Here is a 57,053-nt window from a genome sequence, read left to right as displayed (position 1 = left end):
CCGTCCTGCTCCCTGTCACGGCCTGCTCGTCGGGAGGGGCCCCGACCGCCCCGCCCCCGCAGGCCAGCGAGGAGGCCGTGCCCACAGAGGAGCCGACGCCGGAGAACCTCCACCCCTTCACCGGCAAGCCCGCCAACCGCCTCCGGCCGGTGCTCGCCGTGAAGATCGAGAACACCGCCGCGGGCAAGCCGCAGATGGGTCTCAAGAGCGCCGACATCGTCTACGTCACCCAGGTCGAGGCCGGCCTGACCCGCCTGATCGCGGTCTTCTCCTCGAAGATCCCGCCCAAGATCGGCCCGATCCGCAGCGCCCGCATCACCGACCTGCACGTGGCGCCCATGTTCGGCAAGCCCGCGTTCGCCTACTCCGGCGCGCAGACCAAGATGCTGCCGTTCATCGCCGAGGCCTCGCTGCACGACGTCTCCGACAGCCGGGTGCCGGGCGCCTACTTCCGCGAGCCCGGCCGCTACGCCCCCTACAACCTGTTCGCCACGCCCAAGAAGCTGCTGGCCGCCGCGCCCAAGGCGAGCAAGGCCAAGGACATCGGCTTCACCTTCGGCGACCCGCCGGCCGAGGGCGGGGTCGAGCGTAAGTCGTACACCGTCAAATGGCCCGCCGCCCGCTTCACCTTCCGCTGGTCGGAGGACAAGCAGCGGTGGCTGATCTGGCAGGACGGCAAGAAGGACATCGCCGCGGAGGGCGGCCAGCTCAGCGCCTCCACGGTCGTGATCCAGTACACCAAGACCGAGCGCTCGCAGTTCCACGACTCCAACCAGAGCTACACGCCGCTGGTGAAGACCGTCGGCAAGGGCTCGGCCATCGTGCTGCGCGACGGCATGGCGTACAAGGCCAGGTGGGAGCGGGAATCGGAAGAGGGCGGCACGACGTTCACCACACAGAGCGGTGAGCCGATGAACTTCGCGCCCGGACAGGTGTGGGTGGCGCTCGCCAGCCGCAAGCCCGTGACGCCGTGACGTACAAAACTTCGCGCCATTACTGACATGGTGGCATGCGGGGCGGAGTGCCTCACCACCTACGATGGGCTTGATAACTTACCGTTCCCCCCTAGCTCGTGAGGAAGACCGTTGTCCACCAGCACGCCCGAGAACCCGTCGACCACCGGCACCGGCACCGCCCGCGTCAAGCGCGGCATGGCTGAGATGCTCAAGGGTGGCGTCATCATGGACGTCGTCACCCCCGAGCAGGCGAAGATCGCCGAGGACGCCGGCGCCGTCGCCGTCATGGCCCTGGAGCGCGTGCCCGCCGACATCCGCGCGCAGGGCGGCGTCTCCAGGATGAGCGACCCCGACATGATCGACGGCATCGTCAACGCCGTGTCGATCCCGGTCATGGCCAAGGTCCGCATCGGCCACTTCGTCGAGGCGCGGGTGCTGCAGTCGCTCGGCGTCGACTACATCGACGAGTCCGAGGTGCTCACCCCGGCCGACTACGCCAACCACATCGACAAGTGGCAGTTCACGGTGCCGTTCGTGTGCGGCGCCACCAACCTGGGCGAGGCCCTGCGCCGCATCACCGAGGGCGCGGCCATGATCCGCTCCAAGGGCGAGGCCGGCACCGGCGACGTCTCCAACGCCGTCACCCACATGCGCACCATCCGCGCCGAGATCAAGCGCCTCGCGTCGCTGCCCGAGGACGAGCTGTACGTGGCCGCCAAGGAGCTGCAGGCCCCCTACGAGCTGGTCGCCGAGGTGGCCCGCACCGGCAAGCTGCCGGTCGTGCTGTTCACCGCGGGCGGCATCGCCACCCCGGCCGACGCCGCGATGATGATGCAGCTCGGCGCCGAGGGCGTCTTCGTCGGCTCCGGCATCTTCAAGTCGGGCGACCCGGCCAAGCGCGCCGCCGCCATCGTCAAGGCCACCACCTTCCACGACGACCCGGACGTCATCGCCAAGGTCTCGCGCGGCCTGGGCGAGGCCATGGTGGGCATCAACGTCGACGAGATCCCGCAGCCGCACCGCCTGGCCGAGCGCGGCTGGTAACCAGCGGGCGTCGCCGTACGCCTACGGCGACGCTCATTGTCGAAATGGCGACATCCGCGAAGGATGTCGCCATTTTCGTGTTGACCGGCGTTCACTCCGGAGTCATGGCCGCGAGTCAGGATACGGTGGTCCCCCGCCAAGATCGCCTGAGGAGCGTCCATGCCCGAGCTCGACCGCCGGCACTTCCTCGTCACCGGCCTGGCCGCCGGCGCCGCCCTGACGATCCCCGCCCCCGCCCTCGCCTCACGCGAACTGCGCACCGACCCCTTCACCCTCGGCGTCGCCTCCGGCGACCCCGGCAGCGACGGCTTCGTGCTCTGGACCAGGCTCGCCCAGGAGCCGCTCGCCGAGGACGGCCTCGGCGGCATGCCGCCACGCCCGTTCACCGTGCGCTGGCAGGTGTACGCCGACGAGCGCTGCCGCCGCCTGGTCCGCGCCGGCGCCGCCGTCGCCGCCCCCGAATGGGGCCACAGCGTCCACGTCGAACTGGACGGCCTCAGCGCCGACCGCGACTACTGGTACCGCTTCCGCGTCGGACCGTACGTCTCCCCGGTCGGCCGCACCCGCACCGCGCCGCACCCGCTCTCCTACGGCGGCCCGCTGGCGATGGCCTTCGTCTCCTGCAGCCAGTACGAGCACGGCTACTTCACCGCCTACCGCAGGCTCGCCGAGGAGCACCCCGACCTCATCCTGCACCTGGGCGACTACCAGTACGAGTACACCAAGAACAGTTACGTCGCCCCCGGCGGCAACGTCCGCGACCACGAGGGCCCCGAGACCGAGACCCTGGCCGGCTACCGCCAGCGGCACGCCCAGTACAAGACCGACCCCGACCTGCGGGCCGCGCACGCCGCGGCGCCGTGGCTGGTCGTCTGGGACGACCACGAGCTGGACAACAACTGGGCCGGGGACATCCCCGAGCGCCCCGACCGCCCCCAGCCGGACTTCCCGGTCAGGCGCGAGGCCGCCTTCCGCGCGTACTACGAGAACATGCCGCTGCGCCGCACCTCCGTCCCGCATGGCGTCGACATGCAGCTCTTCCGGCGGATCCGGTGGGGCCGGATGGCCTCCTTCCACATGCTCGACACCCGCCAGTACCGCGACGACCAGGGCTGCGGCGACGGCTACCGCGACTGCCCCGACGCCGCCGACCCCGCCCGGTCGATCACCGGGGCGCGGCAGGAGGCGTGGCTGCTCGACGGCTTCCGCCGCTCCCGCGCCCGCTGGGACATCCTCGGCCAGCAGGTGTTCTTCGCCCAGCGCGACAACGACGCCGGGCCCGCCAAGGTCACCAGCCAGGACGCCTGGGACGGCTACGTCGCCTCCCGGCGGCGCATCACCCAGGGCTGGATCGACGCCGGGGTGCGCAACCCCGTCGTGCTCACCGGCGACGTGCACGCCCACTGGGCCGCCGACCTCAAGCTCGACTACGACGACCCCACCGGGCCCACCGTCGGCTCCGAACTGGTCGCCACCTCCATCACCAGCGGTGGCGACGGCGCCGACTCCGACCCCGCCGCCCACCCCTTCCTGGCCATCAACCCGCACCTGCGCTTCTACAACAACCAGCGCGGCTACGTGATCACCCGCGTCGAGCGCGACAAGCTCACCGCCGACTTCAAGGTGGTGCCGACCGTACGCGAGCCCGGCGCCGAGGCGTACACCAAGGCCACCTTCGTCATCGAGGACCGGGTGCCCGGCGTGCGCCAGACCTACCTGCGCCCGCTCGACCAGGCGGCCCGCCTCCGCAGCCGGATGTCCGTCGAGGACACCGTCCGCTGGGAGACCGAACGCCCGTGACCGAGGCGCCCGGCTCCGCCGTGTAGGAAGATGTCAGGCACGCGTGACGTTGATACACATCGACACCCGTGGACCTGACGGAAGGACGACCGTGCCCGAGATCGGAGTTCTCGCTCTGCAGGGCGACGTGCGCGAGCACCTGCGCATGCTCCGGGAGGCCGGCGCCGGGGCCCGCCCCGTGCGCCGGCCCGCCGAGCTCGACGCCGTCCAGGCTTTGATCGTCCCCGGCGGCGAGTCGACCGCCATGTGGAAGCTCGCCGACGCCTTCGACCTGCTCGAACCGCTGCGGATGCGGATCAAGGAAGGCATGCCCGCCTACGGCTCGTGCGCCGGCATGATCATGCTGGCCGACCGCATCGTCGACGGCGCGGCGGGCCAGCAGACGATCGGCGGCATCGACATGGTGGTCAGGCGCAACGCCTTCGGCCGCCAGGTCGACTCCTTCGAGACGAACCTCGACTTCGCCGGGGCCCCCGTGCACGCCGTCTTCATCCGCGCCCCCTGGGTCGAATCCGTGGGGCCGGGAGTAGACGTGCTGGGGCGGGCCGAGCCTGGGGATAGGATCGTCGCGGTCCGACAGGGGCCGTTGCTCGCGACGTCCTTCCATCCGGAGCTGACGGGAGACACACGCGTGCACCGATACTTCGTAGACATGGTGAGGGAGCTATAGGGGATGGCCGGCCACTCCAAATGGGCGACGACGAAGCACAAGAAGGCCGCGCTCGACGCCAAGCGCGGGAAGCTGTTCGCGAAGCTCATCAAGAACGTCGAGGTGGCGGCAAGAACGGGCGGGCCTGACCCGGAGGCCAACCCCACGCTGTTCGACGCGATCTTCAAGGCGAAGAAGAACTCGGTCCCGAACGACAACATCGAGCGGGCCCGCAAGCGCGGCGGCGGCCTGGAGGCCGGCGGCGCCGACTACCAGGTGATCATGTACGAGGGTTACGCGCCGGGCGGTGTGGCGCTGCTCATCGAGTGCCTCACCGACAACCGCAACCGCGCCGCCTCCGAGGTCCGGGTCGCGCTCACGCGCAACGGCGGCTCGCTGGCCGACCCCGGCTCGGTGTCCTACATGTTCAACCGCAAGGGCGTCGTGATCGTGCCCAAGGACGGGCTCGACGAGGACACCGTGCTCATGGCCGTCCTCGACGCGGGCGCCGAGGAGGTCAACGACCTGGGCGAGGCGTTCGAGGTGGTGTGCGAGGCGGGCGACCTGGTGCCGGTCCGCAAGGCCCTCCAGGACGCCGGGATCGACTACGACTCGGCCGAGTCCAGCTTCCTGCCGACGATGAGCGTCCCCCTCGACGAGGACACCGCCAGGAAGGTGTTCCGGCTCATCGAAGCGCTCGAAGACAGCGACGACGTGCAGAACGTCTACTCCAACTTCGACGTCTCCGACGAGATCATGGAGAAGATCGACGCCTGACGGAGCGCCCCCGCTCCCCGGCGGCCCGCCGGATCCTCCCGACCCGCGACGACCGGCCGCACGAGGCCGGCTCGTGGGTGCCGCTGCCGCCAGGCGGGCCTTCCGCCTGCCCGGGAGCCGCGCCGGCGGTGCCCGGGGGCCGTTCTCCGCCACGTGGCAAGGCGGCCGGAACTCGGCGTAGGGTCTGGCGTCGTGACCTCCCGCACCCAAGAGTCCCCGGCGGTGGGCTGGCTGCTCCTCATGCCGGCCGCGCTGGGCATGCTGATCACCCTGCTCCTGCCCACGGTCCTGACGGCCGCCTTCAGCCTGCGCGCGGGCGAGCTCGTCGGGCCGAGCGAGTTCGTCGGCCTGGACAACTACGGCCGGCTGCTCACCGACGCCACGTTCTGGCCGGCGCTCGGCTTCACCCTGTCGGCGACGATCCTGCCGCTGCTCGTCGCCCTGGTGGTCGCGCCGCTGCTGGCGTTCGCGCTCGACCGGGGCGGCACCGTGGTCAGACGGGCGGGGCGGGTCCTGCTGTCGCTGTCCCTGGTGGCCTTCTCACCGGCCGCCGTGGCCGTCTCGTGGCTGCGCGGCCTGCAGCCGGACGCCGGCGGGCTCGCGGCCCTGGCACGCCAGCTCGGCGAGGCGCAGAGCGCGCCGGGAGCGTTCCGGCTCATCGCCGCCGCCGCCACGTTCGGCGTGGTGTGCGCGCTGGCCGTCATGGCGTTCCTGCCCGCGCTGCGCGGCGGCACCGTCACCCCGGCCATGCTCACGGTGGGCGTCATCGTCGCGCTCGCCACCGTGGCGGCCGGGTTACAGCTCTTCACGCTCGGCCTGGTGCTGACCGGGGGAGGGCCGATGGACTCCACCCAGACGCTCGCGCTGCTGCAGTACACGTACACCTTCCGGGCGGCCCGGCTGGGCATGGGGGCCTCGATCGCCACCGTGACGGGCGTGGTCCTCGGCGTGCTCGGCGTCGCCGCCACCGTCGTGGCGATCGTCTCCCGCATGCGCCTCACGTACGACGCCGGGACCGTTCCCCGCAGGGCCTCGGGAGCGGGTGTGGCCGTCGGGGTGGTCGCGCTGGCCGTCGCCGCCGCCGCCATCCTGGTGACCACCTGGCCCTGGCTGTCGGCCCTGCTGACTCCGGGACGGACCGCCGCGGGCCCGTCCGTGCACCTGAACACCTGGCTGCCCGCCCTCGCCGGCGCCCTCGTCTCCGTCGGCGTCGCCTACCTCGCCGCGCTGGGCATCGGCGCCCTGCGCCCGCTGGGGCGGCGGAGCGAATGGCTGCTGCTGCCGTTCGCCCCCTGGCTGTTCGCCGGCACCGGCCCGCTCAGCATCGCCAACTGGAACACCATGCGCGGCCTCGGTCTCGTCGACACCTTCGCCGCCCTCGTACCGCCGCTGCTCGTCAGCGTGCCCGCGCTGGTCGTCCTCACCCTGCTCTGCAAGGGCCTGGCCGAGCGGAACACCGGCGACCTGCTCACCGGCGTCGTGCGGCCCTCTCTCCCGATGGCCGGCATCCTGGTCGTCGCCGTCACCCTGGTGAACGCCCAGGACCTGCTCTGGCCCCTCCTGGTCGCCCAGCGGACCGACCTGGCCACCGCGCCGGTCGCGCAGATGACGGCCGCCGGCCAGTTCGACGGGGCCGCCGTCGACGCCGCTCTCGCCACGCCGCTGGTCGCGATCGTGCTCGCGCTGGCCGCCGCCGTAGCCGCGCAGCTGCTGTACCTGGACCGGCTCGCCCTCACCGTCGGGCGCGGCACCGGTGCGCGGCGGCGCAGGCGCGATGCGTAGGTTGGACGGCTGTGGACATCCGTGACCTGACGGCCGACGACCTCGACGCCGTGATCGACCTACGCAAGCGCGCCTTCGGCCCCGCCCGCACCGCCGACGTGGAGACCTTCCGCAAGATGGTGCGGCCGACGCTCGCCGCCGGCCGCTACCTGGGCGCCTTCGACGGCGGCCGGATGGCGGCCGCCGCCCGGCTGCGGCCCTTCACCCAGTGGTGGCACGGCAGGCCGCAGCCCATGTCCGGCGTCGCCGGGGTGACCGTCAGCCCGGAGGACCGCGGGCGCGGCGTCGGCACCCTCCTCATGCGGGCGCTGATCGAGCGGGCCGCCGCGCTCGGCGACGCCGTCTCCACGCTCTTCCCCGCCACCACCCCCATCTACCGCTCGCTCGGCTACGAGCACGCGGGCGCCCAGCACCGGGTCACCCTGCCCGCCGACGCGCTGATGACCATCCGGCCCGCCAAGGACGTCAAGCTCCGCCGGATGGGGCCGGGCGACGCCGCCGAGGTGATCGCCCTGCTGCACCGGGTGCACGCCGCCGCCCGCGCCAGCGGCCCGATCTCCTACGACGAGGACGTCTGGCGGCTCCGGCTCGCCGCGGAGGACGACTTCCTCTACCTCGCCGACGACGGGCTGGCCGTCTACCGGTGGGACGGCCTGGACATCGAGGTCGACACCCTGGTCGCCGGCTCCGCCGAGACCGCCCGGACGCTGTGGAGCCTGGTCGGCACGTCCTCGTCGATCGCCGAGCGGGTCACGGCCGCGGTCGCGCCCGACGACCCGGTGCTGTGGCTGCTGCGCGAGCGGTCCAAGGACACGGCCGAGCAGGTGCGCTGGATGTTCCGGGTGATCGACCTGGCCGAGGCGGTGGCGCGCAGGGGCTACCCCGCCGTCGTCGGCGCCTCCGCCGTGGTCCGCGTGGACGACCCGCTGCGTACGGGGAACACGGGGACGTGGCGCCTGGAGTTCTCCGGTGGCTCCGGGGCCGCCACCCGCCAGGATGCGTCGTCCGAGGCGCCGGAGCTCAGCGTGAACGGGTTCTCGGCGCTCTACGCCGGCGTCCCCACCGCCACCCTGCGGCGCAGCGGGCTCATGACCGGCTCCGGACGGCATGACGAGACGCTCGACGCCGCATTCGCCGCCCGCCCGTACACGCTCGACTACTTCTGATCGGGCGTTTCCCGGTGCGAGGGCGGGGCCGGGCGGGGTAGAGTCTCGTGCCGAACAGGTGTTCGGCGAGTGGGAGGCAGACCGGTGCGGGTGATGGGCGTCGATCCGGGGCTGACCCGGTGCGGCCTGGGAGCCGTCGAAGGGCGGCCCGGCGCGCCGCTCGGGCTGATCGCCGCCGGGGTGGTGCGCACCGCCGCAGGCGACGAGCTGGGCGCCCGGCTCGTCGGCATCGAGGCCGGCATCGAGCAGTGGCTCGACGACGTGCGGCCCGACGCCGTCGCCGTCGAACGGGTCTTCAGCCAGCACAACGTCCGCACCGTCATGGGCACCGCCCAGGCCGCCGGCATCGCCGTGCTCTGCGCCGCCCGCCGCGGCCTGCCCGTCGCCCTCCACACCCCGTCGGAGGTCAAGGCCGCCATCACCGGCAGCGGCACCGCCGACAAGAAGCAGATCGGCGCCATGGTCACCCGGCTGCTGCGGCTGAGCGAGATGCCCAAACCCGCCGACGCCGCCGACGCGCTGGCCCTGGCCATCTGCCACGTCTGGCGGGGCGGCGCCCAGCACCGGCTCGCCGAAGCCGTCGCCCGCGCGCGGAAGGGAGCACGGCCGTGATCGCCTCCCTGACCGGCCGGGTGACCGCGATCACCCCCGACGCGGCCGTCGTCGAGGTCGGCGGCGTCGGCGTCCTCGTCCACTGCACCCCCGGCACCCTCGCCACCCTCAAGACGGGGCAGGAGACGCGCCTGGCCACCTCGCTCGTGGTGCGCGAGGAGTCGCTCACGCTGTACGGGTTCGCCACCGACGACGAGCGGACCGTCTTCGAACTGCTCCAGACCGCCAGCGGCGTCGGGCCCAAGCTCGCCCTCGCCATGCTCGCCGTCCACACCCCGCAGGCCCTGCGCGTCGCCGTCGCCGGAGCCGACCTCAAGGCCCTCACCCAGGTCCCCGGCATCGGCCAGAAGGGCGCCCAGCGCATCGTCCTGGAGCTGAAGGACCGCCTCGGCGCCTCTCCCGAAGCCGTCGACGCCGCGCTCAACGGCCCCCGCCAGGACCACATCTGGCGGGAACAGGTCCACTCGGGGCTGGTCGGGCTCGGATACTCCGGCAAGGACGCCGACGAGGCCGTCGCCGCCGTCGAACCCCAGGCCGAAGCCGACCTGGCCGCCGGCCGCACCCCGCAGGTCGCCGCCCTCCTCAAGGCCGCCCTCCGAGCGCTGAGCGTCCGATGACCCGCCCCCACCGTCCCCCTCTCCCCACCGCCTCGCGGCGCCCGTCAACCATCGGCGAGGGTCTTCGCGGGAGCTGCGCGGTCGTAGGAGGGTCCTGCGACGGCGGGCACCGTCGGGAGCACCCTGCGTTCGTACGAGCATCTTGCGATCACGGACATCGTCGGAAGTGCTACGAGCTCGTACGGGGATCTCGCGACGGCGGGCATCATCCGGAGTGCTGTGCGCTCGCAGGGAGGCCTCACGAAGGCGCGGACCGCTTGTCCGGCTGGTCGGTGGTCCGCGCCCGCACGAGCCGGTGCCCGGCAGTCCGCGAGTCTCTGGTTGCGCCTGTAGCGGTGCGTGTGCCTGAGATCCTCCGTAGGGCGGCCTTCGAGTGTCAGGTCGTGCGGGAGCGTAGGGACACGTCCTGGATGGTCCGCGGACTCGGGAGTTGGTGCGTGGCGGTTCGTGAGGGTGCCGTTCCCTCTGAGGTGGTCTCTACGTCCGCGAACTGCCGCGGGGCGGAGGTGGGAGCGTGAGTTTCGAACGGGAGCTCGTCTCGCCGGACGCCGACGGCGAGGAACGGCAGATCGAGGCGGCGCTGCGGCCCAAACGGCTGGCCGAGTTCATCGGTCAGGCCCGGGTGCGGGAGCAGCTGTCGCTGGTGCTGGAGAGCGCGCTGAGACGGCAGAGCCCGCCCGACCACGTGCTGATGAGCGGATCGCCCGGCCTGGGCAAGACGACGCTGGCCATGATCATCGCGGCGGAGCTGGGCGCGCCGCTGCGCATCACGTCGGGCCCGGCGCTGGAGCGGGCGGGCGACCTGGCGGCCATCCTGTCGACGCTGGCCGAGGGCGAGGTGCTGTTCATCGACGAGATCCACCGGATGGCCCGCCCCGCCGAGGAGATGCTCTACATGGCGATGGAGGACTACCGGGTCGACATCGTGGTCGGCAAGGGCCCCGGCGCCACCGCCATCCCGCTCGACATCGCCCCGTTCACCCTCGTCGGCGCCACCACCCGGGCGGGCCTGCTGCCGGCGCCGCTGCGTGACCGGTTCGGGTTCACCGCCCACATGGACTTCTACGAGACCGCCGAGCTGGAGCAGGTGCTGAGCCGCTCGGCCGCGCTGCTCGCCGTCGAGTTGCCCGGCGACGCCGCCAACGAGATCGCCCGGCGGTCCCGCGGCACCCCGCGCATCGCCAACCGGCTGCTGCGCCGCGTGCGCGACTACGCCGACGTGCGGGCCGGCGGCGTCATCGACCGCGAGGTCGCGGCCAGGGCTCTGGAGCTGTACGAGGTCGACGGCGAGGGGCTGGACCGGCTCGACCGGGCGGTGCTCGGCGCGCTGCTGCGCAAGTTCGGCGGCGGCCCCGTCGGGCTGTCCACCCTGGCGGTGGCTGTGGGGGAGGAGCCTGAGACAGTGGAAGTGGTGGCCGAACCGTTCCTGGTGCGGCAGGGCCTGATCGCGCGCACGCCGCGCGGCCGGGTCGCCACCGCCGCCGCGTGGACGCACCTCGGCATGACGCCGCCGCCGGACGCCTTCGGCGCCGCGGACTGATCACAGATCGATTGCAACTATTGCGAATCGGGAACTTCCCCGCGCGCCGGAGCGCTGCCTCGTTGCCGCGTTTCGCAACATGCGCCTACACTCCGGGGCTTGGCTTGCTGTGTAGGCTGATGCGCTGAGCGGCGCCGCCCGCATACCGCGGATTTCCGGCGGGAAGCCGGTGTCAACTCTCTGTACGACGAAAGGTCGCCCCTGATGGACCAGATCATGAGCATCGCGCCGCTGATTCTTCTGGTGGTGGTGTTCTACTTCCTGTTGATCCGCCCGCAGCGCAAGCGGCAGCAGGAGGCGATCCAGATGCAGAACTCGTTGACGCCGGGCACCCGGGTCATGACGACCACCGGGCTTTTCGGCACCGTCACCGCCATCGACAACGAGGACGTGATCCTGGAGATCGCGCCCAACATCGAGACGCGCTGGGTGAAGGCCGCCATCGGCCGTGTGGTGACCCCGGGTGAGCCCGTCGCCGACGAGAAGGCCGACGAGGCGGACACCGCGGACCACGACGGCGGCCAGGGCAACAAGTCCTGACCACCTGAACTCTGGCCCGAGGCACCGGCAGCCGCGTCTCTTCACCGCGCCGGCGGCGGGACGCCTCGCCCTGACGCCTCCCGCCGGCGCCGACGGCAGCCCCGTCGGCGCCGGTCTCACTGACGCAGCCGGGTCGGCCCCGGCCTGCCACCTCCCTGCGCCGCGGAGTCGCGCTGTGGGTGGCGCCGCAAGCCCATCGGTGAGGCGCTGAGCGACCCGGCGCCGTCCTCCCTCCGGAGGTTCCTGAGGCCCGGCATGGACGGCAAGCAGCGAGATCCCTCACCGCCGGCGCCGTCGTATGCTCCGAATCGCGATGCCCGAAGAGCGGCGGGGGCGGGAGCGTGGCTGCCGGGCGGGTGCGCCATCATGAAGCCCGGCAGACGCGGACCACTCCCCGCCGACCTTCCCCGCCGACCCCGAGGAGCACGGCATGACCGACCTCAGCACCTTGATCCTGGAGCGCATCCGGGACGTGCCCGACTATCCCAAGCCCGGCGTGACGTTCAAGGACATCACCCCGCTGCTGGCCGACCACGCCGCGTTCAACGCCGTGGTGGACTCGCTCGCCACCGGGTTCCAGGTCGACAAGATCGTGGGCATCGAGGCGCGCGGCTTCATCTTCGCCGCTCCGGTGGCCTATCACCGGGGTGCGGGTTTCGTACCGGTACGCAAGAAGGGCAAACTGCCTGCCGCCGTGCTCGAAGAGTCCTACGATCTGGAGTACGGGTCGGCGACCATCGAGGTGCACGACGACGCGTTCTCGCCCGGCGACCGGGTGCTCATCGTCGACGACGTGCTGGCCACGGGCGGCACGGCGGCGGCGGCCGTGGATCTGGTGCGCAGGGCGGGCGGCGAGGTGGCCGGCGTCTCCGTGCTCATGGAGCTGGCCTTCCTGAAGGGACGTGAGCGCCTGAAGGGCGTGGACGTCCGCTCCCTGGTGATCGTCTGAGGAGAGGACCCGGGGCGGTCCGGGTGCGTCGCCTGGATACACTGGGGACCTGGACTCGAACGTAAGGAGTCTGAGTGCCCCGTGAGGTGGTCGTGCCCGACGTAACGGACGCGAGTGGCGCCGCCGCGCATGCCGAGGCCGCGCCCGCCGCGCCCGCAGCGCGGCGGCGGCGGTTTGGGGGTGGAGCCATGAATCCGGTGCTGGAGCCGCTGTTCCGCACCGTCCGCGCCACCCACCCCAAGGCCGACCTGCGCCTGATCGAGCGCGCGTACGACATGGCCGCTCACCACCACCGCGATCAGAAGCGCAAGAGCGGCGACCCGTACATCACCCACCCGCTGGCCGTGGCGACGATCCTGGCCGAGCTCGGCACCGACGACGAGACGCTCTGCGCGGCCCTGCTGCACGACACGGTCGAGGACACCGCCTACGGCCTCGACGAGCTGCGCGCCGACTTCGGCGACACGATCGCATCGCTGGTCGACGGCGTCACCAAGCTCGACAAGGTCAAGTTCGGCGACGCGGCGCAGGCCGAGACCGTGCGCAAGATGGTCGTGGCGATGTCCCGCGACATCCGCGTGCTGATCATCAAGCTGGCCGACCGGCTCCACAACATGCGCACGATGCGCTACCTGCCGGAGCACAAACGCCACCAGAAGTCGCGCGAGACGCTGGAGATCTTCGCCCCGCTCGCCCACCGCCTGGGCATGAACACGATCAAGTGGGAGCTGGAAGACCTGGCCTTCGCGATGCTCTACCCCAAGCGCTACGACGAGATCGCGCGCATGGTGTCGGAGCGGGCGCCCCGGCGCGACCTGTTCCTCCAGGAGGTCATCGAGAAGGTCTCCGGCGACCTGCGCGAAGCCAAGATCAGGGCGGTGGTCAAGGGCAGGCCGAAGCACTACTACTCGGTCTACCAGAAGATGATCGCCCGCGATGTGGCCTTCGACGACATCTACGACCTGGTGGGCATCCGGGTCCTGGTCGACACCGTGCGCGACTGTTATGCGGCGCTCGGAACGATCCACGCGCGATGGAACCCGGTCCCCGGCCGGTTCAAGGACTACATCGCGATGCCCAAGTTCAACATGTACCAGTCGCTGCACACCACGGTGATCGGTCCCGAGGGCAAGCCCGTGGAGCTGCAGATCCGCACCCACGCCATGCACCACCGGGCCGAGTACGGCGTGGCCGCGCACTGGAAGTACAAGGAGGAGGTCGGCGGCCCCGGCCCCGTCGGCAAGGTCAAACCCGGCAGCGACATGGCCTGGCTGCGCCAGCTCCTCGACTGGCAGAAGGAGACGTCCGACCCGGGCGAGTTCCTGGAGTCGCTCAGGTTCGACCTGTCGGTGTCGGAGGTCTACGTCTTCACCCCGAAGGGCCAGGTCATCGCCCTGCCCGAGGGCGCGACCCCGGTCGACTTCGCCTACGCGGTCCACACCGAGGTGGGCCACCGATGTATCGGCGCGCGAGTCAACGGCCGGCTGGTCCCGCTGGAGTCGCGGCTGAGCAACGGTGACACGGTCGAGATCTTCACCTCCAAGTCGCCCGACGCCGGGCCGTCCCGCGACTGGCTGAAGTTCGTCAAGTCCGGCCGCGCCCGCAACAAGATCCGGCAGTGGTTCTCCAAGGAGCGCCGCGAGACCGCGATCGAGGCGGGCAAGGAGGCCATCGGGCGGGCCATGCGCAAGCAGGGCCTGCCGCTGCAGCGGCTGATGTCCGGCGAGGCGCTGCTGGCGCTCGCCCGCGACCTGCGCTACGCCGACGTGTCGGCGCTGTACGCGGCGGTCGGCGAGGGCCATGTGGCCGCGCAGACGGTCGTGCAGAAGCTGGTGGCCTCCATCGGCGGCGTGGAGAGCGCCGAGGAGGACATCGCCGAGACCTCGGTGCCGACCCGGCTGCACGGCCGCCCCCGGGGCGGTGGCGGCGCCGGCGTGGTGGTGGCGGGCGACGCCGACGTGTGGGTGCGGCTCTCCAAGTGCTGCACCCCCGTGCCCGGCGACGAGATCGTCGGGTTCGTCACGCGCGGCCACGGCGTCTCGGTCCACCGCTCCGACTGCACCAACATCCAGCAGCTCAGGGCGCAGCCCGACCGGCTGGTGGAGGTCAGCTGGTCGCCGAGCGACGACAGCGTGTTCCTGGTGGCCATCCAGGTGGAGGCGCTCGACCGGCCCCGGCTGCTGTCGGACGTCACCCGTACGCTCTCCGACCAGCACGTCAACATCCTCAGCGCGTCCGTGACGACCTCCAGGGACCGGGTGGCCGTCAGCAAGTTCACGTTCGAGATGGGCGACCCCAAGCACCTGGGTCACGTCCTGAAGGCCGTGCGCGGCATCCAGGGCGTCTACGACGTCTACCGCGTCAGCGGCGCGGGCGGCTGAGCCGTCACCGCATCCGCAGGTCCGGCAGGTTGACCACGATGGCCTCCTGCGTGCTGCGGGCGATGACCACGACCGCCTCCCGCTCCGGGTCCGGGTTCTCCTCGCGGTGGGGGACGAACGGCGGCACGAACACGTAGTCGCCGGGCCCGGTCTCGATCCGCCGCTCCTCGCCGCCCTCCAGGAACACGAAGACGGGGTTGCCGCTCACCACGTGGATGGCCGTCTCCGACTCGCCGTGGTGGTGGTCGGCCGAGCGGGTCGCGGGCGGCACGTGCGTCTGTCCCATCCACAGCCGGGAGGAGCCGGTGGTGGCCTCGCTGACCGCCGCCAGCCGGCGCATCCCGGAGCTCTGCGCGGTCGCCCCGGACAGGTCCGCTGGCGTGATGTGCCGCAGCGGGCGGTGGAAGACGTCACCGGCCACGCGGTAGCCCTCCCACAGGCGGCCGCCGGCCCGCTCCAGCACGCCGCCGGCCACCGCGGCCAGCTCGCCGGGCGTCTCCCGCGCCGCCAGCAGCGCCTCGGCCAGCTCGGGGTCGTGCGCGCGCAGCTCGCGCAGCAGCCACTTCCCGCCGCCCTCCCAGCGCCCGCCCAGCGACAGCGCCAGCCGCGCGGTCTCCTGGACGACGTTCCACCCGATGAACGCCCGCTCGCCCGGGTCGGCCGCGCCGGACAGGTCGTCCAGCAGGTCGGAGAGCACGTAGCGGGCCCGGTCGAGCGCGGCGCCGCCCAGAGCCCCCGGGCCGCGCTCCAGCCGTGCCGTCAGCTCCTCGCGGAGCCGTTCCAGCTCTCCTCCGCTGCGGTCGGCGAGCACGACCCCCTCGGCGACGAGCCGGGCCAGCACGGGCCGCCGCCGCGCGAAGTCGCGCTCCAGCCAGGCGCCGAGGCTGGTGCGGCTGTGCGCGAGCAGGTCGACCGGCCATCCGTGCCGGCGCAGGCACGCGCGGTACGGCTCGGCGAGCCCGTCGGCGACGACCACGACGTCGAGGTCGGAGGCGGGCGTCCGGCTCCCGGTCACCACGCCGCCGCCGAGCAGGGCGTACGAAGCGTCCGGGAACATTTCGTCGGCCAGGGCGCGGGCGGCGCTCACGGGGTCCATGGCCGCCACGATAACGAACCGCGCCCGTCATGATCGAGAGGCGGATGCGGGGAACCCGAGGTAAAGGGGCGGGCGCGGGATTCCGGCACGCCGCCCGTCATGATCGCGCAGCAGGCGAGGGGATCCGGCGTGCCCGCGCCGAATCCCCTCTCGCGAACTGCGGGGGCGGGGTGCGCCCCTGCCGTCAGCTGAACTCGGCGAGCGTGCGCTCGGCCTCCACCAGCCAGGAACGGCGCGCCGTGAGAGCCTCCTCGGCCTCCTTGACGTCCTTGGCCCGGCCGGCCGCCTGCGCCTTCGCCAGCCGCTTCTCCAGCTGCTCGATGGAGGTGCGCAGCTGGTCGACGGTGCTCTGGGCGCGGGCCCTGGCCTCGGGGTTGGAGCGCTTCCACTCGGCGTCCTCGGCCTTGCGGATGGCCTCGTCGACCTTGCGCAGCCCGCCCTCCAGCCGGTCCCGGTGCTCACGGGGCACCGGGCCGGCCGCCTCCCAGCGTTCCAGGATCTGGCGGAGCTGGCCCCGGGCGGCCCGCGCGTCGGTGACCGGGAGCAGCTTCTCGGCCTCGATCAGCAGCTCCTCCTTCACCTGCGCGTTGGCGGCCAGCGAGGCGTCGCGCTCGGCGAACACCGCCGAACGGGCCTGGAAGAACTGGTCCTGCGCGGCCTTGAAGCGGCCCCACAGCTCGTCCTCGACCTCCCGGGAGGCCCGGCCGGCGTTCTTCCAGCGCTGCATCAGCTCGCGGTAGACGGCGGCGGTCGGCCCCCAGTCGGTGGAGCCGGCGATCGCCTCCGCCTCGGCCACGATGGCCTCCTTGGCGGCGCGCACCTCCTCGCGCTGCAGATCGAGGTTGGCGAAGTAGGCCTTGCGCCGCTTGGCGAAGGCCGTGCGGGCGGCCGACAGCCGCTTCCACAGCTGCGCCTCCGTCGCCCGGTCGATCCGGTCGGCGGCCTTCCACTCCTCGACGAGCTGGCGCAGCCGCTCACCCCCGGACTTCCAATGGGTGGTCTCCTCGGCGATCCGCTCGGCCTCGGCGACGATCCGCTCCTTGACGGCCCTGGCTTCCGCGCGGGCGGCCTCGCGGGCCGCCTTGAGCTCCTCGCGGCGCTGCGCGACGAGCTCGGTCAGCGTGTCGAGCCGGGCCGCGAGCGCGCCGAGGTCGCCGACGGCGTGGGCGTTGGCCACGGCGTCGCGCAGCTTGACGATGCTCGCCTCCGCCTGCGCGGGGGCCAGGTCGGTGCCGCGCACCCGCTGCTCCAGCAACTGGACCTGGCCCGCCAGCTCGTCGTACTTGCGATGGAAGTAGGCCAGGGCCTCTTCGGGCTCACCGGCCTGCCAGGACCCGACGGCCCGCTCTCCCTCAGCCGTACGCACGTAGACGGTGCCGTCGTCGTCTACCCGGCCCCACGGGTCGGTGCTCACCGTGTCCTCCCGCACTTTCCATCAGACCCTTCGGGACAGTTTGTCCCTAGTTTGTATTACGTCAGCTCTTGCCATCGATAGTCACGTCTTTGATTTCGACGGTTTCCTTCGGCGCTCCGGTCCCGTCACCCGAATCGGCAATGACACCCGCCTTGTTCACCTTGTCCAGGATGTCGAGCCCCTTCGTGATCGTACCCACCGGTGTGTAGTCGGGCGTAAGCCCGATGTCGCCGTAGACGAGGAAGAACTGGCTGCCCGTGCTGCCCGGCGCCATCGTCTTGGCCATCGCCATCACGCCCCGCTTGTACGTGGCGCCCTCGAGGTTCTCCTCGGCCATCACGTAGCCGGGGCCGCCCGACCCGTCCATCTGGCTCTCGCCGTCGGCCTTGGCGGTCGGGTCGCCGCACTGCAGCATCGGGAACTGGTCGGTGCCCAGCCGGTGGCACTTGCTGCCGTCGTAGTAGTCCTTCTCGGCCAGGAACTCCAGCGAGTTGACCGTGCAGGGCGCCTTGGCGTTGTCGAGCTCGACCACGATGTCGCCCAGGTTGGTCTTCATCGTCATCGTCTTCTTGGCCGGCTTGGTCTTCACCTCCGCCGGCGGCATGCCGACGTCCTTGACCTGGCCGCCGGAGGTGTCGGCGACGTAGTCGCACCTGCCGGTCTCCTTGTCGTACGGCTTCGGCTGCGCGACCGTCTCCGTGGAGGCGCTGGGCGCGGGCGAGGCCGCCGCCTCCGTGGCCGCGTCCTCGCCGCCGAGCAGCGCGACCGCCGCCACGATGCCGCCGACCACGGCGACGACGCCCACGGTGGATCCGATGATCGCCATGCGCTTGTTGCGCTGCTCGCGCTCGAGCCGGCGCTGCTGTTGGCGCTCGTAATGCTCGCGTGCCAGCTGCTTCTGCCGGTCCTTGCCCGTGGCCACCGCTTTGCCTCCCGTAGTCAATCAACTGAGGTGGGCGAATCGTATCGGCCCGGGCCCGATGATTCGCAGCCCGGCGACCCGCACCGGTACCCTTCGGTTACATTCCCATTGGCTTTTTTGACGAGATCAGCTGAGGCAGATGCTCATCGCCGGCTTCCCCGCAGGGGCCTTCCAGACCAATTGTTACGTCATCGCGCCCGCGGAGGGCGAGGAGTGCGTGATCATAGACCCTGGTCAGGACGCTGTCGAGGGGGTCGACGAGCTGCTCCGCGAGCATCGGCTCAAGCCGGTCGCGGTGCTGCTCACCCACGGCCACCTCGACCACGTCTGGTCGGTCGCCCCGGTGTGCGGCGCGCGCGACGTGCCGGCCTGGATCCACCCCGAGGATCGCCACCTGCTGAGCGACCCGGCGGCGGGCCTCTCCGCCACCAGCGCCAACCTCTTCGGCGGCCTCACTCTCAGCGAGCCCGACGACGTGCGCGAGCTGACCGACGGCGCCACGCTGGAGCTGGCGGGCCTGGAGCTGGTCGTGGACCACACGCCCGGCCATACCCGGGGGTCGGTGAGTTTCCGGGCGCCCGCCGAGGAGATCATGTTCTCGGGCGACCTGCTGTTCGCCGGCTCCATCGGCCGCACCGACCTTCCCGGCGGTGACTACCCGACGATCCTGCGCAGCCTTGCCACCAAGTGCCTGCCGCTGCCTGACGATACGGTCGTCCTGCCGGGCCACGGACCACAGACCACGATCGGCCGCGAACGCGCCACCAATCCGTATCTCAAGGAGGCCGCGCCGCACGCCGGTCCCACACGAGGAATCTGATGACCTTCCAAGCACCCAAAGGCACCTTCGACTGGCTGCCGCCCCGCTCCGAGCAGGTGCTCGCCGTCCGCGAGGCGCTCGTCGCCCCGGTGCGCCGCGCGGGCTACGGCTACATCGAGACGCCGGTCTTCGAAGACACTCAGCTGTTCGCCAGGGGAGTGGGCGAGTCCACGGACATCGTCACCAAAGAGATGTACACCTTCCCCGACAAAGCGGGCCGCTCGCTGACGCTGCGCCCCGAGGGCACCGCCTCGGTGGTGCGCGCCGTGCTCCAGCACGGGCTGCACAACGGCCAGCTGCCGGTGAAGCTGTGGTACTCGGGCAGCCAGTTCCGCTACGAACGCGCCCAGAAGGGCCGCTACCGCCACTTCTGGCAGGTGGGCGCCGAGGCGCTGGGCGGGGAGGACCCGGCGCTCGACGCCGAGCTGATCGTGCTCGCCTCCCGCGGCTTCGCCTCGATCGGCCTGCGCGACGTCACGCTGCTGCTCAACTCGCTCGGCGACCGCAACTGCCGGCCCGCCTACCGCGCGGCGCTGCAGGAGTTCCTGCGCGGGCTCGACCTCGACGAGGAGACGCGGGCGCGCATCGAGATCAACCCGTTGCGGGTGCTCGACGACAAGCGCCCCGAGGTGCAGGCCCAGCTCGGCGGCGCGCCGCTGGTCGTCGACCACCTCTGCGCCTCCTGCAAGGCCTACCACGAGGAGGTCCGGGCCCTGCTCACGTCCGCGGGCGTCTCGTACGAGGACGACCCGAGGCTGGTGCGCGGGCTTGATTACTACACCCGCACCACGTTCGAGTTCACCCACGGCGGGCTCGGCTCACAGTCGGCCATCGGCGGCGGCGGCCGCTACGACGGGCTCAGCGAGATGCTCGGCGGCCCGCCGCTGCCCAGCGTCGGCTGGGCGATCGGCGTCGACCGCACCTTCCTGGCGATGGAGTCCGAGGGGCTGCTCGGCGATGCCGCGCCCGGGCGTGTCCAGGTGTACGGTGTCGCGCTGGGTGACGACGCCCGCCGCCGGATGTTCCTGCTCGTGTCCGAGCTGCGCGACGCCGGCGTCAGCGCCGACATGGCCTTCGGCGGCAAGGGGCTCAAGGGCGCGATGAAGGGCGCCGGCCGCTCCGGGGCCCGTTACGCGCTGATCCTGGGCGAGCGTGACCTGGCGGCGGGAGCCGCCCAAGTGAAGGACCTGACCACCGCTGAGCAGACCGAGGTGCCGCTGGCCCGGGTCGTGGAAGTCTTGAAGGGGAAAGTGCAGTGATCCGCACGCATACGGCCGGGTCGCTCCGCAAGGAGCACGCCGGGCAGCAGGTGACGCTCGCAGGCTGGGTGGCCCGCCGCCGTGACCACGGCGGGGTGGTCTTCATCGACCTGCGCGACGCCTCCGGCTCGGCGCAGGTGGTCTTCCGCGAGGAGGACCACGCCCACGACCTGCGCGCCGAATACTGCGTGAAAGTGGTCGGCCAGGTCCGCGTGCGCCCCGAGGGCAACGAGAACCCCGACCTGCCCACCGGCGAGGTCGAGGTGGTGGCCGACACGGTCGAGGTGCTCAGCGAGTCCGCGCCGCTGCCGTTCCCGATCGAGGGCAACGCCGGCGTCTCGGAGGAGGTCCGGCTGAAGTACCGCTACCTCGACATCCGGCGCCAGCAGGTGGCCGAGGCGATGCGGGTGCGGTCCAAGGCGACCTACCTCGCCAACGAGGTGATGAACGAGCTCGGCTTCGTCTACGTCGAGACGCCGACGCTGACCCGCTCCACCCCGGAGGGCGCCCGCGACTTCCTGGTGCCGGTCCGCCTCCAGCCGGGCAGCTGGTACGCGCTGCCGCAGTCGCCGCAGCTGTTCAAGCAGCTGCTGCAGGTGGCCGGCCTGGAGCGCTACTACCAGCTCGCCAAGTGCTACCGCGACGAGGACCTGCGGGCCGACCGGCAGCCGGAGTTCACCCAGATCGACATCGAGATGTCCTTCGTCGACCAGGAGGACGTCATCGCGGTCGGCGAGAAGCTGATCGGCCGGCTGTGGCGGGAGATCCTCGGCTACGAGATCCCCATGCCGCTGCCCCGCATCACCTACGCCGACGCGATGGCCCGCTACGGCTCCGACAAGCCCGACCTGCGCTTCGGCCAGGAGCTCGTCGACATGACCGACTACTTCTCCGGCACGAACTTCCGCGTCTTCCAGGCCGAGTACGTGGGCGCGGTCGTCATGCCCGGCGGCGCCTCCCAGACCCGCAAGGAGCTCGACGGCTGGCAGGAGTGGGCGCGCAGCCGGGGCGCCAAGGGCCTGGCCTACGTGCTCGTCCAGGAAGACGGCACGCTCGGCGGACCGGTCGCCAAGAACCTGTCCGAGCAGGAGACCTCCGGCCTGGCCGCCAAGGTCGGCGCCGCCCCCGGCGACGCGGTCTTCTTCGCCGCCGGCCCCCGCAGCGCCGCCCGCGACCTGCTCGGCGCCGCCCGCCTGGAGATCGGCCGCCGCTGCGACCTCATCGACGAGTCGCAGTGGTCGTTCCTCTGGGTCGTGGACGCGCCCATGTTCGAAGACGACGGCGAGGGCGGCTGGACCGCCGTCCACCACCCGTTCACCGGCCCCAAGCCGGAGTGGGCCGACACCTTCCAGGACCACCCGGGCGAGGCGCTGGCCTACGCCTACGACATGGTCTGCAACGGCATGGAGATCGGCGGCGGCTCGATCCGCATCCACCGCGCCGAGATGCAGCAGCGGGTCTTCGACGTGCTCGGCATCTCCAAGGAGGAGGCGGAGTCGAAGTTCGGCTTCCTGCTGGAGGCGTTCAAGTACGGCCCGCCGCCGCACGGCGGCATCGCCTACGGCTGGGACCGCATCTGCATGCTGCTGTCGTCCGGCGAGTCGATCCGCGACGTGATCGCCTTCCCGAAGACGGCCTCCGGCTTCGACCCGCTCACCGGCGCGCCCACGCCCATCACGGCCGAGCAGCGCAAGGAGGCGGGCGTCGACGCCCGGCCCAAGGCCGACGCCTGACACACGAGAACGGCGGGCGCCCGCGCCGGCGCCCGCCGTTCCCGGCTCCCCTAGGAGACCTTGACCTTCTTGATGATGATCGGCGTCTTGGGCGCCGTGGAGCCGCCGTCGCCGGTGATGTCGTCCTCGTTGACGATCACGCCGTCCTCGGCGACCTTGTCGATGATCTCCAGGCCGGAGGTCACCATGCCGAGCACCGAGTACACCGGGTCGATCTGGACGTTCTCGTCCGACAGCGAGATGGCGAACTGGCTGCTGTTCTGGCCGGCCGCGTCCAGCGGCTGGGTCAGGAACACCACGCCCCTGCCGTACGGCACCACGCCCACGGCCTCGTCGCGGTACACGTAGCCGGCCGTGCCCTGGCCGTCGGTCGGGTTCTTGCCGTCGGCCTTGGCCTTCGGGTCACCGCACTGCAGCAGGTAGAGCCCCGACACCTCCGGCTTCACCAGCCGGTGACACTTGGTGTTCTCGTAGAACCCCTTCTTGGCCAGGAACGCCATCGAGTTCACCGAGCAGGGCGTGAGCTGTGGGTCGACCTCGATGACGATGTCCCCGTGGTTCGTGGTGACCGTCATCTTCGACAGCTTCATGTTGACCTTCTTGGGCGGCATGCCGACGAACTTCATCGGCACGTCCGAGGTGTCCTTCTTGTACTCGCAGGTCACCGGGCCCGTCATGGTCGGCGTCGGCAGGGCCAGGGGCGAGTCGTCCGCCTCCTCCTCCGGAGAGGGGGACTCGGAGACCTCCGCCGCCTCCGGCGTCGCCGACGACTCGTTGTTGACCAGGGTCGTCACGGCGAAGATGCCACCGGCCACCACAGCCACGGCCAGGCCCGCGCCGATGAAGGTGTTGCGCCTCGCCTTGGACGACTGCTCGGCGGCGCGCTGCTGCTGCCGCTCCTTGTGCTGACGCGCCAATTCGCTCTGGCGGTCGTCGTCGTCGCCGCTCACCGGTATGTCCTCCATCTTTGCTTGCACATGACCAAACAACTCCGCGAATGCTACCGGCCCTCGAATGTGCCGGACGTAAGTGGCGAGATCCCACCTATGGGGCTGGAACCATATCGATCCGGGATTCGTACGTGAAAGCAGAACGAAGGAGCCCGCATGTTAGATGAGGTCCTCGGCCTGCCCGCACACCCGCTGGTGGTGCACTTCGCCGTGGTGCTGACGCCCTTGCTCGTGGCGATCGCCGTAGCCTACGCCCTCGTGCCCCGCTGGCGAACCGCGACAGCATGGGCGGTGGTGGCGCTCTCACTCGCCGCCCCCGCCGCGGTGTTCGCCGCCTGGCAGAGCGGGCAGAGCCTCAAGGCCGCCCGCTTCGCCACCGCCGGGGGCGAACTCGGCCGCCGGATCGACGCCCACGAGTCGTACGCCGTCCCCCTGCTGTTCTCGGCCGCCGGGCTCGGCCTGGTGTCGCTGGCGCTCGTCTACGCCTCCCGCGGCGACCGGTTCGGCAAGGCAGGCACCGCGGTACTGGCCGCTCTGACCGTGGTGGCCGCCGCGGTGACCGCCTACCAGGTCTTCCTGGCGGGGGACACGGGCGCGAGAGCCGTGTGGGCGCTGTAACCTCGCGAATGTGGAGAGCTTGTTCGATTCGGCGGCCGAGGAGGCGACGCCGCAGCCCCTGGCCGTGCGCATGCGACCCCGCACGCTCGACGAGGTGATCGGCCAGCGCCATCTGCTCGGCCCCGGCACCCCGCTACGCCGGCTGGTCGAGAGCGAGGCGCCGATGTCGCTGTTCCTGTGGGGGCCGCCGGGCACCGGCAAGACCACCCTCGCCTACGTCGTGTCCAACGTCACCGAGCGCCGCTTCGTGGAGATCTCCGCCGTCTCGGCCGGGGTCAAGGACGTCCGCGCCGCCATCGACGACGCCCGCCGCCAGCTCGGCATGACCGGCCGCCAGACCGTGCTCTTCGTCGACGAGGTGCACCGCTTCAACAAGGCTCAGCAGGACGCGCTGCTGCCCGCCGTCGAGAACCGCTGGGTCACCTTCATCGGCGCCACCACCGAGAACCCGTCCTTCTCCGTCGTCTCGCCGCTGCTGTCGCGCTCGCTGCTGCTCACCCTCGAATCGCTCGGCGACGACGACATCCGCACGGTGCTGGAGCGGGCCGTCGCCGACGAACGCGGGCTCGGCGGCCGCGTCACCCTCACCCCGGAGGCGCTCGACCAGCTCGTCCGGCTCGCCGGCGGCGACGCCCGCCGCTCGCTCACCTACCTGGAGGCGGCCGCGCTGCTCTCCGCCGAGATCACCGTGGACGTGGTGGAGAAGGCCGCCGACAAGGCGGCCGTCCGCTACGACCGTCAGGGCGACCAGCACTACGACGTCATCAGCGCGTTCATCAAGTCGATGCGCGGCTCCGACGCCGACGCCGCGCTCCACTACCTCGCCCGGATGATCGAGGCGGGCGAGGACCCGCGCTTCATCGCCCGTCGCATCGTCATCTTCGCCTCCGAGGACGTCGGCATGGCCGACCCCACCTGCCTGCAGACCGCCGTCGCCGCCGCCCAGGCCGTCCAGCTCATCGGCCTGCCCGAAGGCCAGATCAACCTCGCCCAGGCGGTCATCCACTGCGCGCTGGCGCCCAAGTCCAACGCCGTGGTGAAGGCCATCGGCGCCGCCGTCGGCGACGTCCGGCGCGGCCTCATCGGCCAGGTCCCCCCTCACCTGCGCGACGCCCACTACCCCGGCGCGGCCAAGCTCGGCCACGGCGACGGCTACAAGTACCCGCACGACTTCGACCACGGCCTCGTCCGCCAGGAGTACGCGCCCGAGCAGATCCGCGACCGCCGCTACTACGAGCCCACCCGCCACGGCGCCGAGGCCCCGGTCGCCGAACGCTGGGCGCGCATCCGCGACTTCCTCCGAGGAAAGCAGCCTTGACCGACCACCGCGCCGCCTTCGACGCCTCCATCACCTTCGCCAACGGCGGAGACCTGACCGTCCACGACTTCCGCGTCGACGTCCCCTCCCCGCACGTCACCGACGACGAGATCGCGGCCCTCTTCGTAGCCTCATTAGGGCTCCTCATGACCGACGCGGTAGAACTCTCGAACGTCCGCGTCTTCCCCGAACCGCACAAGGGCACCCGCGGCGGCCCCAGCGACCACACCACCGCCCCGCCCCCGCGCGGCCGCATCCACCCCCTCGACACCCCGGCCACCCGCTCCGAACTCCCACGCGCTGTATCCCTCCCAGCAGCCGACGCACTCAGGGCACGCGCCGAGATTCCGGAGACCGCGACCGCAGCCGTAGACGAGCTCGCCGCACCGCATGGGGAGGTTCCGGCCGGGGCACCCGGGAACGGCCCGCAGATCAAGACGGCGGCGGGGGAGGGCACGTCGGCCTCCCGGGAGAGCCAGGCAGGCGAGGGCGAGCTTGCCGCAGCACACGGGGAGACCCCGGAGACGGCGGTCGCCGAGTTGGGCGGCACGGCGGCCGGGACCGGTTCGGATACTTCGGTCACAAGTGCCGAGCAGGCCGGCGCCCATGAGGAGGTTCAGGCCGATTTCGTTCGTACGGTCGAGCTCCCCGCAGTCGTGGTGCGGGCCTCAGGGGCCGCGTGGGAGGCCATCGGGGTCGGCGCCCTCGCTGCCTTCGCCGTACGAGGACACGCCGTCCTCCTGCAGACCCAGGACGCCGAGACCCTGACCGAGGCCGCCGCCCGCTGGCTGGTATCGCAGGACGTCGCGCTGGTCGCCACCGACGCCCCCACGCTCGGCGCGCCGAGGAAGATCCTTCTGGAGGCGGGCATCCCTGTCGTGGAGTCCCTCACCGGGCTGGCCGCGCTCCCGCCCACTGGGGCTTTCTTCTCGGCTGTCCCGCCGTACAGTCACTCGCGCTCCGCCCCCGCACGCGCGTACGCCCGTGTCCCGTAACATCACCGTCGCGGGGAACCGTACATTTGAGTGACCCGAGAGAGCGGTCCCGGACGTGCGGCGAGAACGCGCGTGAGGCGTGTCCCGGGCCGGGCACCGGACGCGGGCGAAGGCTCGCGTGAGGCGCGGGGCGCAAAGCGTCCAGGGCGAATGCCCCCGGCGTAGAACGAAGCGGCGTCCGGCGCGCCGGGTGATCAAGGTCGGCGTCCTCACCGCCCCTGTCGGCCGGACGCGATAAGGTCTTGACGTTCCGGCCCAGCGTACGAGGGAGATGCGCGGATGCTTACCGCTGGAGAGGTCGCCGGGCTCATCGCGGCCACGGGCTGGGTGGTCCTGGTCTGCGTTCTCACCATGGTGCTCATCAAGCTCGCCAGGCTGCTCACCGAGACGACCAAGGCGGTCTCCGAGCTGAACGCCCGGCTGACGCCGCTGCTCGACGACGTGAGCCTGACCGTCAACGAGACCAACCGGCAGCTCGTCGCCGTAGAGTCCATCACCAGGGACGTCAAGCAGGTGACCGGCCACGCGGCCAGGCTCAGCGCCGTCACCCAGACCGTCTTCACCGGTCCGCTGATCAAGGTCTCGTCTCTCGGGTACGGCGTGCGCCGCGCCATCGAGACCCGCAGGCCGCACCGGACGGCGGGGCGGCGGCGATGATCAGGCGGCTGTTCTACCTGTCGCTCGGCGCGTTCCTGACCCTGTGGGTGATGCGCAAGCTGCAGGCGCTCCATCCCGAGCACGTCGCCCGCAGGACCGCCCGCGGTGCGGCGGGCATGCTCGAACAGGTGAGAGACTTTACCTCTGACGCGCTCGGCGAGGCCGCCGGCCGCGAGATCGAGTTGCGGGCCCGGTTCGGCCTCGACAAACCTGAAGACAACGACTAACGCAAAGGATGGCCACCATGGAGTCGGCAGAGATCGCCCGCCGCTTCCTGCGCTTCTTCGAGGAGCGTGGGCACAAAGTCGTGCCCTCGGCCAGCCTGATCGCTGAGGACCCGACGCTCCTCCTGGTTCCCGCGGGTATGGTGCCGTTCAAGCCGTACTTCCTGGGGCAGCGCAAGCCTCCGGCGCCCCGGCTGGCCACCGCGCAGAAGTGCGTGCGCACACCGGACATCGACGAGGTGGGCAAGACCACCCGTCACGCCACGTTCTTCCAGATGCTCGGCAACTTCTCCATCGGCGACTACTTCAAGGCGGAGGCGATCCCGTTCGCCTGGGAGCTGCTGACCAGGTCCGAGTCCGACGGCGGCTTCGGCTTCCCGGAGGAGCGCCTGTGGGCGACCGTCTACCAGGACGACGACGAGGCGTTCGAGATCTGGCACAAGACGGTCGGGCTGCCCGCGGACCGCATCCAGCGGCGCGGCCTGGAGGACAACTACTGGCACATGGGCGTGCCCGGCCCCGGCGGCCCCTGCTCGGAGATCTACTACGACCGCGGCCCCGAGTACGGCCGTGAGGGCGGCCCGGTCGCCGACGAGGACCGCTACCTCGAGGTGTGGAACCTCGTGTTCATGCAGTACCAGCTCGGAGAGGTCCGCACCAAGGTCGACTTCGACGTGGTGGGCGAGCTGCCGGCCAAGAACATCGACACCGGCATGGGCCTGGAGCGCATGGCGGCGATCCTCCAGGGCGTCGACAACATCTACGAGATCGACACCACCTACAAGATCCTCGACAAGGCGGCGGAGCTCACCGGCACCGCCTACGGCCGCGACCCGCGCACCGACGTGAGCCTGCGGGTCATCGCCGACCACGTGCGGGCCGGCACCATGCTGGTGGCCGACGGCGTCCTGCCCGGCAACGAGGGCCGCGGCTACGTCCTGCGCCGCCTGCTCCGCCGTACGGTGCGCAACCTGCGCCTGCTGGGCTCCGGCGACCAGCGGCTCATGCACACCCTCACCGACGTGGCGATCAACGTCATGGGTGAGCAGTACGAGGAGCTCAAGAACGACGCGCCGCAGATCCACGGGGTCATCGACGCCGAGGAGGCGTCGTTCCTCGGCACGCTCCGCACCGGCACGGCGATCTTCGATGTGGCGGTCGAGGAGACCAAGCGCAGGAAGTCCTCCACGCTCCCCGGCGAGCAGGCCTTCCAGCTCCACGACACCTACGGGTTCCCGATCGACCTGACCCTGGAGATGGCGGCCGAGCAGGGGCTCAAGGTCGACGAGGAGGGCTTCCGCCGCCTCATGAAGGAGCAGCGCGAGCGGGCCAAGGCCGACGCGGCGGCGAAGAAGACCGGCAACGCCGACGTCTCCGTCTTCGGCAGCCTTCTGGAGAAGGCGGGCCAGGTCGAGTTCCTCGGCTACGACGAGACGGCGACCGACACCACCGTGGTCGGGGTCCTCGTCGAGGGTGTCCCGGTCCCCGCCGCGGGCGCGGGCACCGCCGTCGAGGTCGTGCTCGGCCGTACCCCGTTCTACGCCGAGGGCGGCGGCCAGCTCGCCGACCAGGGGGTCATCCGCACCGGCGGCGCCGAAGTCGAGGTCCTCGACGTGCAGTCCCCGATCAAGGGGCTCATCGTCCACCGCGGCAAGGTCCGCAGCGGCGAGCTCAAGGTCGGCGACGAGGCGCACGCCGAGATCGACCTGGAGCGGCGGCGCGCGATCTCGCGCAGCCACAGCGCCACCCACATGGTCCACCGCGGCTTCAAGAACGCGCTCGGCGAGTCGGCGGCCCAGGCCGGTTCGGAGAACTCGCCCGGCCGGTTCCGCTTCGACTTCACCGCCTCGGGCGCGGTCCCGCAGAGCGTGCTGCGCGACGTCGAGGACGAGGTCAACGCCGTGCTCATCGACGACCTGAAGGTCAACGCCTTCTACACCTCGCAGGCCGAGGCCCGGGCGATGGGCGCGCTGGCGATGTTCGGCGAGAAGTACGGCGACGAGGTCCGGGTGGTCGAGATCGGCGACTACTCCCGCGAGCTCTGCGGCGGCACCCACGTCCACAGCTCCGGCCAGCTCGGCCTGATCAAGGTGCTGGGCGAGCAGTCGGTCGGCGCGGGCGTGCGCCGCGTGGAGGCGCTGGTCGGCATCGACGCCTTCCGCTTCCTGGCCCGCGAGAGCGTGCTCGTCGCGCAGCTCAGCGAGCAGCTCAAGGCGCGCCGCGAGGAGCTGCCCGAGCGCATCGAGGGCATCGTCAGCCGGCTCCGCGCCGCGGAGAAGGAGCTGGAGAAGGTCCGCTCCGCCCAGGTGCTCCAGGTGGCGGGCGAGCTGGCCAGCAAGGCGGCCGACCTGCGCGGCGTGTCCGTCGTGACACACCGCGCGCCTGATGGCACTACCGCCGATGATCTGCGTAAGCTCGCGCTGGACGTACGCGGCAGGTTCCCGTCCGACCGGCCGGCGGTCATCGTGGTCGCCGGCGTCCCCTCCGACCGGCCCGTGGTGGTCGCCGCGGTGAACGAGGCGGGACGCGAGCGCGGGCTCAAGGCCGGGCGACTGGTCGGCGTCGCCGCCAAGGCGCTCGGAGGTGGCGGTGGCGGCAAGGACGACGTCGCGCAGGGCGGCGGCAGCCGTCCCGAGGCGATCGGCGACGCGCTGCGGCTCGTCGAACAGACCATCACGGAGCAGCTCGGCTGACATGAGGTTCGGCACACGGCTCGGCATCGACGTCGGGTCGGTACGCATCGGCGTGGCGCGCAGCGACCCCTCGGGGACGCTCGCCACGCCGGTGGAGACCGTCAAGCGCGGCAAGGGCGACCTCCGCCGCATCGCGGAGATCGCCGCCGAGTACGAGGCGATCGAGGTGGTGGTGGGGCTGCCCACGTCGCTGTCCGGGCGGCAGGGCCCCGCCGCGGCGCTGGCCCGCGAGTTCGCGGGGCTGCTCGCGGCGCGGCTGGCCCCGACCCCGGTGCGGCTCTTCGACGAGCGGCTGACCACGGTCGCCGCCCAGCAGGGGCTGCGGGCCAGCGGGGTGCGGTCCAAGAAGCAGCGCGGGGTCATCGACCAGGCGGCGGCGGTGGTGCTGCTGCAGGACGCCCTCGACTCCGAACGCGCCACCGACCGGCCGCCGGGCCACCCCGTCACCCCGCCCGGCGACCCCGCCTCATGACGGGCCGGCCGCCCCCACTCTTCTCACTCACCCATCCACCGCCCCGCCTCTGCCCCGGCGCCGGCGGGTCCCGCACGGCCGTCGCCGGTGCGCCGGACCCTCCTGCCCGCGGCAGGGCGCGGGGCGTCGCTCTGCTCGCCGGGAAGCGCGCCCGGTACTCCGCACTGCCGGGCCTTGGTCTGCTCTCCGGAAAGCACGCCCGGTACTCCGTGCTGTCCGTGCTGTCCGATTTGTTTGGATCGCCGGGCGTGGTCACGCCGCCCTCGAAGATCGCTAAAGTGTCCGGGGACGCCCGCACCGGGACGAAGACCCCGTACCAGCGTCGCCCCGTTACTCTGGGTGAACTGTCCGCTCGTACGCCAGACCGCCGACAGGCGGCGGGTTCCGGTGGAGGTAGGTTTGGCAGCCTGCCTCAGGTGCATAATCACCCAATTCACCAACAAAGAGAGCGACTTCGTGAGATACCGGAAAGAGCAGAACGAGAGACTCGGGACGAACTGATGCTCACCCGGCCGATCACCCCAGCTAGGGAGCACGCCGGTCACCTCCGGCGAGGCCCCCGACCAGGGACACACGCGCTCTTTCCATCCTCTAGCATGGCTACCCACAGTGACCCCGACCGGTCGTCACGGTCTGACCGGCGCACCCCCCTCATCCGCTCGGTGGCCCCCCGCCGTCAGGCGCTCCCAATCGGCGCAGGGCAAGCAGTACCGGGAGATTGGCCAGCTCAGCTATGAACGATCTCGAGGACATGGACTTCCTCCTCGGCGCCGAGGACGACGACGGCCGCGGGCGGCGCCGGGGCCGGGGCAACGGCCGCCGGGGCCGCAGGAGGCGCCGCCGGCGTAACCGGGGCGGCTTCCTCGCCCCGCTGCTCGCGTTCATCATCCTGATCGGCATCATCGGCGGCGGCGGCTACTACGGCTACCGATGGTTCAGCGACGCGCTGGTGCCCGACGACTACACGGGCCAGGGCACCGGTGAGGTCCTGTTCGAGATCAAGGACGGCCAGAGCGCCTCCGAGGTCGCGCAGGAGCTGCAGGAGCAGGGGGTCGTCGCCAGCGCCAGGGCCTTCATCAACGCCGTCGACAGCGCGAACAAGAGCGCGTCGCTGCAGCCGGGCACGTACAAGATGCGCAAGCAGATGGCCGCGGCCGAGGCGGTCAAGCTGCTCGACAAGGACAACCTGATCGTCACCAAGGCGACGTTCAAGGAGGGCCTGCGGCTCTCCGACACGCTCAAGCAGCTCGCGGAGAAGACCGGCAAGGACCACAAGGAGTTCCAGAAGGCGGCCAAGAACACCGAGGAACTGGGCCTGCCGCCCTACGCCAAGGGCAAGCTGGAGGGCTACGCCTTCCCCGCCACGTACGAGTTCCAGCCGAACGACACCCCGACCGACATGCTCGCGAAGATGGTGGAGCGCTTCCACCAGACGGCCGAGCGGCTCGACCTGGAAGCCAGCGCCAAGAAGATGGGCTTCACGCCGCACGAGATCATCATCATCGCCAGCATCATCGAGGCGGAGGCGGGCCGGCACGAGGACATGCCGAGGATCGCGCGGGTCATCTACAACCGGATGAACCACGAGCCGGAGATGAAGCTCGCGATGGACAGCACGGTCATGTACGCGCTGGGCAAGTACCGGACCAGGGCCACGTTCGCCGAGACGGAGATCGACTCCCCGTACAACACGTACAAGCACCTCGGCCTGCCGCCCGGCCCGATCACCAACCCGGGTGACCACGCCATCGAGGCGGCGCTCAACCCGACCAAGGACAAGCCGTGGCTGTTCTTCGTCGCCACCGATCCGAAGAGCAACGTCACCAAGTTCGCCACCACCGAGGCGGAACGGCAGGCGCTCCTCGCCGAGCTCGAACGCAACTCGTCCGGCGGCTGACCGTATGATGGCGAACTGATCTGAAAAGGGGGGACGCATGCGGGCTGCCGTGATGGGTTCGCCGATCTCCCACTCGCTCTCGCCGCCCCTGCACCGGGCCGCCTACCGCGAGATGGGGCTGACCGGCTGGAGCTACGACGCCTTCGAGTGCGACGAGGCGGCGCTGCCGGGCCTGCTGCGCGAGCTGCGCCCGGTCCGCGGCGACGGCCCGGACGACGCGGGCACCTGGGCCGGGCTGTCGCTGACCATGCCGCTCAAACGGGCCGTGCTGCCGCTGCTCGACACCGTGTCGGCGGCCGCGCTGGAGGTCGGCGGGGCGAACACGGTGGTGTTCTCCGGCGGCGCCGCCCACGGCGACAACACGGACGTCTACGGCATCGAGGCGGCGCTGGCCGAGGCCGGCGTCCCCGCGCCGCGCTCGGCGACCGTGCTGGGCGGCGGCGCTACCGCCGCCTCCGCGCTGGCCGCGCTGCGCAACCTGGGCCTGTACGAGGTCACGCTGGTGGTCCGCGACCCGTCACGGGCGCGCGAGACAGCCGAGGTGGCCGAGCGGCTCGGGGTGACGCTGACCGTCCAGACGTTCGACAAGCTCGACACCGTCCTCGGTGTGGACCTGGTGGTCTCCACCCTGCCGGGCGGCGCCGCCGACGCCCACGCCGACCGGCTGGCCGGCGTGCCCGCGCTGTTCGACGTGGTCTACGCTCCCTGGCCGACCCGGGCGGCCGCGGCCGTCGAGGCGGCGGGCGGCGTCGTGGTCGGCGGCTTCCCGATGCTGCTCCATCAGGCGGTGCGCCAGGTGGAGCTGATGACGGGCCGCACGGACGTCCCGGTCGAGGCGATGCGCGCAGCCGGCGAGGCCGAGATCCTCAGACGGGCCAGTCAAACGGGTTGACCACCGTCACACCGAGCCGTCGAAGTCCTTGACGTTACGGGTGACCAGCGTGAGATCGCGCGCGACAGCGGTGGCGGCGACTACTCGCCCTTGAGCTTCCGGTACTCGGCGATGTCCATGATGACCGCCACGTCCTGCCCCGTGACGGGTGATGATCTGCGGCCCCTCGTGGTGCGCCTTCCCGATGACCTCGCTGAGGCGCTGTCCGGCCTCTTGAAGCGGTCATACGCCCATAGATTTTCTCCCTCTGCCCAGTCCGGGCAGAAAGCTATCGGGGCGCCCCGGCCGCCGGGGAAGATTCGAGGGTGTGACGGCGTTGTGGTAGTGTAGCTCTCTGATCGGTCCGGCATGCCATTGCTGGACGCGCAAGCGGAGGTCTCCCTCCCACCCGAGCGACCGAAAGGTGGCCGGGTCAAGGATCACGCCGGACTACTCCGGGGAGCTTGAAGGCCACGATGCCGAAGAGCTCAGTGGCCCCGCATGCGCGACGTGCGGGGCTTTTCGCGTTTCGCAAAGAGCTCCCGGCACGACGAGCACGTAGGGATCGCAAACCTAGGAGGCCCCATCAGCACTGAGCCCCGCATCAACGAGCGTATCCGAGTTCCCGAGGTACGCCTCGTGGGCCCGAACGGCGAGCAGGTGGGCATCGTGTCCATCCACGACGCGCTCAAGCTCGCCCAGGAAGCCGACCTCGACCTCGTCGAGGTCGCGGCCACGGCTCGACCGCCCGTGTGCAAGCTCATGGACTACGGCAAGTTCAAGTACGAGTCCGCGATGAAGGCGCGCGAGGCGCGCAAGAATCAGGCGCACACGATCATCAAGGAGATCAAGCTCCGACCGAAGATCGACCCGCACGACTATGAGACCAAGAAGGGTCACGTGGTCCGGTTCCTGAAGGCGGGAGACAAGGTCAAGGTCACGATCATGTTCAGAGGCCGCGAGCAGTCCAGGCCCGAGCTGGGGTTCAGGCTGCTGCAGAGGCTGGCGCAGGACGTCCAGGAGCTCGGCTTCGTGGAGTCCCAGCCCAAGCAGGACGGCCGTAACATGATCATGGTGATCGGTCCGCACAAGAAGAAGGCCGAGGCCAAGGCCGAGAAGGCCGCCGCCAAGGCGCATGGCAGCGGGGACGACTCCGACTAGGAGGCGTGATCCGCGGCTCGGGTGAGCCTGGCGGCACAGCCTTCGAGCGGCCATCGCACGACGAAGACGCCGAAGACCGGGCCGGCTGACAAGCCGGCCCGGCCACCGGCACGACCGAATGGAGAGACGGCGACATGCCGAAGATGAAGACGCACAGCGGTGCGAAGAAGCGGTTCCGGCTCACCGGCACCGGCAAGGTGAAGCGCCGCCGCGCCAACCGCGCTCACTACAACGAGTGGAAGTCGTCTAGGGTGACGCGCCGTCTCAAGAACGAGGTCGTCGTTTCCGACGCCGACAGTAAGAAGATCAAGAAGCTGCTCGCCAAGTAGCGCGAACCCCCGGGGAGTAAGAAATGGCACGCGTGAAGCGGGCGCTCAACGCCAAGAAGAAGCGCAAGATCGTACTCGAGCGGGCAACCGGTTACCGTGGCCAGCGGTCGCGGCTCTACCGCAAGGCCAAGGAGCAGATGCTCCACTCGATGACGTACGCCTACCGGGACCGCAAGGACCGCAAGGGCGCGTTCCGGCGGCTGTGGATCCAGCGGATCAACGCCGCGGCCCGCCAGAACGGCATCACCTACAACCGCCTCATCCAGGGCCTGCGCCTGGCCAACATCGAGGTGGACCGCAAGATCCTGGCCGATCTCGCGGTGAACGACAGCCAGACCTTCGCCACGCTCGTGGAGGCCGCCAAGAAGGCGCTGCCCGCGAACGTGAACGCGCCGGCCGCCGGCTGACCTGAACATTGCGGGAAAGGGCTCACCCGAGTGGTGGGCCCTTTTCCATGCACGCACACCGACAGGAGTGAGATGGCGGGAGCCGAGCTGACCAACATCCGGTCGCCGCGGGTCAAGGCGGCACGCAGGCTCACCAAACGCGCCTTCCGCGACCAGGACCGCAAGTTCCTGGCCGAGGGCCCGCAGGCGGTGCGTGAGGCGCTCAAGCTCGACGGCGTCACGCTGGAGCTGTTCACCACCGCCGAGGCCGAGGCGCGCCACCCCGAGCTGGTCGCTTCGGCCGTGCGCCAGGGGGCCGCCGTCCACCGGGCCAGCGGCGAGGTCATGGCCGAGCTGTCCCAGACCGTCACGCCGCAGGGGCTGGTCGCCGTCTGCCGCCCGGTGCACGTGCCGCTCGACGACGCGGTGCCCGAGGCGGCCCGCCTGGTGGCGGTGCTGGCGCACGTGCGCGACCCGGGCAACGCCGGCACTGTCATGCGCGCGGCCGACGCGGCGGGCGCCGACGCCGTGCTCTTCACCGATGCCAGCGTGGATCCGTACAACGGCAAGTGCGTGCGCGCCAGCGCGGGTAGCCTGTTCCACATACCCCTGGCCGTCGGCGCTCCGGTCGCGCAGGCCGTGCGCCGGCTGAAGGAGCGTGGTCTGCGCGTGCTCGCGGCGGACGGCGCGGGCCGGCACACGCTCGACGACGTCGACCTGTCGGGTCCCACCGCGTGGATCTTCGGCAACGAGGCCTGGGGCCTTCCCGGCGAGGTGCTCGGGCTGGCCGACGATGTGGTGCGCGTGCCCATCTACGGACAGGCCGAAAGCCTGAATCTGGCCACCGCCGCGGCGGTGTGCCTCTACTCGTCGGCCCGGGCTCAGCGTGTGTCCTAGGCGGCGGGAAACCCGCTATTGTCGGCCTTGAAGGCGGAGGAGGCGAGGTCGTGCACGGCGCAGACACCGACGGGCGGCTGGTGGCCGCCGCGTGCACGATAGCGATCGACGACCTTCCCGACGGGCTCATCGTCGCCGACCGGTTCGGCCGGGTGCTCGCCGTCAACCGCGCCGCCGCCCGCCTCACCGGCGTCAAGCCCGAGAGCGCCGTCGGCCGCGACATGAACGAGGTGTTCCCGTTCCGCGACCACGACGGCCGCGACTGGTGGAAGGCGCTCGACCCCGAGGGCGGCCTGCGCACCCGCAGCCGCGTGCCGGAGAAGCCGCTCCACCTGCCCGGCCGCCAGGAGGTGTACGTGGCCGCGCGGCTGGTGCGCGAGCCCGAGCGGGGCGGCGACGTCGACCGGGTGGCGATCACGCTGCGCGACGGCGGCGCCCGCGCCCGGCTGGAGCGCAGCCGCGCCGACCTGGTCTCCACGGTCGCCCACGAGCTGCGCTCGCCGCTGACCAGCGTCAAGGGCTTCACCGCGACGCTGCTGGCCAAGTGGAGCCGCTTCACCGAAGAGCAGAAGCTCGTCATGCTCGAAACGGTCAACAACGACGCCGACCGGGTCACCCGGCTCATCACCGAGCTGCTCGACGTCTCCCGCATCGAGTCCGGCCGCCTGGAGGTGCGCCGCCAGGTCGTCGACATCCCCGCCAGGGCGCGCCGCATCATCGACGGGCGGGTCGCGGCGGGCGAGCAGGAGAGCCGTTTCCGCCTCATCGTGGGTGACGATCTCCCCGAAATGTGGCTTGACCAGGACAAGGTTGACCAGATCCTGGCTAACCTGGTGGAAAATGCGGTGCGTCACGGTCGCGGCACTGTGACCATAGAGATCGAGTCCGTGGGATGGGGAGTAGCCGTGTCGGTGCGCGATCAGGGTGAGGGCGTCAGGCCCGAGGTAGCCCCGCGCGTCTTCAGGCAGTTCTGGCGCGGCAACAGCCGCAAGCGCGGAGGCACCGGCCTCGGCCTGTTCATCGTCAAGGGGCTGGTGGAGGCGCACGGCGGCACCATCACCGTGCAGCAGGCCCCCGAAGGTGGAGCGGAGTTCCGATTTACCGTGCCCACCGGCACGCCCGACTTCGCGTGACACCGGGACCGGTGGGCCGCCACTAGACTTTTCCCGCTCAAGCCCTGGATACGGAGCTCACTCTTGTCTGACTACGACCCTGTCGAGGTCACCCCGCTGCACGCCGACGAGGTGTCACGGATGGAAGCCGACGCCATCGCGGCGATCAAGGCGGCCGGCAGCCTCGACGCACTCAAGCAGGCCAGGCTCGCTCACACGGGCGACCGTTCGCCCCTCGCCCTGGCCAACCGCGAGATCGGCGCCCTGCCGCCCGCGGCCCGCGCCGAGGCGGGCAGGCGGGTCGGCGCCGCGCGCCGAGCCGTCAACGAAGCCCTGGCCGCCCGCCAGGCCGAGCTGGAGGCCGAGCGCGACGCCCGGGTGCTCGTCGAGGAGACCGTCGACGTCACCCTGCCGTGGGACCGCCGCCCGCGCGGCGCCCGCCACCCGCTGACCACCCTTCAGGAGCACATCGCCGACACGTTCGTCGCGATGGGCTACGAAGTGGTCGAAGGCCCCGAGCTCGAAGGCGAGTGGTTCAACTTCGAGGCGCTCAACATCGCCCAGGACCACCCGGCCCGGTCCGACCACGACACGTTCTTCGTCGGCTCCACCGAGTCGGGGATGGTGCTGCGCACGCAGACCTCGCCGCTGCAGATCCGCGCCCTGCTGGAGCGCGGCGCGCCGTGTTACGCGATCGCGCCCGGCAAGACCTTCCGTACGGACGAGCTCGACGCCACCCACACCCCGGTCTTCCACCAGACCGAGGGCCTGGCCGTCGACAAGGGCCTCACCATGGCCCACCTGAAGGGCACGCTCGACAGGTTCGCCGAGGTCATGTTCGGCGAGGGCATCACCACCCGGTTCCGGCCCAACTACTTCCCGTTCACCGAGCCGTCCGCCGAGATGGACCTCAAGTGCTTCGTCTGCCGCGGCGCCTCGGCGGTGCCGGGCAACCCGCCCTGCCGCACCTGCAAGAACGAGGGCTGGATCGAGTGGGGCGGCTGCGGCATGGTCAACCCGCGGGTGCTCGTCGCCTGCGGCGTGGACCCGTCGGTCTACTCCGGGTTCGCCTTCGGGATGGGCATCGAGCGGACGCTGATGTTCCGCCACAACGCCGAGGACATGCGCGACATGATCGAGGGAGACGTGCGCTTCACGCTCCCGTTCGGAATGGAGATCTGATGAGGGTCCCGCTCTCATGGCTGCGGGAGTATGTCGATCTCCCGGCGGTCACCGCCCACGAGGTGGCCGACAAGCTCACCGCCGCCGGGCTCAAGCTGGAGTCCATCGCCTCCTACGGCCACGACGTCAAGAACGTCGTGGTCGGCGAGGTGCTGGAGATCGAGGAACTGACCGGCTTCAAGAAGCCGATCCGCCACTGCAAGGTCGAGGTGGGCGAGGCGACGCCGCGCGAGATCGTCTGCGGCGCCACCAACTTCGCCGCCGGCGACCGCGTCCCCGTGGTGCTGCCGGGCGGCGTGCTGCCCGGCGGGTTCGAGGTGGGCGCCCGCAAGACCTACGGCCGCATGTCCGAGGGCATGATCTGCTCCGAGCGCGAGCTGGGCCTGGGCGACGACCACGCCGGCATCATGGTGCTGCCGGCCGACACCCCGGTCGGCGCCGACGTGGTCGAGCTGCTCGGCCTGCGCGACGAGGTGCTCGAGCTGGAGATCACCCCCGACATCGGCTACGCGCTGTCGATCCGGGGCGTGGCCCGCGAGGCCGCGATAGCGTTCGGGGCGGACTTCCGCGACCCCGCCGACGTCGAGCCGCCCACCTACACCAGCCGGGCCTGGCCCGCCTACATCGACGACCCGACCGCCTGCGACCGGTTCGTGCTGCGCCAGGTCACCGGGTTCGACCCGGAGGCCAAGACGCCGCTGTGGATGCGCACCCGGCTCATCCGGGCCGGCATGCGTCCGGTGTCGCTGGCCGTCGACATCACCAACTACCTCATGCTGGAGCTCGGCCAGCCGCTGCACGCCTTCGACACCGACAAGCTCACCGGCGAGATCGTGGTGCGGCGGGCGCTGCCGGGCGAGCGGCTGGAGACGCTCGACCACGTCGTGCGCGACCTCGACCCCGACGACATCCTCATCACCGACCAGTCGGGGCCGATCTCCATGGCCGGCACCATGGGCGGCCTGGAGACGGAGATCTCCGACGGCTCCACCGAGATCGTCATCGAGGCCGCCCACTTCTCGGCCACCGGCATCTCCCGCGAGTCCCGCCGCCACAACCTCGTCTCCGAGGCGTCCAAGCGGTTCGAGCGCGGCGTCGACCGCGAGCTGCCGCTCGTCGCCTCCTGGCGGGCCGTGAGCATGCTGGCCGAGCTGGGCGGCGCCACCATCGTGCCCGGCGTCACCCACGCCGAGGTCGAGGTCCGCCCGGCCCGCGTGTCGATCCCCGCCTCCTACCCCGGCCAGGTCGCCGGCGTGCCGTACTCCAAGGAGACGGTCGTGCGCAGGCTGGAGCAGATCGGCTGCACGGTCGCCGACGGCGACGACCCGGCCGTGCGCCAGGGCGGCGTCGACCCGACCGGCGTGGTCACCGGCGGCGAGCTGGCGGCCAAGCTGGCCGTCAAGGGCGACGACATGATCACCGTGACGCCGCCGTCGTGGCGGCCGGACCTGACCGACCCCAGCGACCTCGCCGAGGAGGTCATCCGGCTGGAGGGCTACGAGAACCTGCCGTCCGTGCTGCCCAAGGCGCCCGCCGGGGCCGGGCTCACCGAGGCCCAGCGGCTGCGCAGGCGGGTCGGCCGGGCGCTGGCCGAAGCCGGCTACGTCGAGGTGCTCGCCTACCCGTTCATCAGCCCCCACGACTTCGACCGGCTGCAACTGCCCGCCGACGACGCCCGCCGCCGCGCGGTGCGCCTGGCCAACCCGCTCAGCGAGGACGAGCCGCTGATGCGCACCACCCTGCTGCCGGGGCTGCTCAAGACCCTGGTGCGCAACGCCGGGCGCGGCAATTCCGACGTCGCCCTGTTCGAGACCGGCGCCGTCTACCGGCCCCGGGAGAACGCGCCCGCGACGGCCCCGGTGCTCGGCGTCGGGCGGCGGCCCACCGACGAGGAGCTGGCCTCGATCGAGGCGGCGCTGCCCGAGCAGCCGCTGCGGGTCGCGGTGGTGCTCGCCGGCGAGTTCGAGCGCTCCGGCTGGTGGGGCGCCGGCCGCCAGGCCTCCTGGGCCGACGCCGTGCAGGCCGGGCGGATCGTCGCGGGCGAGGCCGGCCTGGAGCTGTCGATCGTGGCCGACCAGCACGAGCCGTGGCACCCCGGCCGGTGCGCCGCCCTCTACCTCGGCGACGTGCTCATCGGCCACGCGGGCGAGCTGCACCCGCGCGTCATCGAGGCCTACGGGCTGCCGCCGCGCACGGCCGCGCTGGAGCTGGAGCTGAGCCGTCTGGAGGCGGCTCTGCCCGGCCCCGTCCAGGCGCCGTCCATCTCCACCTACCCGGTCGCCACCCAGGACGTCGCGCTGATCGTGCCCGACTTCACCCCGGTGGCGGACGTCGAGGCGGCGCTCCGCGACGGCGCGGGCGAGCTGCTGGAGTCGGTCCGGCTGTTCGACGTCTACACCGGCGAGCAGGTGGGCGAGGGCAACAAGTCGCTGGCCTACGCGCTGCGCTTCCGCGCCCCCGACCGCACGCTGACGTCGGAGGAGGTCGCGGCCGCCCGCGACGCCGCGGTGGCGCTCGCCGCCGACCGCGTCGGCGCGCAGCTGCGCACCGTCTGACCGTTCTCTCAGGGTCTCAAGGGCCGGTACGGGTTCCGTACCGGCCCTCGGCGTCAGATGGCGTCGATCTCGGCGAGGTCGATGTCCAGGTCGAACGGGACGGTCAGCTTGACCCGGTCGTGGTGGATGCCCGTGGGGACGTAGGCGCCGGTGGCGGGGTCGAGCTCGTAGACGTAGACGACCGGCCGTCCGCCGTCGTTCTCGACCCGCCAGAAGTGGGGGATGCCCGCCTCGGCGTAGAGGAGCGGCTTGCGCTTGCGATCACGCGAGCGCGACTCCGGCGAGACGACCTCGATCGTCAGGACGACATCCCGGCCGTGGTAGTACGTCTGCTCGGGGCTCTGGTCGGCCTCTGCGCGGATCACGCAGATATCCGGCTCCGGCCGCTGATCCTTGGCCAGGATGATGCTCATCTCGCGCCGTACGCGAAGCCGGGACGGGGCCGTGCGTCGCAACGAGAAGACGAGAAGGTCGACTGCGCGTGTGTGGAAGGAGGCCTGCGGGCTCACGAAGACCAAGCTTCCATCAATCAACTCGGTGTGCGCAGGCAGTTGCGGAAGGTGATCGAGGTCTTCAGCCGTGAACCCCTCCGGGGGCGGGAAGATCCAGTCGGGCAGCGAGGACTCTGGCGCCATGGGAATGCTCACCGCTTCGGCCGTCATGGTCTAACGGTAGCAACGTACCCCGCTCACCGTTCGTGAACGCGGGTGCTCGCCTGGTGCCAGAATGCCGTTCATGAGGCAGCTACTCGTCTTCCATGAGCGTGCGGACGCCGAGGAGGTCGCCGAGACCCTGGGGGAGTGGTTCCCGTCGCTGGGCGTGCCGCGGGTGGTGCGCGAGACGCTGGCGGGGGAGGACGACGCCGAGGACGCGCAGTGGCTCGTCGTGCTCGAAGGGCTCGGCGCGGAGAGCCTGGCCCGGGCGGACGAGCTGGCCGCGCGGTACGACGGGTGGCGCGAGGAGGGCTGAGAGGGCGCGGGCGCCCGCCGCTGCGGTGACGGACGCCCGCGCCGGAGGGCCCCGCCCGCGCCGGCCGGGGCCCTCCTCCGGAAGGGGTCACGGGACGCGTGCGAACACCGCTCCAGCGGCGCGGCCGGGCCGCTCGTCCGTGCGCCGGCGGCCGATGTCGTACGGGAGCAGCACCTGGTGTCACCCTTCGTGTGATTGTTCGTGCGCGCGACCGACTCTGAAACGACAACTTAGATCTTTACTGGCTTTCCCCGGCATGTCCATGACCGGCGTCGAACGGGATCAGCCGGTCGCCTGCGTGGCTCGGCGGGTCCGCTCGGCCAGCGCGTGCTCGTCCGTACGGGCGTCGTACCGGCGGAACGACGGCAGGGCGGCGGCGAGCGCGGCCACCGCGGCCACGCAGAGCAGCCCGCCCGCGCCCAGCGAGAACCGGGCCCCGCCGAGCTGGGCCATCAGCGAGGCGCGGGTGTTGCCCAGCATCGGGCCGGTCGAGTACGACAGCAGCTCGATCCCGGCCAGCCGGCCGCGCATCTCGTTCGGGATGGTCTGGTTCCAGATCGTGGACCGGAACACGCCGCTGATCATGTCGGCCGCGCCCGCCAGCGCCAGGCAGGCGAACAGCCCCCAGAAGCCGGGGACCACGGCGGCGAGCGCCACGGCCGCGCCCCACGCCGCCGCCGCGACGATCACGCCCAGGCCCTGCCGGTGCACCCGGGCGGTCCAGCGGCCGGTGAGCGAGGCAGCCAGGGAGCCGACGGCCGCCGCCGAGTACAGCAGCCCCGTCGCCGACTCGGCGCCGTACCGCTCGGCCAGCGCCGGGTAGAGCGCCGTGGACATGGCGAACACCATGGCCGCGATGTCGACCAGATAGGTGCCCATGAGGTCCTTGCGCCGGACCGCGTAGCGGACCCCGTCGAGCAGCGACCGGAGCGAGGCGGGCACGGCGTCGCGGGCCGGCCGGTGCGAGCCGATCCGCCGGAGCAGCACCAGCGAGACCAGGAAGCAGGCGCAGTCCAGCCCGTACGCCGGCGCCGGGCCGTACACGGCCACCAGCCAGCCGCCCAGGGCGGGCGCGGCGATGGCGCCGAAGTTCCACCGCAGGCTGGTCAGCACGGCCGCGGCGCCGAGCTGCTCGTGCCTGACGACCTGCGGGATCAGCGACTCCATGCTCGGCCGCTGCAGGCAGGCCACGCCCACGCTCAGCGCGCCCACCACGTACAGCACCCAGAGCCGCGGCTCCGGCAGCAGCGCGTTGACCATGAGCGCGGACGCCGTGAGCGCCAGCCCGGCCTCGCACCACAGGATGATCGTGCGGCGGTCGAGCGAGTCGGCGAGGGCGCCGCCCCACAGCCCGAAGACCACCATCGGCACGAACTCGGCCAGGCTCATCATGCCGACCGCGAGGTAGGAGCCGGTGAGCTGCCAGATCTGCAGCGGCAGCGTCACCATGGCGATGAACGTGCCGAACATGGTGATGGCCCCGGAGGCCGTCAGCAGCCGGAAGTCGCGCGACTCGCGCAGCGGGGTGATGTCGGGCAGGACCTGGGCGAACAGCGACTTCTTCGGTACGGGCACGAGGCGCGATTGTCGCGCCCGCCCGAAGCGTCCGCAATCCGATTACCCGGTGGGCGCCTTGTCCAGGAAGCCGAGCACCTTCCTGATCCGCCCGTCCCCGGCCAGCTCCACCACGTCGAAGCCGGTCGCCACCGGCTCCCCGCCCGCCGGGCCGAGATGCCAGGTGAAGCGGGCGATCCCGTGGTGGGCGTCGTACAGCTCGCCGGGGGTGAAGACCAGGCCGGGGAACATCCCCTGCGCGCCCTCGATCACGGCCGCGATGCCCTCGTGGCCGGCCACGTCCGCCAGCGGGTCGGTGTACGTGGCGTCCTCGGTCCACAGGGCCGCCACGGCCTTGGCCCGGGCGGCGGGGTCGGTCTCGTTCCAGGCGGCCACGTACCGCTCGACCAGGTCCGTCATGATGCATCAGCCTTCCCGTGCGGGGCGGAGACCGGCGATCCGCGGCCCGCGCCTCTTTCGAGCGTCCGTTCTGACAGCCGCAACGGTGCCAGCGGGCGCATAGGCCGCGCGATTACGTGACAGGTAAGCGGATCCGGCTGAGCTGGCGATATGTCAGCAAAAGCGGCCCGCCCATCGAAGGGGCGGGCCGCTTCGCGCGTCAGCGTCAGGCGCCGAGCACCTCCCGGCGCAGCTGGGTCTTGAGGATCTTGCCGCCCGGGTTGCGCGGCAGTTCGCCCTCGCGGAACCAGAAGTGCGCCGGCACCTTGAACGCGGCGATCCGCCCGCCGAGGAAGGCCCGCAGCTCCTCGGCGGTGGCGGAGGCGCCGCCCGCCAGGCGGACCACCGCGCCCACCTCCTCGCCCAGCTCGTCGTGCGGCACGCCGATCACCGCGACGTCGTCCACGGCCGGGTGCTCGAAGAGCGCGGCCTCCACCTCGGCGCAGTAGACGTTCTCGCCGCCCCGGATCACCATGTCCTTGGCCCGGTCGACGATGTAGACGAACCCGTCCTCGTCGATCTTGGCCAGGTCGCCGGTGTGCAGCCACCCGTTCACGAACGTCTCGGCGGTGGCCTCCGGCTTGTTCCAGTAGCCCAGGATCACGTTGGGGCCGCGCACGCAGAGCTCGCCCACCTCGCCGGGCGGCAGCTCGTTGTTCATCGGGTCGACCACGCGCACGTCGACGACGGGCGAGGGCCTGCCGATGCTGTCGGGATGCTTGTGGTAGTCGGCGCCGCCGTTGCCGATGGCCAGCGCGGTCGTCTCGGTCATGCCGTAGCCGTTGGAGGCGGCGCGGGCGGGGAGGCTCTCGGTGATGCGCTCCAGCAGCTTGGGCGGGGCGGGCGCGCCGCCGTAGCCCAGGGTGTTGAGCGAGGACAGGTCGTGCTTGGCGAAGTCGGGGTGGGACATCAGCTGCCAGGCGTTGGTCGGCACACCGATCATCGCGGTGACCTTCTCCCGCTCGATCAGCTTCAGCGCCCGGCCCGGGTCCCACTTGTACATGAGCACCAGGCCGCCGCCGCTGAACATGGTCGTGGTCAGCGCCGAGAAGCAGCCGGTGACGTGGAACAGCGGCACGGTCAGCAGCGTCACCCGGCGCACGGCCGAGGCCTCGGCGGGGTCCCGGCCGGCCAGCGCCGCGGCGCGCAGCAGGCCGTAGGCGACGGTCATCGGCGACTGGCCCACGTTGCGGTGGCTGCCGAGCGCGCCCTTGGGCTTCCCGGTGGTGCCGGAGGTGTAGAAGATGGTGGCCGGGTCGTCGGGGGACAGCTCCGCCTCGGGCAGCGTGACGTCGGCCTTGATCTCGCCGAGCACGTCGGCGAAGGTCCGCGCCCCCGCGGGCGCCTCGCCCCGGACGACGATCAGCGGTACGCCGGTGCCCGCCATCAGGGGGGCCCGCTCGCCGTCGGCGATGATCACCTTGGCGCCGGAGTCGCTCACCCCGTACGCCAGCTCGGGCTCGGTCCACCAGGCGTTCAGCGGCACCGCCACGGCGCCGGCCGCGAGCGCGGCGGAGAACGCGATCGACCATTCCGGATAGTTGCGCATGGCCACCGCCACCCGGTCGCCCTTGCCCACGCCGTACTCCTCCACCAGGCGGCGAGCGAGGGTGGCGGCGAGCCGGAAGTGGTCCTCGAATGTCAGGTGCTCGTCCTCGTACACGAGGAAGACCTTGTCGCCGTGCCACCGGCTGTTCTCCAGCAACGCCCGGAAATGCGGTGGCGCGTGCTTCCACGTCCTGATGCCGGTGTCGCCGATCTCCTCCATCTCGAATAGCTGGCCGGGTCCGGTGAGCTGGGCTTCGACCTGGGCGTGCGAGAGGGTCATGACGCAGAACTCCCACGGGGACGGCTGTTGGATACATCACAGTACCGACCGGTAGGTACGTAGCGCTAGACCATGATTCACCGGCCAATACCGGGAGCCGTGCGCACCTCGTCACCGTGCCGTTATACGGTTTTACCGTTTGCATATTCATCCTGCGCGGTGCATTATCTCTAACAGTAAGGCTATGAGGTAGAGTGCATGACTATGCAGGAGGTCCACATGAGAGCGGCGGTCGCCGGAGCCAGCGGCTACGTGGGCGGCGAGTTGCTCCGCCTGCTGCTCGATCACCCCAAGCTGGAGATCGGCGCCCTCACCGCGGCCTCCAGCGTCGGCAGCGCGCTCGGCGCCCACCAGCCGCACCTGCCCCGCCTGGCCGGCCGGATCATCCAGGAGACGACACCTGAGAACCTCGCCGGTCACGACGTCGTCTTCCTCGCGCTCCCGCACGGCCACTCGGCCGCCGTCGCCGCCGAGCTCGGCGACGACACACTGGTCGTCGACTGCGGCGCCGACCACCGGCTCGCCGACCCGGCCGCCTGGCAGGAGTTCTACGGGGGCGAGCACGCCGGCACCTGGCCCTACGGGCTGCCGGAGCTGCCCGGCCAGCGCGAGATCCTCAAGGGCGCCCGCCGCATCGCGGTGCCCGGCTGCTACCCCACCGCGGTCCAGCTCGCGCTGGCGCCCGCGTTCGCGGCGGGCCAGGCCGGGCCGGACGTCGTCGTGGTCGCCGCCAGCGGCACCAGCGGCGCGGGCCGGTCGCTCAAGACCCACCTGCTCGGCAGCGAGGTCATGGGCTCGGTCAGCGCCTACGGCGTCGGCGGCACGCACCGCCACACCCCCGAGATGGAGCAGGGGCTGAGCGCGGCGGCCGGCGTCCCGGTGCGGGTCTCCTTCACCCCGACGCTCGCCCCGATGAGCCGGGGCATCCTGGCCACCTGCACCGCCCCGGCCGCGCCCGGCCTCACCCGCGCGGCGCTGCGCGACTCGTACGAGGAGGCGCTGCGCGGCGAGCCGTTCGTGACGCTGCTGCCGGAGGGCGTCTGGCCCGCCACCGCGATGACCTACGGCGCCAACACCGCCGCGCTCCAGGTGACGCTCGACGAGCGCGCCGGGCGGGTGGTGGCCGTCATCGCCATCGACAACCTCACCAAGGGCACGGCCGGAGGCGCGATCCAGAGCGCCAACCTCGCCCTCGGCCTGCCGGAAGAGCTCGGTCTCCCCACGAATGGAGTAGCTCCATGAGCGTGACCGCCCCCCTAGGCTTCCGGGCCGCGGGCGTGGCCGCCGGCATCAAGTCCGGCGGCGCCCGCGACCTGGCCCTCGTCGTCAACGACGGGCCGAACCGCGCCGCGGCGGGCGTCTTCACCGCCAACCGGGTGAAGGCGGCGCCCGTCCTCTGGTCGCAGCAGGTCCTGCGCGGCGGGCGGCTGCGCGCGGTGGTGCTCAACTCCGGCGGCGCCAACGCCTGCACCGGCCCCGAGGGCTTCCAGGACGCGCACCACACCGCCGAGAAGGTGGCCGAGCTGCTGGAGGACTCGGCGGGCGAGGTCGCCGTCTGCTCGACAGGGCTGATCGGCGAGCGGCTGCCGATGGACGCGCTGCTGTCCGGCGTCGGGCAGGCCGTCACCACGCTGTCCCGCGACGGCGGCCTCAACGCCGCCGACGCCATCCGCACCACCGACACCGTCTCCAAGATCTCCTTCAAGCGCGGCGACGGCTACATGGTCGGCGGCATGGCCAAAGGCGCCGGCATGCTGGCCCCGGCCATGGCCACCATGCTCAGCGTGATCACCACCGACGCCGAGCTGACCGCCGAGGAGCTCGACGCGGTGCTGCGCAAGGCGACGTCCGTGACCTTCGACCGGCTCGACACCGACGGCTGCATGTCCACCAACGACACCGTGCTGCTGCTGTCCAGCGGCGCCGCCGGGGTCCGGCCGGACCTGGCCGAGTTCGAGCAGAAGGTGACCGAGGTCTGCGCCGACCTGGCCAGGCAGCTCCTCGTCGACGCCGAGGGCGCCAGCAAGGCCATCGCCATCGAGGTGATAGGAGCCGCCTCCGAGGACGACGCGGTCACGGTCGGCCGCGCGGTCGCCCGCTCCAACCTGCTCAAGTGCGCCATCAACGGCGAGGACCCCAACTGGGGCCGGGTGCTGGCCGCGGTCGGCACCACCGACGCCGAGTTCGAGCCCGACCGGCTCAACGTCGCCATCAACGGCATCTGGATCTGCCGCGGCGGCGCCGTCGGCGACGACCGCGACAAGGTCGACATGCGCCCCCGCGACGTCACCATCACCGTCGACCTGTCGGCCGGCCCGCACACCGCCACCGTGCACACCACCGACCTGACGGTCGAGTACGTCCACGAGAACGCGGCGTACTCGACATGAGGCCCCCCATGAGATCCGCACAGGAGAAGGCCGCGGCCCTGATCGAGGCGCTGCCGTGGCTGGAGCACTTCCACGGCGCCACCGTCGTCGTCAAGTACGGCGGCAACGCCATGACCGACGACGCGCTGAAGCAGGCGTTCGCCCAGGACATCGTCTTCATGCGCTACGCCGGGCTCAAACCGGTCGTGGTCCACGGCGGCGGCCCGCAGATCAACGCCCACCTCGACAAGCTGGGCATCGAGTCCACGTTCACCGCCGGGCTGCGGGTGACCACCCCGGAGGCCATGCAGGTCGTCAGGATGGTCCTGGTCGGCCAGGTCGGCCGTGACATCGTCGGCCTGATCAACCGCCACGGCCCGTTCGCGGTCGGCATGTCCGGCGAGGACGCCCACCTGTTCACCGCCGAGCGCAAGAGCGCCATGGTCGACGGCCAGGCGGTCGACATCGGCCAGGTCGGCCAGATCGTCAAGGTCGAGCCCGGCGCGGTCGAGGCGCTGCTGGCCGACGGGCGCGTCCCGGTCGTGTCCAGCATCGCCCGCGGCGCCGAAGGGGAGATCTACAACGTCAACGCCGACACCGCGGCCGCCGCGCTGGCCGTGGCGCTCAAGGCGCAGAAGCTCATCGTCCTCACCGACGTCGAGGGCCTGTACGCCAACTGGCCCGACGACACCGACGTCATCGACGAGCTCGACGCCGACGAGCTGGAACGGCTGATGCCCACGCTCTCCAGCGGCATGGTGCCCAAGATGGAGTCCTGCCTCACCGCCGTCAGGAACGGCGTCCCGCAGGCCCACGTGCTCGACGGCCGGGTGCCCCACTCGCTGCTGCAGGAGATTTTCACCAACGAAGGAATCGGAACCATGGTGGTGCCCTGATGAGTAGCCTGTACGAGCGCTTCGACCAGGCCTTCATGCCCAACTACGGCATCCCGCCGGTCGCGCTGGCCAGAGGCGAGGGCGCCCGGGTGTGGGACGTCGACGGCAAGGAGTACCTCGACTTCATCGCCGGCATCGCGGTCGTCTCGCTCGGCCACGCCCACCCCGCCCTCGTCGAGGCGGTGTCGAAGCAGGTCGCGACGATCGCGCACACCAGCAACCTGTTCCTGCACGAGCCCGAGGTGCTGCTCGCCGAGCGGCTGATCGCCCTGCTCGGCCGCCCCGCCAGGGTCTTCTTCGCCAACTCCGGCACCGAGGCCAACGAGGCCGCCTACAAGCTCGCGGTCAAGTACGGCAAGCGCACCGGCAGAAACTACTTCGTGGCGGCCGAGAACGGCTTCCACGGCCGTACCATCGGCGCCCTGTCGCTGAGCGGCAAGAAGTCCATCCGCGACCAGTTCGGCCCGTTCCCGGTCGACGTCCGGTTCGTCCCGTACGGAGACGCGGACGCGCTGAAGGAGGCCGTGACCGGCGAGTGCGCGGCGGTGTTCCTGGAGCCGACGCAGGGCGAGGCCGGCGTGGTGCCGCCGCCCGACGGCTACCTGGCGGCCGCCCGCGAGGTCTGCGACGCCACGGGCGCGCTGCTGGTGGCCGACGAGATCCAGTCGGCGATCGGGCGGACCGGCCACTGGTTCGCCCACCAGGCCGACGGCGTCGTCCCCGACATCCTCACCCTCGCCAAGGGGCTCGGCGGCGGGCTGCCGATCGGCGCCTGCGTCGGGTTCGGCGAGGCGGGCACGCTGTTCGAGAAGGGCGACCACGGCTCGACCTTCGGCGGCAACCCGGTCTCGTGCGCCGCGGCCCTGGCCGTGCTCGACAACGTGGACCTCGGCCACGTCAAGGAGGTGGGCGCGCGGCTGCGCACCGGCCTGGAGGACATCTCGCATCCGCTGCTGAAGGGGGTGCGCGGGCGCGGCCTCTGGCTGGCCGCCGTGCTGAACGAGCCCGTTTCGGGGAAGGTGCAGCAGGCGGCCCAGGACGCGGGGTTCCTGGTCAACGCCGTGCAGCCGGACGCGGTGCGGATCGCGCCGCCGCTCGTCGTGACGGCCGAGCAGGTGGACACCCTCGTCGCCGCGTTCCCGGACATCCTCACGGAGGCGAGCAAGTGACCACCCGACACTTCCTGAAGGACGACGACCTCTCGCCGGGCGAGCAGGACGAGGTCCTCACCCTGGCCGCGGAGATGAAGAAGGACCGCTTCGGCTACCGCCCGTTCGAGGGGCCCCAGACCGTGGCGGTGCTGTTCGACAAGCCGTCGGCCAGGACCCGCATCTCCTTCCACGCCGGCATCGGCGAGCTGGGCGGCCTGCCGCTGATCGTCGACGGCGTCTCGACGCTGATGGGCCGCGGCGAGCCCGTCGAGGACATCGCCCGGGTGCTCGGCCGCCAGGTCGCCGCCATCGTCTGGCGGACCAGCGCGCAGCGGCTGATCGAGACCATGGCGGCGAACGCGGCGGTGCCGGTGGTCAACGCGCTCACCGACGACTACCACCCCTGCCAGATCCTCGCCGACCTGCAGACCGTGCGCGAGCGGCTGGGCCGCACCGCCGGCCTGACGCTCGCGTACGTGGGCGACGGCGCCAACAACGTGGCCAGCTCCTACCTGCTGGGCGGCGCCACCGCCGGCATGCACGTGCGCGTCGGCGCCCCGGCGGGCTACCAGCCCGACGCCGTGGTGCTGGCCCGGGCCGCGGCCATCGCCGCCACCACCGGCGGCTCCGTGGTGTCGGTCTCCGACCCGGTCGCCGCCGTCCAGGGCGCGCACGTCGTGGCCGCCGACACCTGGGTGTCGATGGGCCAGGACGGCAAGGAGCAACGGGTCCGCGACCTCATGCCCTACCAGGTCAACACCGAGCTGCTGCGGCACGCCGACGACGACGCGATCGTGCTCCACTGCCTGCCCGCCTACCGCGGCAACGAGATCACCGCCGAGGTCCTGGAAGGCCCGCGCAGCGTCGTGTGGGACCAGGCGGAGAACCGGCTGCACGCCCAGAAGGCGCTGCTGCACTGGCTGGTGACCCGGGAATGACGATCCCGATGACCAAGGCCGCCCGGCAGGCGAAGATCACCGACCTGCTGCGGCGCCAGCCGGTGCGGTCCCAGCCCGAGCTGGCCAAGCTGCTGGCCGAGAGCGGCGTCGAGGTCACCCAGGCGACGCTCTCGCGCGACCTCGACGAGCTCGGCGCGCTCAAGCTGCGCGCCGAGGACGGCTCGCTGGTGTACGCGCTGCCCGGCGAGGGCGGCGGCCGGATCCCGCCCGCCCGGCTCGGCACCGGCGAGACCCCGGCCGCCCGGCTGCACCGCATCGCGGAGGAACTGCTGGTGAGCGCCGAGGCCTCGGCCAACCTGGTCATCGTCAGGACGCCGCCGGGCGCGGCCCAGTTCCTCGCCTCCGCCATCGACCACGCCGGCTGGGAGTCGATCCTCGGCACCGTCGCGGGCGACGACACGATCCTGGTCATCAGCCGCGACCCGCAGGGCGGCCACGCGCTCGCGGAGGCGCTGCTGAAGACGGCCGAGCGGCGCATCTAGACCGCCACCGCAACCGAGGGAGACAGTCATGACGGAGAGAGTGGTCCTCGCGTTCTCAGGAGGCCTCGACACCTCCGTGGCCATCCCGTTCCTCGCCGAGAAGATGAACGCGGAGGTCATCGCCGTCGCGCTGGACCTCGGCCAGGGCGGCGAGGACATGGAGGCCATCCGGCGGCGCGCCCTCGACTGCGGCGCCGCCGAGTCCGTGGTGGTCGACGCCCGCGAGGAGTTCGCGGCCGGGTTCTGCGTGCCCGCGCTCCAGGCCAACGCCCTCTACATGGACCGCTACCCGCTGCTGTCGGCCCTCTCGCGCCCGCTCATCGTCAAGCACCTGGTCGACGCGGCCGAGCGGTTCGGCGGCACGATCGTCTCCCACGGCTGCACCGGCAAGGGCAACGACCAGGTCCGCTTCGAGGCGGGCCTGGCCGCGCTGGCGCCCGACCTCAAGGTGGTCGCCCCGGCCCGCGACTTCGCCTGGACCCGCGACAAGGCCATCGAGTTCGCCGAGAGCCGGGGCCTGCCCATCGAGACCACCAAGAAGAACCCGTTCTCCATCGACCAGAACCTGTGGGGCCGGGCCATCGAGACCGGCTTCCTGGAAGACATCTGGAACGCGCCCGGCGAGGACGTCTACGCCTACACCGCCGACCCGGCCGCGCCGCGCGAGCCCGACGAGGTGGTCATCACCTTCGACCAGGGCGTCCCGGTCAGACTCGACGGCCGGGTGCTCAGCCCGTACCAGATCATCGAGGAGCTGAACGGGCGCGCGGGCGCGCACGGCGTGGGACGCGTCGACATGGTCGAGGACCGGCTGGTGGGCATCAAGTCGCGCGAGGTGTACGAGGCGCCCGCCGCGATCACGCTCATCACCGCGCACCGGGAGCTGGAGAGCGTCACCGTCGAGCGCGACCTGGCGCGCTTCAAGCGCGGGGTCGACCAGCGGTGGAGCGAGCTCGTCTACGACGGGTTGTGGTATTCGCCGCTCAAGCGCGGGCTCGACGCGTTCATCGCCGAGACCCAGCGGTACGTGAGCGGTGACATCCGGATGACCCTGCACGGCGGCCGGGCCACGGTCACCGGCAGGCGTTCGGAGCAGTCCCTGTACGACTTCTCCCTGGCCACCTACGACACCGGCGACCGGTTCGACCAGTCGCTGGCCAAGGGTTTCGTACAGCTGTTCAGCCTGCCTTCGAAGATCGCGGCGGCTCGCGACGCGAAGCAGGGGTGAAGTGCACTATGGTCGCGGAGGACGCGCGTGAAGGTTGAGGAGACGACGGTGAGTGATGGCAAGCCGATGCGGCTGTGGGGCGGGCGCTTCGAAGGAGGCCCGTCCGACGCGCTGACCCGGCTGTCCGTGAGCGTGCACTTCGACTGGCGGCTGGTGCCGTACGACCTGGCGGCGTCCAGGGCGCACGCCCGCGTGCTGCACAGGGCGGGGCTGCTGAGCGGCGAGGAGCTGCAGCGCATGATCGGCGCGCTCGACGACCTGGAACGCGCCTGCAAGGAGGGCGAGTTCCGGCCCACCGTCGCCGACGAGGACGTGCACACCGCGCTGGAGCGCGGCCTGCTGGAGCGGCTCGGTTCGCTCGGCGGCAAGCTCCGGGCCGGCCGCAGCCGCAACGACCAGATCGCCACCGACCTGCGGCTCTACCTGCGCGACCACGTCCGCACCATCGTCTCGCGGCTGGTGGAGCTGGAGACGGCGCTGATCGACCAGGCCGAGCAGCACGCCGAGACGGCCGCGCCCGGCATGACCCACCTGCAGCACGCGCAGCCGGTCTCCTTCGGCCACCAGCTGCTCGCGCACGTGCACGCCTTCGCCCGCGACGTCGACCGGCTCACCGACTGGGACAAGCGCGCGGCGGTCTCGCCGCTCGGCGCCGGCGCGCTGGCCGGGTCGTCGCTGCCGCTCGACCCGCAGGCGGTGGCCGACGAGCTCGGGTTCGACTCCGCCGCGCCCAACTCGATGGACGCCGTCTCCGACCGCGACTTCGCCGCCGAGTTCCTGTTCGCCGCGGCCATGATCGGCACCCACCTGTCGCGGCTGGGCGAGGAGATCGTGCTCTGGGCCTCGCAGGAGTTCCGCTGGATCGAGATGGACGACGCCTACTCCACCGGCTCGTCGATCATGCCGCAGAAGAAGAACCCCGACGTGGCCGAGCTGGCCCGCGGCAAGTCCGGCCGCCTCATCGGCAACCTCATGTCGCTGCTGACCACGCTCAAGGGCCTGCCGCTGACCTACAACCGCGACCTGCAGGAGGACAAGGAGCCGGTGTTCGACTCGGTCGACACGCTGCTGCTGGTCCTGCCCGCGATGGCCGGCCTCGTCTCGACCATGCGGGTCAACACCGCCCGGCTGGAGGCCTCGGCCCCCGACGGGTTCGCCCTCGCCACCGACCTGGCCGAGCTGCTGGTGCGGCGCGGCGTGCCGTTCCGCGAGGCGCACGAGGCGGTCGGCCATCTGGTGGTCTGGTGCCAGGTCAACGACAAGGACCTCGGCGACCTCACCGACGACGAGCTGGTCAAGGTCTCGCCGCACCTGACGCCCGACGTCCGCGACGTGCTCAACGTGCCGGGCGCGCTCGCCGCCCGCAAGGCCCACGGCGGCACCGCCCCCGACCGGGTCCGCGACCAGCTCGCGGCGCTGCGCGAGGCGGTCGACGCCCAGGCGGCCTGGGCGGCCGGATCCTGAGCACGGTGCTGAGCACGACCCCCCTGCCGCGCGCCTTCTTCGACCGGCCGTCCCACGAGGTGGCGCCCGACCTGCTCGGGCGCCTCATCGTGCACGGCGGCGTGGCCGTCCGTCTCACCGAGGTCGAGGCGTACGGAGGACCGGGCGAGGATCCGGCGGCCCACACCTACCGCGGCAAGACGGCCCGCAACGCGGTCATGTTCGGCCCGCCCGGCCACGTGTACGTGTACTTCACCTACGGCATGCACTTCTGCGCCAACCTCGTCTGCCTGCCCGAAGGCCAGGGCTCGGCGGTGCTGATGCGGGCCGGCGAGGTGGTCGGCGGCGTCGCCCTGGCCCGCTCCCGGCGCTCCGGCAGGGGAGCGCCCTCCGGCGACGGCGGCCCCAGGCCGGTGGCCGACCGCGACCTCGCCCGGGGCCCGGCCCGGCTGGCCGTGGCGCTCGGGCTGCTGCGCGAGCACAACGGCATCGACGCGATCTGGGAGGGCCCGCACAGCGCCATCCCCGCCGTCGACCGCCTGATCAGCGCAGCGCCGCACGCCCCGGAGCCGTCGGAGCCGTTCGCCGGATCGGCGGTCGTGCTGGAGGGCAGGCCGCCCGAGCCGGACGCGATCAGGTCGGGGCCGCGCACCGGGATCTCGACGGCCAAGGAGGTCCCGTGGCGGTTCTGGATCGACGGCGACCCGACCGTCTCCCCGTACCGCGCCCACGTGCCGCGGCGGCGCGGCGCCGCGGCCACCTCGCGCTGAAGACGTGCGGATAAGATCTTGGAATCGGCCGGATCGCGACGGACTTCCCCACAGTGGCGCTGTCCGGGCGGGATCGGGCACGCTGTAACCACTCGACACCTACTGGAAAGCTAGCGCCGTGACCGACATCATCGACGACCTCGCATGGCGGGGCCTGATCGCGCAGTCAACCGACCTCGACGCCCTGCGCGCGTCCATGGCCGAGGGGCCGATCACGGTCTACTCCGGCTTCGACCCCACAGCCCCGTCCCTGCACGTCGGTCACTTCGTCCCGCTGCTCACGCTGCGGCGCTTCCAGCTCGCCGGGCACCGGCCGATCGGGCTGGTCGGCGGCGCGACCGGGCTCATCGGCGACCCGAGCGGCCGCAACACCGAGCGCTCGCTCAACGCCAGTGAGGTGGTGGCCGAATGGGTGGAGCGGCTGCGCGGCCAGGTGGGCCGGTTCCTCGATTTCGATGACGCGCCCAACGCCGCCCTCATGGTGAGCAACCTCGACTGGACCGGCGAGCTGTCGGCCATTGACTTCCTGCGCGACATCGGCAAGCACTTCCCGGTCAACCGGATGCTCGCCCGCGAGTCGGTCTCGGCCCGGCTCGCCGGTGAGGGGCTGAGCTACACCGAGTTCAGCTACCAGATCCTCCAGGCCAACGACTACCTGGAGCTCTACCGCCGCCACGACTGCACGCTGCAGATCGGCGGCAGCGACCAGTGGGGCAACATCACCGCCGGCGTCGACCTGGTCCGCCGCATCGAGGGCGCCCAGGTGCACGCGCTCACGCTGCCGCTCATCACCAAGGCCGACGGCACCAAGTTCGGCAAGACGGCGGGCGGCGCGCTCTGGCTCGACCCCGAGATGACCTCGCCGTACGCCTTCTACCAGTACTTCCTCAACGCCGACGACCGCGACGTGATCCACTACCTGAAGGTGTTCACGTTCCGCGAGCGGGAGGAGATCGAGGCGCTGGAGAAGGAGGTCGCCGACCGGCCGTTCGCCCGGCAGGCGCAGCGCACGCTGGCCGCCGACCTGACCGAGCTGCTCCACGGCCGCGAGGAGCTGGACGCCGTGGTCGCCGCGTCCAAGGCGCTGTTCGGGCAGGGCACGCTGGACGAGCTGCCCGCCTCGACGCTCGCGGCGGCGCTGGCCGAGGTGCCCAGGACGACCGTGCCCGCGCTCGGCGCGCCGCTGGTCGACCTCATGGCCGACAGCGGGCTGGTCGAGTCCAAGTCGGCGGCCCGCCGCGCGGTCCGGGAGGGCGGCGCCTACCTCAACAACCGCAAGATCACCGACGAGGCGTACGTGCCCGTCGCCGAGGACCTCCTGCACGGCCGCTTCCTGGTGCTGCGGCGCGGCAAGAAGTCGATCGGCGGCGTCGAGGTCGGCTGAGGGGTTTTCGGCCCGCCGGCCGGTTTTCCACTCCCGGCCGGTGGGCGTGCGGCGCGTAGGCTCTGGGCATGAGTCGAGTGATCGTTTTCGATCTGTACGGTGTCATCGCCCGCACGCAGACGGACGAGGCGAAGCAGCGTCTGGTGGACCTGGCCGGGGTGCCGGGGGAGGCGTTCTGGGAGGCCTACTGGGGGTGCCGGCCCGCCTACGACGCCGGGCAGGACACCAAGGCCTACTGGGCGGCGGTGGCCGGGCGGCTGGGCGTCGAGTTCGCCGACGTGGCGGCCCTGGTGGCGGCCGATCTGGAGAGCTGGTCGCTGGTGGATCCGGAGATGGTGGCGCTGGTGCACGAGCTGGCCGACCGCGGGGTCCGGCTGGGGCTGCTGTCGAACATCATCGAGGACCTGGTGCCGGTGTGGGAGCGTCACCACGGTGACTGGCTGGGACGGTTCGACGCGCTGACGTACTCGTGCCGGATCGGGGTCGCCAAGCCGGACCCCCGGGCGTACGAGATCTGCGCGGCGCGGCTGGGGATCGCGCCGGGGGACGCGCTGTTCTTCGACGACAACGAGGCCAACGTGGCAGGGGCGCGGGCGGCGGGGATGCGGGCCGAACTGTTCACCTCGCCCGGCCAGGTCCGTGCCCTGATCGGGTAGCGCGGCGCACCGGGCCCGGCGTGTGATTTGACGTCCGGCGGATCGCCACCTAACCTCATAACTCGCCCCCGGGAGTGAGCCGGACGCCGATCAGGCGGACAGGCCCCAGGGCGAGTCCCTTGAGAACAAGCCACTCGGCCGGAGCGCTGCGACGCGCTCGGAACCGGGCCGTCTCGGGTGCCTGCGTGATCGCCGGAAATTCGGTTGATTCGACAGGTGCAGGATGACACGGTAAGTTCCGAGGGCGCTTAGCGGGATCAGATGAACGGCAGATGGATTTGACCGGAAATCTGGGAGTCTGCTAAGATAGCGTTGAACGAGATTGCGCCCCTGGCGACGGAGGAAGGTTCCTCTGAAGTTCAGGAGTACGCGTCCGTTTCTTGAGAACTCAACAGTGTGTTAAAAGCCAGTGCATGATGCACAACCCCGTCATTTTTGACGGATTCTTATGGTTGGGATTCAACAGATCCTTTTATGGAGAGTTTGATCCTGGCTCAGGACGAACGCTGGCGGCGTGCTTAACACATGCAA

At 71.4% G+C, this 57,053-nt stretch carries 53 protein-coding genes and 1 rRNA gene (1 of these 54 running past the window's edge); 45 read left to right on the top strand and 9 right to left on the bottom strand.

The genetic code is table 11. The features are described 5' to 3' along the window. The 13 genes from AB0J42_RS26160 to AB0J42_RS26100 all read left to right on the top strand — a co-directional run. Positions 1-974, top strand: partial view of a DUF3048 domain-containing protein gene (locus AB0J42_RS26160; RefSeq protein ID WP_364298787.1) — the 3' portion only. The gene continues 43 nt to the left of window position 1, outside the view; only the last 974 of its 1,017 coding nucleotides appear in the window; its start codon lies off the left edge, out of view; its stop codon occupies positions 972-974. Positions 975-1,085: 111 nt separating this feature from the next. Then, on the top strand, positions 1,086-2,000 hold the full coding sequence (gene pdxS / locus AB0J42_RS26155; RefSeq protein WP_364298785.1) for a pyridoxal 5'-phosphate synthase lyase subunit PdxS: 915 nt from the start codon (positions 1,086-1,088) through the stop codon (positions 1,998-2,000). A gap of 159 nt (positions 2,001-2,159) precedes the next feature. After that, entirely contained in the window at positions 2,160-3,800 is a 1,641-nt protein-coding gene (locus tag AB0J42_RS26150; RefSeq protein ID WP_364298783.1) for an alkaline phosphatase D family protein, read from the top strand. Between the two features lie 145 nt (positions 3,801-3,945). Beyond that, positions 3,946-4,470: a pyridoxal 5'-phosphate synthase glutaminase subunit PdxT gene (gene pdxT, locus AB0J42_RS26145; protein WP_364298869.1), complete on the top strand. Its 525-nt coding sequence runs from the start codon at positions 3,946-3,948 to the stop codon at positions 4,468-4,470. Between the two features lie 3 nt (positions 4,471-4,473). After that, positions 4,474-5,226 (top strand): YebC/PmpR family DNA-binding transcriptional regulator, encoded by a 753-nt coding sequence (locus tag AB0J42_RS26140; protein ID WP_364298781.1) that lies wholly within the window; start codon positions 4,474-4,476, stop codon positions 5,224-5,226. 192 nt (positions 5,227-5,418) lie between these two features. Further along, a complete protein-coding gene (locus AB0J42_RS26135) occupies positions 5,419-7,008 on the top strand; it encodes a sugar ABC transporter permease (protein ID WP_364298779.1) in 1,590 nt (529 codons plus the stop codon). 11 nt (positions 7,009-7,019) lie between these two features. Then, positions 7,020-8,174, top strand: coding sequence for a GNAT family N-acetyltransferase (locus tag AB0J42_RS26130; protein ID WP_364298777.1), 1,155 nt, complete (start codon positions 7,020-7,022; stop codon positions 8,172-8,174). 84 nt (positions 8,175-8,258) lie between these two features. Beyond that, positions 8,259-8,786 carry a crossover junction endodeoxyribonuclease RuvC gene (gene ruvC / locus AB0J42_RS26125; RefSeq protein ID WP_364298867.1) on the top strand — a complete coding sequence of 176 codons (528 nt, stop codon included), beginning with the start codon at positions 8,259-8,261 and terminating at the stop codon, positions 8,784-8,786. Next, positions 8,783-9,403: a Holliday junction branch migration protein RuvA gene (gene ruvA, locus AB0J42_RS26120; RefSeq protein WP_364298775.1), complete on the top strand. Its 621-nt coding sequence runs from the start codon at positions 8,783-8,785 to the stop codon at positions 9,401-9,403. The genes ruvC and ruvA overlap by 4 nt, the downstream gene beginning before the upstream one ends. A gap of 514 nt (positions 9,404-9,917) precedes the next feature. Next, positions 9,918-10,943 carry a Holliday junction branch migration DNA helicase RuvB gene (gene ruvB / locus AB0J42_RS26115; RefSeq protein WP_364298773.1) on the top strand — a complete coding sequence of 342 codons (1,026 nt, stop codon included), beginning with the start codon at positions 9,918-9,920 and terminating at the stop codon, positions 10,941-10,943. 204 nt (positions 10,944-11,147) lie between these two features. Beyond that, complete coding sequence (gene yajC, locus AB0J42_RS26110; RefSeq protein ID WP_364298771.1) at positions 11,148-11,483, top strand: preprotein translocase subunit YajC; 336 nt, start codon at positions 11,148-11,150, stop codon at positions 11,481-11,483. Positions 11,484-11,913: 430 nt separating this feature from the next. After that, on the top strand, positions 11,914-12,432 hold the full coding sequence (locus tag AB0J42_RS26105; RefSeq protein ID WP_364298769.1) for an adenine phosphoribosyltransferase: 519 nt from the start codon (positions 11,914-11,916) through the stop codon (positions 12,430-12,432). A 188-nt stretch (positions 12,433-12,620) separates the two neighbouring features. Beyond that, the gene (locus tag AB0J42_RS26100) at positions 12,621-14,813 is read left to right on the top strand and encodes a bifunctional (p)ppGpp synthetase/guanosine-3',5'-bis(diphosphate) 3'-pyrophosphohydrolase (RefSeq protein WP_364298767.1); all 2,193 of its coding nucleotides are present in this window, start codon (positions 12,621-12,623) and stop codon (positions 14,811-14,813) included. A gap of 4 nt (positions 14,814-14,817) precedes the next feature. Here the strand turns inward: AB0J42_RS26100 and AB0J42_RS26095 are convergent, their stop codons facing one another. The 3 genes from AB0J42_RS26095 to AB0J42_RS26085 all read right to left on the bottom strand — a co-directional run bounded on the left by AB0J42_RS26095 (position 14,818) and on the right by AB0J42_RS26085 (position 18,245). Beyond that, positions 14,818-15,909, bottom strand: coding sequence for a cupin domain-containing protein (locus AB0J42_RS26095; protein WP_364298765.1), 1,092 nt, complete (start codon positions 15,907-15,909; stop codon positions 14,818-14,820). A gap of 184 nt (positions 15,910-16,093) precedes the next feature. Further along, positions 16,094-17,323 (bottom strand): DUF349 domain-containing protein, encoded by a 1,230-nt coding sequence (locus tag AB0J42_RS26090; RefSeq protein ID WP_364298763.1) that lies wholly within the window; start codon positions 17,321-17,323, stop codon positions 16,094-16,096. Between the two features lie 61 nt (positions 17,324-17,384). Then, the gene (locus AB0J42_RS26085) at positions 17,385-18,245 is read right to left on the bottom strand and encodes a peptidylprolyl isomerase (protein ID WP_364298761.1); all 861 of its coding nucleotides are present in this window, start codon (positions 18,243-18,245) and stop codon (positions 17,385-17,387) included. 139 nt (positions 18,246-18,384) lie between these two features. Between AB0J42_RS26085 and AB0J42_RS26080 the strand changes: the two genes are divergently transcribed. Genes AB0J42_RS26080 through aspS form a run of 3 tightly spaced genes read left to right on the top strand, consistent with a single transcriptional unit; the run spans position 18,385 to position 22,057 of the window. Next, the gene (locus tag AB0J42_RS26080) at positions 18,385-19,065 is read left to right on the top strand and encodes an MBL fold metallo-hydrolase (protein ID WP_364298759.1); all 681 of its coding nucleotides are present in this window, start codon (positions 18,385-18,387) and stop codon (positions 19,063-19,065) included. Then, on the top strand, positions 19,065-20,324 hold the full coding sequence (gene hisS / locus AB0J42_RS26075; RefSeq protein ID WP_364298757.1) for a histidine--tRNA ligase: 1,260 nt from the start codon (positions 19,065-19,067) through the stop codon (positions 20,322-20,324). The genes AB0J42_RS26080 and hisS overlap by 1 nt, the downstream gene beginning before the upstream one ends. After that, the gene (gene aspS, locus AB0J42_RS26070) at positions 20,321-22,057 is read left to right on the top strand and encodes an aspartate--tRNA ligase (RefSeq protein WP_364298755.1); all 1,737 of its coding nucleotides are present in this window, start codon (positions 20,321-20,323) and stop codon (positions 22,055-22,057) included. The genes hisS and aspS overlap by 4 nt, the downstream gene beginning before the upstream one ends. A gap of 50 nt (positions 22,058-22,107) precedes the next feature. Here aspS and AB0J42_RS26065 read toward each other — a convergent pair whose 3' ends face one another. After that, the gene (locus AB0J42_RS26065; protein ID WP_364298753.1) at positions 22,108-23,007 is read right to left on the bottom strand and encodes a peptidylprolyl isomerase; all 900 of its coding nucleotides are present in this window, start codon (positions 23,005-23,007) and stop codon (positions 22,108-22,110) included. Positions 23,008-23,163: 156 nt separating this feature from the next. Here AB0J42_RS26065 and AB0J42_RS26060 point away from each other — a divergent pair, with 156 nt between their 5' ends. The 9 genes from AB0J42_RS26060 (at position 23,164) to AB0J42_RS26020 (ending at position 32,773) form a co-directional block, all read left to right on the top strand. Continuing rightward, positions 23,164-23,625: a DUF2231 domain-containing protein gene (locus AB0J42_RS26060; RefSeq protein WP_364298751.1), complete on the top strand. Its 462-nt coding sequence runs from the start codon at positions 23,164-23,166 to the stop codon at positions 23,623-23,625. 70 nt (positions 23,626-23,695) lie between these two features. Continuing rightward, positions 23,696-24,943: a replication-associated recombination protein A gene (locus AB0J42_RS26055; protein ID WP_364298865.1), complete on the top strand. Its 1,248-nt coding sequence runs from the start codon at positions 23,696-23,698 to the stop codon at positions 24,941-24,943. Beyond that, complete coding sequence (locus AB0J42_RS26050; RefSeq protein ID WP_364298749.1) at positions 24,940-25,938, top strand: hypothetical protein; 999 nt, start codon at positions 24,940-24,942, stop codon at positions 25,936-25,938. Before AB0J42_RS26055 ends, AB0J42_RS26050 begins: the two co-directional genes overlap by 4 nt. 279 nt (positions 25,939-26,217) lie before the next feature. After that, positions 26,218-26,595, top strand: coding sequence for a DUF948 domain-containing protein (locus AB0J42_RS26045; RefSeq protein ID WP_364298747.1), 378 nt, complete (start codon positions 26,218-26,220; stop codon positions 26,593-26,595). Beyond that, positions 26,592-26,822 carry a hypothetical protein gene (locus AB0J42_RS26040; RefSeq protein ID WP_364298745.1) on the top strand — a complete coding sequence of 77 codons (231 nt, stop codon included), beginning with the start codon at positions 26,592-26,594 and terminating at the stop codon, positions 26,820-26,822. Before AB0J42_RS26045 ends, AB0J42_RS26040 begins: the two co-directional genes overlap by 4 nt. A 17-nt stretch (positions 26,823-26,839) precedes the next feature. Then, positions 26,840-29,512 (top strand): alanine--tRNA ligase, encoded by a 2,673-nt coding sequence (gene alaS / locus AB0J42_RS26035; RefSeq protein WP_364298743.1) that lies wholly within the window; start codon positions 26,840-26,842, stop codon positions 29,510-29,512. Position 29,513: 1 nt separating this feature from the next. Beyond that, positions 29,514-29,984 carry a Holliday junction resolvase RuvX gene (gene ruvX / locus AB0J42_RS26030; protein ID WP_364298741.1) on the top strand — a complete coding sequence of 157 codons (471 nt, stop codon included), beginning with the start codon at positions 29,514-29,516 and terminating at the stop codon, positions 29,982-29,984. A gap of 733 nt (positions 29,985-30,717) precedes the next feature. Then, entirely contained in the window at positions 30,718-31,881 is a 1,164-nt protein-coding gene (gene mltG, locus AB0J42_RS26025; RefSeq protein WP_364298739.1) for an endolytic transglycosylase MltG, read from the top strand. Positions 31,882-31,918: 37 nt separating this feature from the next. Then, positions 31,919-32,773, top strand: coding sequence for a shikimate dehydrogenase (locus AB0J42_RS26020; RefSeq protein ID WP_364298737.1), 855 nt, complete (start codon positions 31,919-31,921; stop codon positions 32,771-32,773). Between the two features lie 6 nt (positions 32,774-32,779). Here AB0J42_RS26020 and AB0J42_RS26015 read toward each other — a convergent pair whose 3' ends face one another. After that, positions 32,780-32,959, bottom strand: a complete 180-nt coding sequence (locus AB0J42_RS26015; protein WP_364298863.1) for a hypothetical protein — start codon at positions 32,957-32,959, stop codon at positions 32,780-32,782. A gap of 378 nt (positions 32,960-33,337) precedes the next feature. Between AB0J42_RS26015 and infC the strand changes: the two genes are divergently transcribed. The 7 genes from infC to AB0J42_RS25980 all read left to right on the top strand — a co-directional run bounded on the left by infC (position 33,338) and on the right by AB0J42_RS25980 (position 40,374). After that, positions 33,338-33,913, top strand: a complete 576-nt coding sequence (gene infC / locus AB0J42_RS26010) for a translation initiation factor IF-3 (protein ID WP_364298861.1) — start codon at positions 33,338-33,340, stop codon at positions 33,911-33,913. Positions 33,914-34,047: 134 nt separating this feature from the next. Next, entirely contained in the window at positions 34,048-34,242 is a 195-nt protein-coding gene (rpmI, locus tag AB0J42_RS26005) for a 50S ribosomal protein L35 (RefSeq protein WP_364298735.1), read from the top strand. 23 nt (positions 34,243-34,265) lie between these two features. Further along, positions 34,266-34,649, top strand: coding sequence for a 50S ribosomal protein L20 (rplT, locus tag AB0J42_RS26000; protein WP_364298733.1), 384 nt, complete (start codon positions 34,266-34,268; stop codon positions 34,647-34,649). Between the two features lie 72 nt (positions 34,650-34,721). Next, a complete protein-coding gene (locus AB0J42_RS25995; protein WP_364298731.1) occupies positions 34,722-35,525 on the top strand; it encodes an RNA methyltransferase in 804 nt (267 codons plus the stop codon). Positions 35,526-35,575: 50 nt separating this feature from the next. After that, positions 35,576-36,658 carry an ATP-binding protein gene (locus AB0J42_RS25990; RefSeq protein ID WP_364298729.1) on the top strand — a complete coding sequence of 361 codons (1,083 nt, stop codon included), beginning with the start codon at positions 35,576-35,578 and terminating at the stop codon, positions 36,656-36,658. Between the two features lie 120 nt (positions 36,659-36,778). Continuing rightward, positions 36,779-37,819: a phenylalanine--tRNA ligase subunit alpha gene (gene pheS / locus AB0J42_RS25985; RefSeq protein WP_364298859.1), complete on the top strand. Its 1,041-nt coding sequence runs from the start codon at positions 36,779-36,781 to the stop codon at positions 37,817-37,819. Continuing rightward, the gene (locus AB0J42_RS25980; RefSeq protein WP_364298727.1) at positions 37,819-40,374 is read left to right on the top strand and encodes a phenylalanine--tRNA ligase subunit beta; all 2,556 of its coding nucleotides are present in this window, start codon (positions 37,819-37,821) and stop codon (positions 40,372-40,374) included. The genes pheS and AB0J42_RS25980 overlap by 1 nt, the downstream gene beginning before the upstream one ends. Before the next feature lie 53 nt (positions 40,375-40,427). Here the strand turns inward: AB0J42_RS25980 and AB0J42_RS25975 are convergent, their stop codons facing one another. Then, on the bottom strand, positions 40,428-41,009 hold the full coding sequence (locus AB0J42_RS25975; RefSeq protein ID WP_364298857.1) for a Uma2 family endonuclease: 582 nt from the start codon (positions 41,007-41,009) through the stop codon (positions 40,428-40,430). Positions 41,010-41,109: 100 nt separating this feature from the next. Here AB0J42_RS25975 and AB0J42_RS25970 point away from each other — a divergent pair, with 100 nt between their 5' ends. Then, entirely contained in the window at positions 41,110-41,343 is a 234-nt protein-coding gene (locus AB0J42_RS25970) for a hypothetical protein (protein ID WP_364298725.1), read from the top strand. Positions 41,344-41,625: 282 nt separating this feature from the next. Here the strand turns inward: AB0J42_RS25970 and AB0J42_RS25965 are convergent, their stop codons facing one another. From AB0J42_RS25965 to AB0J42_RS25955, 3 genes are all read right to left on the bottom strand, one after another. Further along, positions 41,626-42,918 carry an MFS transporter gene (locus AB0J42_RS25965; protein WP_364298723.1) on the bottom strand — a complete coding sequence of 431 codons (1,293 nt, stop codon included), beginning with the start codon at positions 42,916-42,918 and terminating at the stop codon, positions 41,626-41,628. A gap of 42 nt (positions 42,919-42,960) precedes the next feature. Then, positions 42,961-43,317, bottom strand: coding sequence for a nuclear transport factor 2 family protein (locus AB0J42_RS25960; protein WP_364298721.1), 357 nt, complete (start codon positions 43,315-43,317; stop codon positions 42,961-42,963). Between the two features lie 205 nt (positions 43,318-43,522). Next, positions 43,523-45,184, bottom strand: coding sequence for a class I adenylate-forming enzyme family protein (locus AB0J42_RS25955; protein WP_364298719.1), 1,662 nt, complete (start codon positions 45,182-45,184; stop codon positions 43,523-43,525). Between the two features lie 204 nt (positions 45,185-45,388). Here AB0J42_RS25955 and argC point away from each other — a divergent pair, with 204 nt between their 5' ends. The 12 genes from argC to AB0J42_RS25895 all read left to right on the top strand — a co-directional run. Next, positions 45,389-46,426 carry an N-acetyl-gamma-glutamyl-phosphate reductase gene (argC, locus tag AB0J42_RS25950; protein ID WP_364298855.1) on the top strand — a complete coding sequence of 346 codons (1,038 nt, stop codon included), beginning with the start codon at positions 45,389-45,391 and terminating at the stop codon, positions 46,424-46,426. Continuing rightward, positions 46,423-47,574, top strand: coding sequence for a bifunctional glutamate N-acetyltransferase/amino-acid acetyltransferase ArgJ (argJ, locus tag AB0J42_RS25945; protein ID WP_364298717.1), 1,152 nt, complete (start codon positions 46,423-46,425; stop codon positions 47,572-47,574). The genes argC and argJ overlap by 4 nt, the downstream gene beginning before the upstream one ends. Before the next feature lie 8 nt (positions 47,575-47,582). Beyond that, the gene (gene argB, locus AB0J42_RS25940; RefSeq protein WP_364298715.1) at positions 47,583-48,449 is read left to right on the top strand and encodes an acetylglutamate kinase; all 867 of its coding nucleotides are present in this window, start codon (positions 47,583-47,585) and stop codon (positions 48,447-48,449) included. Continuing rightward, positions 48,449-49,618, top strand: a complete 1,170-nt coding sequence (locus AB0J42_RS25935) for an acetylornithine transaminase (RefSeq protein ID WP_364298713.1) — start codon at positions 48,449-48,451, stop codon at positions 49,616-49,618. The genes argB and AB0J42_RS25935 overlap by 1 nt, the downstream gene beginning before the upstream one ends. Next, complete coding sequence (gene argF, locus AB0J42_RS25930; protein WP_364298711.1) at positions 49,615-50,538, top strand: ornithine carbamoyltransferase; 924 nt, start codon at positions 49,615-49,617, stop codon at positions 50,536-50,538. The genes AB0J42_RS25935 and argF overlap by 4 nt, the downstream gene beginning before the upstream one ends. Continuing rightward, positions 50,535-51,041, top strand: coding sequence for an arginine repressor (locus tag AB0J42_RS25925; RefSeq protein WP_364298709.1), 507 nt, complete (start codon positions 50,535-50,537; stop codon positions 51,039-51,041). The genes argF and AB0J42_RS25925 overlap by 4 nt, the downstream gene beginning before the upstream one ends. Positions 51,042-51,069: 28 nt before the next feature. Beyond that, entirely contained in the window at positions 51,070-52,269 is a 1,200-nt protein-coding gene (locus AB0J42_RS25920; protein WP_364298707.1) for an argininosuccinate synthase, read from the top strand. Between the two features lie 66 nt (positions 52,270-52,335). After that, entirely contained in the window at positions 52,336-53,733 is a 1,398-nt protein-coding gene (gene argH / locus AB0J42_RS25915) for an argininosuccinate lyase (protein ID WP_364298853.1), read from the top strand. 5 nt (positions 53,734-53,738) lie between these two features. Further along, the gene (locus AB0J42_RS25910) at positions 53,739-54,482 is read left to right on the top strand and encodes a DNA-3-methyladenine glycosylase (RefSeq protein ID WP_364298705.1); all 744 of its coding nucleotides are present in this window, start codon (positions 53,739-53,741) and stop codon (positions 54,480-54,482) included. Positions 54,483-54,600: 118 nt separating this feature from the next. Continuing rightward, the gene (gene tyrS, locus AB0J42_RS25905) at positions 54,601-55,866 is read left to right on the top strand and encodes a tyrosine--tRNA ligase (RefSeq protein WP_364298703.1); all 1,266 of its coding nucleotides are present in this window, start codon (positions 54,601-54,603) and stop codon (positions 55,864-55,866) included. A gap of 68 nt (positions 55,867-55,934) precedes the next feature. Continuing rightward, positions 55,935-56,522, top strand: coding sequence for an HAD family phosphatase (locus tag AB0J42_RS25900; protein WP_364298701.1), 588 nt, complete (start codon positions 55,935-55,937; stop codon positions 56,520-56,522). A 471-nt stretch (positions 56,523-56,993) separates the two neighbouring features. After that, a 16S ribosomal RNA gene (locus AB0J42_RS25895) occupies positions 56,994-57,053 on the top strand; the annotation flags it as partial.

It is taken from the genome of Nonomuraea sp. NPDC049649 (genome assembly GCF_040675175.1).
Lineage (GTDB): Bacteria > Actinomycetota > Actinomycetes > Streptosporangiales > Streptosporangiaceae > Nonomuraea.
The sequence above is the reverse complement of the archived record's forward strand: the minus strand, read 5'-3'. Positions and strand labels throughout refer to the sequence as shown.

Excerpts from the sequence above, each read along its gene's own strand:
- AB0J42_RS26095 (WP_364298765.1), bottom strand. The coding sequence starts at position 15,909 with ATGGACCCCGTGAGCGCCGCCCGCGCCCTGGCCGACGAAATGTTCCCG.
- argJ (WP_364298717.1), top strand. The coding sequence starts at position 46,423 with ATGAGCGTGACCGCCCCCCTAGGCTTCCGGGCCGCGGGCGTGGCCGCC.
- alaS (WP_364298743.1), top strand. The coding sequence starts at position 26,840 with ATGGAGTCGGCAGAGATCGCCCGCCGCTTCCTGCGCTTCTTCGAGGAG.
- AB0J42_RS26100 (WP_364298767.1), top strand. The coding sequence starts at position 12,621 with ATGAATCCGGTGCTGGAGCCGCTGTTCCGCACCGTCCGCGCCACCCAC.
- AB0J42_RS25925 (WP_364298709.1), top strand. The coding sequence starts at position 50,535 with ATGACGATCCCGATGACCAAGGCCGCCCGGCAGGCGAAGATCACCGAC.
- mltG (WP_364298739.1), top strand. The coding sequence starts at position 30,718 with ATGAACGATCTCGAGGACATGGACTTCCTCCTCGGCGCCGAGGACGAC.
- AB0J42_RS26140 (WP_364298781.1), top strand. The coding sequence starts at position 4,474 with ATGGCCGGCCACTCCAAATGGGCGACGACGAAGCACAAGAAGGCCGCG.
- AB0J42_RS26020 (WP_364298737.1), top strand. The coding sequence starts at position 31,919 with ATGCGGGCTGCCGTGATGGGTTCGCCGATCTCCCACTCGCTCTCGCCG.
- AB0J42_RS25995 (WP_364298731.1), top strand. The coding sequence starts at position 34,722 with ATGGCGGGAGCCGAGCTGACCAACATCCGGTCGCCGCGGGTCAAGGCG.
- AB0J42_RS26055 (WP_364298865.1), top strand. The coding sequence starts at position 23,696 with ATGCGACCCCGCACGCTCGACGAGGTGATCGGCCAGCGCCATCTGCTC.
- argH (WP_364298853.1), top strand. The coding sequence starts at position 52,336 with ATGCGGCTGTGGGGCGGGCGCTTCGAAGGAGGCCCGTCCGACGCGCTG.
- AB0J42_RS25955 (WP_364298719.1), bottom strand. The coding sequence starts at position 45,184 with ATGACCCTCTCGCACGCCCAGGTCGAAGCCCAGCTCACCGGACCCGGC.
- AB0J42_RS26045 (WP_364298747.1), top strand. The coding sequence starts at position 26,218 with ATGCTTACCGCTGGAGAGGTCGCCGGGCTCATCGCGGCCACGGGCTGG.
- hisS (WP_364298757.1), top strand. The coding sequence starts at position 19,065 with ATGACCTTCCAAGCACCCAAAGGCACCTTCGACTGGCTGCCGCCCCGC.
- argB (WP_364298715.1), top strand. The coding sequence starts at position 47,583 with ATGAGATCCGCACAGGAGAAGGCCGCGGCCCTGATCGAGGCGCTGCCG.
- AB0J42_RS26040 (WP_364298745.1), top strand. The coding sequence starts at position 26,592 with ATGATCAGGCGGCTGTTCTACCTGTCGCTCGGCGCGTTCCTGACCCTG.
- pdxT (WP_364298869.1), top strand. The coding sequence starts at position 3,946 with ATGCTCCGGGAGGCCGGCGCCGGGGCCCGCCCCGTGCGCCGGCCCGCC.
- rpmI (WP_364298735.1), top strand. The coding sequence starts at position 34,048 with ATGCCGAAGATGAAGACGCACAGCGGTGCGAAGAAGCGGTTCCGGCTC.
- AB0J42_RS26080 (WP_364298759.1), top strand. The coding sequence starts at position 18,385 with ATGCTCATCGCCGGCTTCCCCGCAGGGGCCTTCCAGACCAATTGTTAC.
- AB0J42_RS25980 (WP_364298727.1), top strand. The coding sequence starts at position 37,819 with ATGAGGGTCCCGCTCTCATGGCTGCGGGAGTATGTCGATCTCCCGGCG.
- rplT (WP_364298733.1), top strand. The coding sequence starts at position 34,266 with ATGGCACGCGTGAAGCGGGCGCTCAACGCCAAGAAGAAGCGCAAGATC.
- yajC (WP_364298771.1), top strand. The coding sequence starts at position 11,148 with ATGGACCAGATCATGAGCATCGCGCCGCTGATTCTTCTGGTGGTGGTG.
- AB0J42_RS26105 (WP_364298769.1), top strand. The coding sequence starts at position 11,914 with ATGACCGACCTCAGCACCTTGATCCTGGAGCGCATCCGGGACGTGCCC.
- AB0J42_RS25900 (WP_364298701.1), top strand. The coding sequence starts at position 55,935 with ATGAGTCGAGTGATCGTTTTCGATCTGTACGGTGTCATCGCCCGCACG.
- AB0J42_RS25920 (WP_364298707.1), top strand. The coding sequence starts at position 51,070 with ATGACGGAGAGAGTGGTCCTCGCGTTCTCAGGAGGCCTCGACACCTCC.
- AB0J42_RS26060 (WP_364298751.1), top strand. The coding sequence starts at position 23,164 with ATGTTAGATGAGGTCCTCGGCCTGCCCGCACACCCGCTGGTGGTGCAC.
- AB0J42_RS25975 (WP_364298857.1), bottom strand. The coding sequence starts at position 41,009 with ATGGCGCCAGAGTCCTCGCTGCCCGACTGGATCTTCCCGCCCCCGGAG.
- AB0J42_RS25935 (WP_364298713.1), top strand. The coding sequence starts at position 48,449 with ATGAGTAGCCTGTACGAGCGCTTCGACCAGGCCTTCATGCCCAACTAC.
- AB0J42_RS26150 (WP_364298783.1), top strand. The coding sequence starts at position 2,160 with ATGCCCGAGCTCGACCGCCGGCACTTCCTCGTCACCGGCCTGGCCGCC.
- argC (WP_364298855.1), top strand. The coding sequence starts at position 45,389 with ATGCAGGAGGTCCACATGAGAGCGGCGGTCGCCGGAGCCAGCGGCTAC.
- AB0J42_RS25970 (WP_364298725.1), top strand. The coding sequence starts at position 41,110 with ATGAGGCAGCTACTCGTCTTCCATGAGCGTGCGGACGCCGAGGAGGTC.
- pheS (WP_364298859.1), top strand. The coding sequence starts at position 36,779 with ATGGAAGCCGACGCCATCGCGGCGATCAAGGCGGCCGGCAGCCTCGAC.
- ruvX (WP_364298741.1), top strand. The coding sequence starts at position 29,514 with ATGAGGTTCGGCACACGGCTCGGCATCGACGTCGGGTCGGTACGCATC.
- AB0J42_RS25960 (WP_364298721.1), bottom strand. The coding sequence starts at position 43,317 with ATGACGGACCTGGTCGAGCGGTACGTGGCCGCCTGGAACGAGACCGAC.